The organism is Burkholderia sp. JPY481, from assembly GCF_038900515.1.
GTDB classification, from domain to species: domain Bacteria; phylum Pseudomonadota; class Gammaproteobacteria; order Burkholderiales; family Burkholderiaceae; genus Paraburkholderia; species Paraburkholderia youngii.
Window position 1 is genome coordinate 112289 of sequence record NZ_JAYMRT010000009.1, and the last position, 57671, is coordinate 169959.

General features: G+C 62.5%; 48 protein-coding genes (2 of these 48 running past the window's edge). 8 read left to right on the top strand and 40 right to left on the bottom strand.

From position 1 onward, the window contains the following. The 5 genes from putA to hemE form a co-directional block, all read right to left on the bottom strand. Positions 1–2219: the 5' portion of a trifunctional transcriptional regulator/proline dehydrogenase/L-glutamate gamma-semialdehyde dehydrogenase gene (putA, locus tag VSR82_RS21870; protein ID WP_368585617.1), read on the bottom strand. Its footprint begins 1720 nt before the window's first position; only the first 2219 of its 3939 coding nucleotides appear in the window; its start codon is at positions 2217–2219; its stop codon lies beyond the left edge, outside the window. A 600-nt stretch (positions 2220–2819) separates the two neighbouring features. Next, on the bottom strand, positions 2820–2993 hold the full coding sequence (locus VSR82_RS21875; RefSeq protein ID WP_429461418.1) for a hypothetical protein: 174 nt from the start codon (positions 2991–2993) through the stop codon (positions 2820–2822). Between the two features lie 110 nt (positions 2994–3103). Then, entirely contained in the window at positions 3104–4534 is a 1431-nt protein-coding gene (locus VSR82_RS21880) for a YeiH family protein (protein ID WP_498858070.1), read from the bottom strand. 169 nt (positions 4535–4703) lie between these two features. Continuing rightward, the gene (locus VSR82_RS21885) at positions 4704–6950 is read right to left on the bottom strand and encodes a primosomal protein N' (RefSeq protein WP_429461422.1); all 2247 of its coding nucleotides are present in this window, start codon (positions 6948–6950) and stop codon (positions 4704–4706) included. Positions 6951–7415: 465 nt separating this feature from the next. Beyond that, entirely contained in the window at positions 7416–8516 is a 1101-nt protein-coding gene (gene hemE, locus VSR82_RS21890) for a uroporphyrinogen decarboxylase (protein ID WP_429461424.1), read from the bottom strand. Between the two features lie 294 nt (positions 8517–8810). Here hemE and VSR82_RS21895 point away from each other — a divergent pair, with 294 nt between their 5' ends. Then, entirely contained in the window at positions 8811–9602 is a 792-nt protein-coding gene (locus VSR82_RS21895; RefSeq protein ID WP_429461426.1) for a transporter substrate-binding domain-containing protein, read from the top strand. A gap of 817 nt (positions 9603–10419) precedes the next feature. Here VSR82_RS21895 and VSR82_RS21900 read toward each other — a convergent pair. The 26 genes from VSR82_RS21900 to VSR82_RS22025 form a co-directional block, all read right to left on the bottom strand. After that, positions 10420–12150 (bottom strand): AMP-binding protein, encoded by a 1731-nt coding sequence (locus tag VSR82_RS21900; RefSeq protein ID WP_429461428.1) that lies wholly within the window; start codon positions 12148–12150, stop codon positions 10420–10422. A gap of 221 nt (positions 12151–12371) precedes the next feature. Continuing rightward, on the bottom strand, positions 12372–12797 hold the full coding sequence (locus tag VSR82_RS21905; RefSeq protein ID WP_008917918.1) for a F0F1 ATP synthase subunit epsilon: 426 nt from the start codon (positions 12795–12797) through the stop codon (positions 12372–12374). 158 nt (positions 12798–12955) lie between these two features. Then, complete coding sequence (gene atpD / locus VSR82_RS21910) at positions 12956–14350, bottom strand: F0F1 ATP synthase subunit beta (protein WP_176109931.1); 1395 nt, start codon at positions 14348–14350, stop codon at positions 12956–12958. A gap of 101 nt (positions 14351–14451) precedes the next feature. Continuing rightward, entirely contained in the window at positions 14452–15336 is an 885-nt protein-coding gene (gene atpG, locus VSR82_RS21915) for a F0F1 ATP synthase subunit gamma (RefSeq protein WP_368584877.1), read from the bottom strand. A gap of 91 nt (positions 15337–15427) precedes the next feature. Beyond that, positions 15428–16969 (bottom strand): F0F1 ATP synthase subunit alpha, encoded by a 1542-nt coding sequence (atpA, locus tag VSR82_RS21920; RefSeq protein ID WP_018432453.1) that lies wholly within the window; start codon positions 16967–16969, stop codon positions 15428–15430. 56 nt (positions 16970–17025) lie between these two features. Then, the gene (locus VSR82_RS21925; RefSeq protein WP_429461430.1) at positions 17026–17565 is read right to left on the bottom strand and encodes a F0F1 ATP synthase subunit delta; all 540 of its coding nucleotides are present in this window, start codon (positions 17563–17565) and stop codon (positions 17026–17028) included. Between the two features lie 2 nt (positions 17566–17567). After that, on the bottom strand, positions 17568–18038 hold the full coding sequence (locus tag VSR82_RS21930) for a F0F1 ATP synthase subunit B (protein ID WP_013090955.1): 471 nt from the start codon (positions 18036–18038) through the stop codon (positions 17568–17570). A gap of 136 nt (positions 18039–18174) precedes the next feature. Further along, positions 18175–18444, bottom strand: a complete 270-nt coding sequence (gene atpE, locus VSR82_RS21935; RefSeq protein ID WP_007180033.1) for a F0F1 ATP synthase subunit C — start codon at positions 18442–18444, stop codon at positions 18175–18177. Positions 18445–18525: 81 nt separating this feature from the next. Beyond that, complete coding sequence (gene atpB, locus VSR82_RS21940) at positions 18526–19377, bottom strand: F0F1 ATP synthase subunit A (protein WP_013090956.1); 852 nt, start codon at positions 19375–19377, stop codon at positions 18526–18528. Positions 19378–19534: 157 nt separating this feature from the next. Then, a complete protein-coding gene (locus VSR82_RS21945) occupies positions 19535–20080 on the bottom strand; it encodes an ATP synthase subunit I (protein WP_429461433.1) in 546 nt (181 codons plus the stop codon). Positions 20081–20645: 565 nt separating this feature from the next. Further along, complete coding sequence (locus VSR82_RS21950) at positions 20646–21533, bottom strand: ParB/RepB/Spo0J family partition protein (protein WP_129956626.1); 888 nt, start codon at positions 21531–21533, stop codon at positions 20646–20648. Positions 21534–21551: 18 nt separating this feature from the next. Continuing rightward, positions 21552–22343, bottom strand: coding sequence for a ParA family protein (locus VSR82_RS21955; protein WP_410851202.1), 792 nt, complete (start codon positions 22341–22343; stop codon positions 21552–21554). Between the two features lie 71 nt (positions 22344–22414). After that, a complete protein-coding gene (gene rsmG, locus VSR82_RS21960) occupies positions 22415–23098 on the bottom strand; it encodes a 16S rRNA (guanine(527)-N(7))-methyltransferase RsmG (RefSeq protein ID WP_429461435.1) in 684 nt (227 codons plus the stop codon). Then, positions 23095–25053 carry a tRNA uridine-5-carboxymethylaminomethyl(34) synthesis enzyme MnmG gene (gene mnmG, locus VSR82_RS21965; protein ID WP_498858071.1) on the bottom strand — a complete coding sequence of 653 codons (1959 nt, stop codon included), beginning with the start codon at positions 25051–25053 and terminating at the stop codon, positions 23095–23097. The genes rsmG and mnmG overlap by 4 nt, the downstream gene beginning before the upstream one ends. A gap of 176 nt (positions 25054–25229) precedes the next feature. Further along, a complete protein-coding gene (locus VSR82_RS21970; protein ID WP_429461439.1) occupies positions 25230–26006 on the bottom strand; it encodes an ABC transporter ATP-binding protein in 777 nt (258 codons plus the stop codon). Continuing rightward, positions 26006–27790, bottom strand: a complete 1785-nt coding sequence (locus VSR82_RS21975; protein ID WP_368584869.1) for a branched-chain amino acid ABC transporter ATP-binding protein/permease — start codon at positions 27788–27790, stop codon at positions 26006–26008. Before VSR82_RS21975 ends, VSR82_RS21970 begins: the two co-directional genes overlap by 1 nt. A gap of 4 nt (positions 27791–27794) precedes the next feature. After that, complete coding sequence (locus VSR82_RS21980; protein ID WP_368584868.1) at positions 27795–28850, bottom strand: branched-chain amino acid ABC transporter permease; 1056 nt, start codon at positions 28848–28850, stop codon at positions 27795–27797. Positions 28851–29070: 220 nt separating this feature from the next. Then, complete coding sequence (locus VSR82_RS21985; RefSeq protein ID WP_368584867.1) at positions 29071–30231, bottom strand: ABC transporter substrate-binding protein; 1161 nt, start codon at positions 30229–30231, stop codon at positions 29071–29073. Between the two features lie 417 nt (positions 30232–30648). After that, entirely contained in the window at positions 30649–31815 is a 1167-nt protein-coding gene (locus VSR82_RS21990; RefSeq protein ID WP_498858072.1) for an ABC transporter substrate-binding protein, read from the bottom strand. 558 nt (positions 31816–32373) lie between these two features. After that, positions 32374–33345 (bottom strand): branched-chain amino acid ABC transporter permease, encoded by a 972-nt coding sequence (locus VSR82_RS21995; protein ID WP_429461444.1) that lies wholly within the window; start codon positions 33343–33345, stop codon positions 32374–32376. Continuing rightward, the gene (locus VSR82_RS22000) at positions 33345–34229 is read right to left on the bottom strand and encodes a branched-chain amino acid ABC transporter permease (protein ID WP_368584865.1); all 885 of its coding nucleotides are present in this window, start codon (positions 34227–34229) and stop codon (positions 33345–33347) included. Before VSR82_RS22000 ends, VSR82_RS21995 begins: the two co-directional genes overlap by 1 nt. Positions 34230–34420: 191 nt before the next feature. Beyond that, on the bottom strand, positions 34421–35635 hold the full coding sequence (locus VSR82_RS22005) for an ABC transporter substrate-binding protein (protein ID WP_429461446.1): 1215 nt from the start codon (positions 35633–35635) through the stop codon (positions 34421–34423). 63 nt (positions 35636–35698) lie between these two features. Beyond that, positions 35699–36457, bottom strand: a complete 759-nt coding sequence (locus VSR82_RS22010) for an ABC transporter ATP-binding protein (protein ID WP_429461448.1) — start codon at positions 36455–36457, stop codon at positions 35699–35701. Continuing rightward, positions 36454–37233, bottom strand: a complete 780-nt coding sequence (locus VSR82_RS22015; RefSeq protein ID WP_018418872.1) for an ABC transporter ATP-binding protein — start codon at positions 37231–37233, stop codon at positions 36454–36456. The genes VSR82_RS22010 and VSR82_RS22015 overlap by 4 nt, the downstream gene beginning before the upstream one ends. A 300-nt stretch (positions 37234–37533) precedes the next feature. Beyond that, on the bottom strand, positions 37534–39249 hold the full coding sequence (locus VSR82_RS22020) for a GMC family oxidoreductase (protein ID WP_429461450.1): 1716 nt from the start codon (positions 39247–39249) through the stop codon (positions 37534–37536). Between the two features lie 139 nt (positions 39250–39388). Next, the gene (locus tag VSR82_RS22025; RefSeq protein WP_429461452.1) at positions 39389–40942 is read right to left on the bottom strand and encodes a CoA-acylating methylmalonate-semialdehyde dehydrogenase; all 1554 of its coding nucleotides are present in this window, start codon (positions 40940–40942) and stop codon (positions 39389–39391) included. Between the two features lie 145 nt (positions 40943–41087). On the opposite strand from VSR82_RS22025, the gene VSR82_RS22030 reads away from it, so the two are divergent. Continuing rightward, the gene (locus VSR82_RS22030) at positions 41088–41987 is read left to right on the top strand and encodes a LysR family transcriptional regulator (protein WP_498858073.1); all 900 of its coding nucleotides are present in this window, start codon (positions 41088–41090) and stop codon (positions 41985–41987) included. A gap of 242 nt (positions 41988–42229) precedes the next feature. Further along, positions 42230–42766: a class IV adenylate cyclase gene (locus VSR82_RS22035; protein WP_429461456.1), complete on the top strand. Its 537-nt coding sequence runs from the start codon at positions 42230–42232 to the stop codon at positions 42764–42766. A gap of 86 nt (positions 42767–42852) precedes the next feature. Here the strand turns inward: VSR82_RS22035 and VSR82_RS22040 are convergent, their stop codons facing one another. Further along, the gene (locus VSR82_RS22040) at positions 42853–43344 is read right to left on the bottom strand and encodes an Lrp/AsnC family transcriptional regulator (RefSeq protein ID WP_013090976.1); all 492 of its coding nucleotides are present in this window, start codon (positions 43342–43344) and stop codon (positions 42853–42855) included. A 146-nt stretch (positions 43345–43490) separates the two neighbouring features. Here VSR82_RS22040 and phhA point away from each other — a divergent pair, with 146 nt between their 5' ends. After that, positions 43491–44381, top strand: a complete 891-nt coding sequence (gene phhA, locus VSR82_RS22045; RefSeq protein WP_429461460.1) for a phenylalanine 4-monooxygenase — start codon at positions 43491–43493, stop codon at positions 44379–44381. A 96-nt stretch (positions 44382–44477) separates the two neighbouring features. Next, a complete protein-coding gene (locus tag VSR82_RS22050) occupies positions 44478–44792 on the top strand; it encodes a 4a-hydroxytetrahydrobiopterin dehydratase (protein WP_368584857.1) in 315 nt (104 codons plus the stop codon). Between the two features lie 104 nt (positions 44793–44896). Here VSR82_RS22050 and VSR82_RS22055 read toward each other — a convergent pair whose 3' ends face one another. After that, entirely contained in the window at positions 44897–45121 is a 225-nt protein-coding gene (locus VSR82_RS22055) for a DUF3717 domain-containing protein (protein WP_013090979.1), read from the bottom strand. 149 nt (positions 45122–45270) lie between these two features. Between VSR82_RS22055 and VSR82_RS22060 the strand changes: the two genes are divergently transcribed. Both VSR82_RS22060 and VSR82_RS22065 read left to right on the top strand, forming a co-directional pair. Next, complete coding sequence (locus VSR82_RS22060) at positions 45271–45957, top strand: response regulator (RefSeq protein WP_498858074.1); 687 nt, start codon at positions 45271–45273, stop codon at positions 45955–45957. A gap of 167 nt (positions 45958–46124) precedes the next feature. Then, positions 46125–47639 (top strand): sensor histidine kinase, encoded by a 1515-nt coding sequence (locus VSR82_RS22065; protein ID WP_410851212.1) that lies wholly within the window; start codon positions 46125–46127, stop codon positions 47637–47639. Between the two features lie 94 nt (positions 47640–47733). On the opposite strand, the gene VSR82_RS22070 is transcribed toward VSR82_RS22065, so the two are convergent. The 7 genes from VSR82_RS22070 to mnmC all read right to left on the bottom strand — a co-directional run bounded on the left by VSR82_RS22070 (position 47734) and on the right by mnmC (position 57119). Continuing rightward, positions 47734–48267 (bottom strand): SET domain-containing protein, encoded by a 534-nt coding sequence (locus VSR82_RS22070; RefSeq protein ID WP_368584854.1) that lies wholly within the window; start codon positions 48265–48267, stop codon positions 47734–47736. Positions 48268–48479: 212 nt separating this feature from the next. Beyond that, complete coding sequence (locus VSR82_RS22075; RefSeq protein ID WP_368584853.1) at positions 48480–49592, bottom strand: NADH:flavin oxidoreductase/NADH oxidase; 1113 nt, start codon at positions 49590–49592, stop codon at positions 48480–48482. A 110-nt stretch (positions 49593–49702) separates the two neighbouring features. Continuing rightward, positions 49703–50416 (bottom strand): glutamine amidotransferase, encoded by a 714-nt coding sequence (locus VSR82_RS22080; protein ID WP_429461466.1) that lies wholly within the window; start codon positions 50414–50416, stop codon positions 49703–49705. A 142-nt stretch (positions 50417–50558) separates the two neighbouring features. After that, the gene (locus tag VSR82_RS22085) at positions 50559–51197 is read right to left on the bottom strand and encodes a MarR family winged helix-turn-helix transcriptional regulator (RefSeq protein WP_176109905.1); all 639 of its coding nucleotides are present in this window, start codon (positions 51195–51197) and stop codon (positions 50559–50561) included. Positions 51198–51769: 572 nt separating this feature from the next. Then, positions 51770–52885, bottom strand: coding sequence for a YbdK family carboxylate-amine ligase (locus tag VSR82_RS22090; protein WP_368584851.1), 1116 nt, complete (start codon positions 52883–52885; stop codon positions 51770–51772). An 88-nt stretch (positions 52886–52973) separates the two neighbouring features. Next, the gene (locus VSR82_RS22095; RefSeq protein WP_368584850.1) at positions 52974–54179 is read right to left on the bottom strand and encodes a cation:proton antiporter; all 1206 of its coding nucleotides are present in this window, start codon (positions 54177–54179) and stop codon (positions 52974–52976) included. Positions 54180–55151: 972 nt separating this feature from the next. Continuing rightward, a complete protein-coding gene (gene mnmC, locus VSR82_RS22100; RefSeq protein WP_368584849.1) occupies positions 55152–57119 on the bottom strand; it encodes a bifunctional tRNA (5-methylaminomethyl-2-thiouridine)(34)-methyltransferase MnmC2/FAD-dependent 5-carboxymethylaminomethyl-2-thiouridine(34) oxidoreductase MnmC1 in 1968 nt (655 codons plus the stop codon). Between the two features lie 445 nt (positions 57120–57564). Between mnmC and VSR82_RS22105 the strand changes: the two genes are divergently transcribed. Next, positions 57565–57671: the 5' portion of an HU family DNA-binding protein gene (locus VSR82_RS22105; protein WP_013090989.1), read on the top strand. 172 nt of this gene lie beyond the right edge of the window; only the first 107 of its 279 coding nucleotides appear in the window; its start codon is at positions 57565–57567; its stop codon lies off the right edge, out of view.

Genomic DNA, 57671 nt, shown 5'->3' on the forward strand with positions numbered 1-57671 from the left:
AAGTCGATCGCCTCGCGGATTTCCGCGACCGCGTTGGCGAGCGATTTGCCCGCTTCGCGCACCACGAGACCCATCAGCGTGTGCATCTGCGCTTCGAGCAGATCGGCGGCACGCGCGAGGCAATCGGCGCGCGCCTCGACCGGCGTCGCCTGCCAGATCGGCGCGGCGGCCACCGCATGGCCGAGCGCTGCGCTCACGTGCTCCGGCGTCGCTTCGACGACGGTGCCGACGAGATCACGATGGTCGGCCGGGTTGCGCACGTCACGCCCAGCACCGACGGCGATCTGGTTGTCTTCGAGCATCGGCGCGGCGCGCCATGGATGATGCGCGCTCGCGAGCAGCGCCGATGACAGCGACGCGAGCCGATGCTCGTTCGACAGATCCAGGCCCATCGAATTGAGCCGCTCGGCGCCGTACAGATTGCGCGGCAACGGAATGCGCGCGTGCGGCGCGCCGAGCGGCACAATCTTCGACGCTTCCTCGACCGGATCGGCGACCAGGTCCTTGATCGCGACGGATTCGTCGGCGATCCGATTCACGAACGAGGTATTCGCGCCGTTCTCGAGCAGCCGGCGCACGAGGTACGCGAGCAGCGTCTCATGCGTGCCGACCGGCGCGTACACGCGGCACGGGCGGTTCAGCTTGTCGCGGCCGGTGACTTCTTCGTACAGCGGTTCGCCCATGCCGTGCAGGCACTGGAACTCGTACTGGCCGGGGTAGTAGTTGTTGCCGGCGAGGTGATAGATCGCCGACAGCGTGTGCGCGTTGTGCGTCGCGAACTGCGGATAGACAGCATCGGGCGCGCCGAGCAGTTTTTTCGCGCAGGCGAGGTACGACACGTCGGTATAGACCTTGCGCGTATAGACCGGATAGCCTTCGAGGCCATCGACCTGCGCGCGCTTGATTTCCGTATCCCAGTACGCGCCCTTCACGAGCCGCACCATGATGCGGTGACGGCTGCGGCGAGCCAGATCGACGATGTAGTCGATCACGAACGGGCAGCGCTTCTGATACGCCTGCACGACGAAGCCGATGCCGTTCCAGCCTTGCAGCTCCGGATCGAAGCACAGCGCTTCGAGCAGATCGAGCGACAGTTCGAGGCGGTCGGCTTCTTCGGCGTCGATATTGAGGCCGATGTCGTAGCGGCGAGCGAGGATCGCGAGCGAACGCACGCGCGGCAGCAACTCGCTCATCGTGCGTTCCTGTTGCGCGCGCGAGTAGCGCGGATGCAGCGCCGACAGCTTGATCGAGATGCCGGGGCCTTCGTAGATGCCGCGGCCGCCGGCGGCCTTGCCGATCGCGTGGATCGCCTGCTCGTACGACGCGTAGTAGCGCTGCGCGTCGGCCTCGGTGGTGGCCGCTTCGCCGAGCATGTCGTACGAATAGCGGAAACCGCGCGCCTCGTACTTGCGGCTGTTCGCGAGCGCTTCGGAAATGTTCTCGCCGGTGACGAACTGCTCGCCCATCAGGCGCATCGCCATGTCGACGCCCTTGCGGATCAGCGGCTCGCCGCCCTTGCCGATCAGCCGCGTCAGCGCCGACGACAGGCTCGTCTCGCTATTGGTCGTCACCAGCTTGCCGGTGATCATCAAACCCCAGGTCGCCGCGTTGACGAACAGCGACGGCGCCTGGCCGACATGCGATTTCCAGTCACCCTTGCTGATCTTGTCGCGGATCAGCGCGTCGCGGGTCGCCCGGTCGGGAATGCGCAGCAGCGCCTCGGCGAGGCACATCAGCGCGACGCCTTCCTGGCTTGACAGCGAAAATTCGTGAATCAGCCCCTCGACGCCGCCGCCCTTGCTCTTCGTGCGCAGCGTTTCGACAAGCTTGCCGGCCATCGCCTGCACGTCGCCCGCTAGGTTGGCCGGCAGACGCGCCTGGCCGAGCAGGAACGGCACGCACTCGGGTTCCGGGCGGCGATACGCGGCGGTGATCGCCGCGCGCAGCACCGACTGCGGCTGCACGTTCTGCGCGAAATCGAGGAACGGATGCGACGCGCCATCTTCCTCGTTCTCGACCGCCGCGCCGTCGGCGAGATCGGCCGTGCCGGTTGCGCCCGACAGTTCGGCCGGCAACTGACCGTGCTCGATCTTTTCGAGGTAGGCGAAAATCGCCTGCTTGATCAACCAGTGCGGGGTGCGCTCGAGGCGGGTGGCGGCATCTTTGAGCCGGGAACGCAGGAGGTCGTCGACCTTGACGCCAAGGGTGGTGCTAGCCATGTTTCCTTCTTTGGTACCGGGCGTGAGCCTGGCGAAAGACTAAAAGTTGGGCGAATCGTACGCCTACAAATAAAAAGGTGCAACCAATTCGACAGCTTGGTTGCACCACGTCGCGAGCCTTATGCGGCGGGGGTTTCCGGGAGTTGCGCGAGAGCCGGAGCGGGGTGTTTTCGATCGGTACTTTCCCTGGCGTGATTCTTTTTGAAATAAGCCTTATCAAACGACTTCGCGCGCCGATATACAGAAGCACGACGATGGACGGCCCGAAACGTCGGTTTCAGGGCGCGCAGAAAAGATAAACGGGGTTCCCGAGGGTTGGTGTGATGGAAAAGTGGCTGGTAATACTGGGCATCTGGGTGATGTGCGCGGCCTGTGCGGTATTTTTCATTCGAGGCGCGACCAGAAGCTCGAATCAGCGCGAAGAGGAGCGCAAACAGGCAGGCGCGGCCTCGCGTGGATCGACGGGCGACACGCGAAACGCGCTGAACGACTGAGAGGCAGGGAGCCCGCGCGACGGCTCATAGAGCCGGAAGCGCGCGGATGTGGGAATTTGCGATCCGATTGGCGCGCGGGGCTTGGCGCCTGAAGATCGCCTTTGGGTCAGCGCGGCGCCAGTGACGGCGCAACCGACTCGAACTGCGCACAGACGTCGCCGGGTGAAACCAGCTGGTCGTGCAGACGACACAGCCTGCTATCGGCAACGCTCGCGCCGAACCCCGAACTGAACGCGACAAGCCCGGGAATACGCTGCTCGAGCGCATCCCGGTCGCTCACGCGATGCCGGCATCCGGCACAGCATGGCACGTCCGCCGCGCCGCGGCGCTCTACGGCGCCCGCGTATGGGTTTGCGCCGACTCCACGAGCCATTGAAATCTTCACGGGCGTTATCCGAGGCTGTTCCAGTACGACGCGAACACGTGCGCGGACAGCGCATAGCCGATCGCGATATTGACCACCACGCCCGCCGCGAACGCGAGGAACGGCTTCAGACCGGTCGCGGCAAGCGAGCGGAAGCGCGTCGTCAGACCGATGCTCAGGAAGCAGAAGGTGAACGCCCACGTGCGCAGCACCGTGATCGGCGCGACGAACTCCGGCGTGACGACCTTGCGGTAATCGGCGAGCGAATAATGGCTCGCGATCCACGTGACCAATGCCGACGCGATCACGAAACCGATCACGAACTTCGGGAAACGCGCCCAGATCTCACCGGCATTCGCGCGCGCGGTGACGCCGCTGTCCTGCGCTTCCCAACGCGTTGTCGCGACGATGGCGAGCACGAACGCCCAGATGCCGATCCAGATGTCGCGGCCGACCACCTTCATCAGCGTGAACGCCTGCAACGACGCTTCCGGCGCGCCGGCGATCGCGCTTCCCGCGTGTCGCGCGAAATCGCCATAGGCCTGGGCGGCGGCGATGCCAGCGGCGTCGGCGAATTCGGACGTGCCGATCCAGGCGCCGGCGACGGCCGTCGACAGTCCGAGCGAGCGCGACACGAACGGCAGCACGAAGATCATCACGACTGCCCACAGCACGACCAGCGTGATCGCGACCGACGCCTGCTCGCGCTTCGCCCGTACCGCGCCGGCAATCGCGATAGCTGCCGACACGCCGCACACTGCGCCGCCGACACCGAGCACGGCGGCAAAGCGCCGATCGAGCCCGAACGCCCGCGCAACGAGGAAGATCACGAAGAACGTCACCAACGACACGATGCTCGCCTGTACGACCGCAACCGGCCCGGCCCACACGAGCAGCGTGAACGGCAGCGTCGCGCCGAGCAGCACGATCCCGACCTTGATGTAAAACTCGACGCGCAACCCCGCCCCGAGCCACTGCGGCAGCGTGAAAAGGTTCGACACGAGCAGCCCCAAGGCGAGCGCAACCAGCGGCGGTTCGAGGTTGTACCTCGACGCGTCGACCCACGCGCCGAGCGTCAGGATCAGCGCGGAAGCGACGAATACGACGACGAACGCCGCGAGAAAAGCGCCGACGCGCTGCCTGAGCAGAGCGACGCTCGCGCCGAACAGCACCGCGAAGGTCGCGAACAGCGCGAGGTAGTTAGGTAAATGTTTGCCAATGTCCTGCGCAGCCTGTGAGACGCTCGACCATTTGGCCGGCGCGACGGCGAGCCACTTGATGCTGCTGCCCGACGCGAACAGCGCCCACGCAATCACGATCACGAGGAGGCCAACGCCAGCAGCGAGCCAATCTTCGGTCAGCGAAAAGCCGCTGCCTCGTGCGGTTTGCGCATCTTGTGTACCTTGCCGATGACCCGGTGCGGCGCCCGCCGGTGCGGGATGATGGGTGTCGCTCATTGCAGATGCCCCGAGAAAGTTGAGTGGTATCGGCGCGAAGTAGTTGTTGTTTAGCCGCAAAATGCGCCGATTTGGCGAATATAGGCGAGCGCTATCACAAAGCGAAACGATCATTCGCTCTATGGATATGACTCAAAGAAGTAAGGCCGGCGTAACCTGGGCCGTGGCGTCAGATGTCGAGCGGATCGACTTCGAGATTCCAGCGCAACACGCCCTTGAGTGCGCGCAACAGGGGCTGCCACGCGCGCAACGTGGCCTGCAGCGCAGCGCGCGACGCGCTTTCGATCAGCAGTTGCGCGCGATGCACATGCATCACCTTGACGATCGTGAGCGGCACAGCGTCGTAGACGGTGACGCGCTCGGCGGCAGGAATCTGCGCAAGCTCGGCGGCGGCCTGCTGCAGAAACGCGAGCGCCGCTTCGAGCGTGCGGCCTTCGGCGCGCAGCAGCGCCTGGTAGACGAACGGCGGCAGGTGCGCGTCACGTCGCTCCGCGAGCGTCGAGTTGGCGAAGCCGACGTAGTCGTGACGGCCAAGCGCGTGATACAGCGCGTGACGCGGATAGCGCGTCTGCACCAGCACTTCGCCCGGCAGGCCGGCGCGGCCCGCGCGGCCGCTCACCTGCATCAGCTGCGCGAACAGGCGTTCGCTCGCGCGGAAATCATGCGAAAACAGCGCGGTATCGGCATTCAGCACGCCTACCAGCGACACGCGCTGGAAATCGTGTCCTTTCGCGATCATCTGGGTACCGACCAGAATATCGACCTCGCCCGCGTGCACGTCCGAGAATAACGCCTGCGCGCTGCCCTTGCGGCGCGTGCTGTCGGCATCGATACGCAGCACGCGGGCGCCCGGAACCGCGCTCGCGAGCGTTTCCTCGACGCGCTGCGTGCCGCGCCCGAGCGGTGCGATATCGACGTTGCCGCACTCCGGGCACGAACGCGGGATACGAGACTCCCAGCCGCAGTGATGGCAGCGCAGCGCGCGCTCGGGCTTGTGCAGCACGACGTAGGCGCTGCAGCGCGGACAACCGGCCACCCAGCCGCACGCGTCGCAGGCGAGTTGCGGCGCGTAGCCGCGACGGTTCAGGAACACGAGGCTCTGTTCGCCGCGTTCGAGCCGCGCCTTCATCGCGGCGATCAACGGACCCGACAAGCCTTCGATCGACGCCCGCCCGCGGCGGCGCTCGTCTTCGAGATCGATCAGGCGCACGGCCGGCAGCGCGGCGTCGGCGACGGCCCGGCGCGACAGCGTGAGCCGCTTGTAGCGGCCCTGATCGGCCTGCCACCAGCTCTCGAGCGACGGCGTCGCCGAGCCGAGCACGACCGGCACGCCGAGCTGCTTCGCCCGATAGATTGCGAGATCGCGCGCCGAATAGCGCAAGCCCTCCTGCTGCTTGTAGGCGGGATCGTGCTCTTCGTCGACGACGATGATCGCCAGCCGCGGCAGCGACGCGAGCACCGCGAGCCGCGTGCCGAGCACGATGCGCGCTCGGCCGGTGTGCGCGGCAAACCAGTTGCGGGCGCGCTCGCCTTCGGCGAGGCCGCTATGCAGCGTGACGATCGCGCTGGCGTCGAGCGCGGCGAAGCGGGCGCGGAACGCCGCCTCGAACTGCGGCGTCAGGTTGATCTCCGGCACTAGCACGAGCGCTTGCGCATCAGGCTTGGCGGCCAGAATCGCGGCAAGCGCGCGCAGGTACACCTCCGTCTTGCCGCTGCCCGTCACGCCGTGCAGCAGGAACGGCGCGAAGCCGCCGGCGTCGCGGATCGCTTCGACGGCACTCGCCTGCTCGTCGGTGAGGGTCGGCAGGACCGGCGCGGGTGCGTCCGGCAGCGCCGCCGCGGCGGGCACAGCGGCGGCATCGATCACGTCGAGCGTCACCCAGCCAGCGGTCTGCCATGTGTCGAGTGTCGCCAGCGCCTTCGGATGCAGCGCGCGGGCGTCGGCGGCGAGCAGGAAGTCGGCTTGCGCGAGTGCTTGCGCAAGCGCTCGGAGCGCCGTCGCGCGGGCCGGCAACGCGTCAGGCAACGCCGTGCGGCCCTCGGCCGTCAACCGATAGCGCTCTTCCGGCGCGAACAGCCGCGACCAGCGCGACGCGTCGCGCAGCGCCTGCGGCAGCGCGGGCAACGCCACTTCGCCGAGACCGCGTTGATAGTAGTCCGCGGCGAACGCGGCGAGTGCAAGCCAATGTGCCGACACCGGCGGACACGACGAGCAGACCTTATCCACATCCCGCAGGCGTTCGGCGGGCACCTCGCTGTGGGCGGCCACTTCGCAGATCAGCCCCACCACGTGCCGTTTGCCGAACGGAACGCTGACGAGCGTGCCCACGACAGGCGCCTCGGATGTGCCGCAGCGATAGTCGAACAGGGTCGGCAGCGGATGATCGAGGGCGACGCGGACGAACACTTCGTTCACTCGGCGAGGCGCTGCGGACGAGCGGGCACGATGCCATATCGCGGCGCGGGGTGGCTCGCGCGGGACACGAACCCGTCGAAGTTAAAGTAAAACCTTAATTTCACCGCTAAGTTTTGGATTCGGCTGAACAATTGCGCTCGGCTCGTGGCCCTGTGGATAACTTTGTTGAGAACTTCGCTTCGACGGGCCGCAAACGGCGTGGCGACGGCCTTTTGTGGGATTCCGCACATTTCATCCCGCTCCCCGCAAAGCCTTGCCCGACAAGGCTCAGATCAAATGAACCGGGTATGTGCAAGGGTCGGGCCACGATTAAACCCTCTACTGCGCCGCAGCGTGCGAAGTGTGCATAAGTCAACTCTTGACTTTCGTAAGACCACCATCTGACGGCCTCTTCGCGGAACTGCGGTCCTTAGACCCAGAGCCCAATTCGCTGCAACGCAACACGAAACGGTAACGATTACAATCTCACGCGGGCGTATGTGCACCACTACGGATAGCGCGGCTGTGACGATGCACTTCGTCCACCAGCTCGGCAACATGCTCCGGTGGCGTGAACTGCGAAATGCCGTGCCCCAGATTGAAAACGTGGCCGGGATGATTGCCGAAGCTGTCGAGCACCGCGCGCGCTTCCATGCGGATCGCGGCAGGCGGTGCAAACAGCACCGACGGATCGATGTTGCCCTGAAGAGCCACCTTGCCACCAACACGCTCGCGCGCCTTGCCGAGGTTCACGGTCCAGTCGAGGCCCACCGCGTCCACACCGCTCGCGGCGATGTCGTCAAGCCACAGGCCACCGCCCTTCGTGAAGGCGATCACGGGCACTTTTTCGCCATCGTGCTCGCGCTTCAGTTGACTGACCACCTGCTCGATGTAGCGCAGCGAAAAGCGCTGATAGATGCCATCGGCGAGCGCTCCGCCCCATGTGTCGAAAATCATCACTGCCTGCGCGCCGGCTTCGATCTGCGCGTTCAGATATGCCGCGACCGAGCGCGCGTTGATGTCGAGAATCCGCTGAAGCAGATCGGGACGCGCGTACAGCATCGATTTGACCGTGCGAAAGTCCGCCGAGCCGCCGCCTTCGACCATGTAGCACGCGAGCGTCCACGGACTGCCCGAGAAGCCGATCAACGGTACGCGCTGCCGGCCTTGGGCGTCCTTCAGCGCCGTGCGGATTTCGCGCACGGCGTCGGTCACGTAGCGCAGTGTGGCGTCGATGTCGGGCACCGCGAGGCGCGCGACGTCGTCTTCGGTGCGCACCGGACGGGCAAATTTCGGCCCCTCACCGTTGACGAAATCGAGGCCGAGGCCCATCGCGTCAGGCACGGTCAGGATGTCGGAGAACAGGATCGCGGCGTCGAGCGGATACCGATCGAGCGGCTGCAGCGTGACTTCCGTCGCGAAAGCCGGATTCTTCGCAAGACCGAGGAAACTGCCCGCGCGCCCACGCGTGGCGTTGTATTCCGGCAGATAGCGGCCAGCTTGCCGCATCAGCCAGATCGGCGTGTAGTCGGTGGGCTGGCGCAGCAGCGCGCGCAGGAAAGTGTCGTTCAGGAGTTGATGGGCCACGTTGCGTGCGACTGGAGAGCTGAGGGCAAAGGAGCATTTTACCGGAGGCGGCCTCGGACATCGCGCATCGCGGGGCAATCGATGTTGCGACGGCGCGTCGTGGGAAGCGGGCGGAGTGCAGCTCCGGCGCACCTCCGCCCGCTGCCGTGCGCCACTGCGTGCACTGCTACCGGCTCGTTGTCTTCTGCTGCCCGGCTCACCCTGGCGGAACGGCCGATGTTCAAGCCCGCGCTGCCAAGCTACTATCCCACAGCTTTACCGATGAATTACACACTACACACCATAGGAGACTGGATGAAGAAGGCAGCACTCGCAATGCTCGGCGCGCTCGCCGGCGTCCTGATGCATGTCGGCATGGCCAACGCCCAAAGCGCCGCGGCCGCGCCGTCCCGGCTCGACGACATCATCAGCCGCGGCACGATACGCGCCTGCACTACCGGCGACTACAAGCCGTACTCGTTCTACAAAGGCGATGGCCAGTTCGAGGGCATCGATATCGACATGGCTGAGTCGCTTGCGAAGTCGCTCGGCGTGAAGGTCGAGTTCGTCAAGACGTCGTGGTCAAACCTGATGAACGACTTCGTCGCGAAGTGCGACATCGGCATCGGCGGCGTGTCGCCGACGCTCGAGCGCCAGAAGCATGCGTTCTTCACTCAGGCTTACATGATCGACGGCAAGACGCCGATCGTCCGTTGCGACGATGTCAACAAATATCAGACGGTCGCGCAGATCGATCAACCGTCCACGCGAGTGATCGTCAACCCGGGTGGCACCAACGAGAAGTTCGCGAAGCAATACTTCACGCACGCGAACCTGACCGTTTATCCGGACAACGTGACGATCTTCAAGCAGATTCTCGCCGGCAAAGCGGACGTGATGGTAACGGATGCGTCGGAAACGCTGCTGCAGCAGAAGCTCAATCCCGGCCTATGCTCGGTGCATCCGGACAAGCCGTTCCAGTACGGCGAGAAGGCATGGCTGGTGCCGCGCGGCGACGTCGCGTTCCAGCAATACGTCGATCAATGGCTGCACCTCGCTCGAGCGACCGGCGAGTATCAGGCCATTGCGGACAAGTGGTTGAAGTAAGCCGACCGTGTCCGTGGCAAGCCGTCAACTGCTAACTGGTTGCGGCAAGGGCGGCTTGTGCAGGGCTGAAGGTGTCGCATCGGCGAGGATGTAACGAGGGGCGACGTTGTGCGGCTGTAATAACTGCCGGATCAGCGCTATAAGGCTGACATGCGCCCCTTTTTATTAGTGGCGCAAGCGCCATCGCGTCGCTGCATTGCAGGGTTGATTTTCGCCGACTTGCGAGATATTTCGGGGCAGGGTCGTAGTACCTGTTTCACAAGAAGTCCGTCGGTCAAAAGCTGCAGATGCAACCATTTCCCGCGGATGAGTGACCGGATTTTTACTGCAATGTACGCCACGAGTGGCATCAAACCTGCGGCTTGAATTGCGTCGCAGGTATCGGTAAAAATTACCTTTCAACCGCTTTGTTTTGGCAATAAATCCCGCAACGCCTTATCCGGCGGGCGTTACAACCTGAAACACTTTGTTACCGCCTTCGTAAGTTAATTCGCCCACAATGCCCTCAACGGTTTCAACAAGGATGTGGCTGTGTGCGTGGTGTGAGCGGATACGATGCACTTGCCGGTCGGCGGTTGCCGAAGCCCTGTGAAGGGGGCATCCCTGCTGGGGCCGTAACCGACGCAGGGTCGTCGGCATGACCGTCCCATCATTGGTCTCCTCGCGCTAACCCCGTAGCGTGTGGTTTTTAGCGGGCTCCAGGCCCGCTTTTTTTTCGTCTGCTCAAACGTTTGCGCGCGACGAATCCTCGCCGCGCAACCACAGTCCTACTCCTCACCTGTTGCTGGTGTTGGCTGCGAAGAGTGCCGCGGCAGCGTCATGCCGTCTTGTCCTCCCTGAGTTTCAATTCGCTGATCATGCTTTCACGCATCACGAATTTTTGTACTTTGCCGGTCACGGTCATGGGCAGTTCGTCGACGAAGCGGATATAGCGCGGCACCTTGTAGTGCGCAATCTGTCCCTGGCAGAACTGCTGGATCTCTTCCGCCGTTGCCTGTTCGCCCGTCCGCAGCACGATCCACGCGCATACTTCTTCGCCATACCTGGTATCCGGCACGCCGAAGACCTGCACGCTCTGGATCTTCGGGTGGCGGAACAGAAACTCCTCGATCTCGCGCGGATAGATGTTTTCGCCGCCGCGAATCAGCATGTCCTTCAGCCGGCCGACGATGTTGCAATAGCCTTCCGCGTCGAGCGTCGCCAGGTCGCCCGTATGCATCCATCCGTCGACGATGCTCTCATGCGTCTTCGCTTCGTCGCCCCAGTAACCGAGCATCACCGAGTAGCCGCGCGTGCATAGCTCGCCGGTTTCGCCAACCGGGACGATATTGCCGAGCGGATCGACGATTTTCACTTCGAGGTGCGGCTGGATGCGCCCGACCGTCGTCGTGCGCTTGTCGAGCGGATCGGTCGTCGAGCTTTGGAACGAGACCGGGCTGGTTTCCGTCATGCCATAGGCGATGGTGATCTCGCTCAGGTGCATCTTCGAGACGACCTTCTTCATCGTCTCGATCGGACACGGCGAGCCCGCCATGATGCCGGTGCGGAGCCGCGAGAAGTCGTACGAGGCGAAGGTCGGATGGTCGAGTTCGGCGATGAACATCGTCGGCACGCCGTGCAGCGCGGTGCATTTTTCCTCGGCAGTCGCGGCAAGCGTCGCGGCCGGATCGAAGCCCTCGCCCGGGAACACCATGTTCGCCCCGACCGACACGCATGCGAGCACCGCCAGCACCATCCCGAAGCAGTGGTACAACGGCACTGGAATGCACAGGCCGTCCTGCTCGCTGAGCCGCATCGCCATCGCGATATAGCGCGCGTTGTTCACGACGTTGCGATGCGTCAGCGTCGCGCCTTTCGGATTGCCCGTCGTGCCGCTGGTGAATTGGATGTTGATTGGTTCACGGCACGACAGCGTCACGCCGATCGCATCGAGCCGGGCGGCGTCGAACGACGCACGGCCACGCTCGATCACGTCGGAAAAGCTCAGCATGCCTGGCGTCTCCGTGTCGCACATGCGGATCACGTAGCGCAGCTCCGGCAGCCGCGCGGCATGCAATTCGCCCGGCGGCTGCGTCGCGAGTTCGGGCGCAAGTTCCTGCAGCATCTCGAGGTACATCGACGTCTTGAAGCGCTCGGCGGTGATGATTGCCTTGCAACCGACCTTGTTCAGCGCATATTCGAGCTCCGCGAGCCGGTACGCCGGATTGATATTGACGAGGATCGCGCCGATACGCGCGGTCGCGAACTGCGTCAGCAGCCACTCGACGCGGTTCGGTGACCAGATGCCGACACGATCGCCCTTCGCGATTCCGAGCGCAAGCAGCCCGGACGCCAGCACGTCCACTTCTTGCGCGAATTCGCTCCATGTCCAGCGAATGCGCTGCTCGCGAAACACCACGGCCGGTCGATCGGGAAAGCGCGCGGCGGTGTCGCGCAGAAACTCGCCGACGGTCGCTTCGCTCAACGGATTTTCAGTCGACCCGCGCACATACGACAGTCCATCCGCGGGTTCGATGAGCGCACCTTCACCCGAGCTATGCGTTGCCATGGTGTTGTCTCCGTGAGCGCAAGCGCGCTCTATTGAAATGAATTTGAAATCGATTGTGCACCCGCGAGTACCGGGCCGGCATCAAGTCTTACCCGCACCGCAGCGCGCCGACCGGCACCTATGTCTCCAACCTCGTGGATTTTGCCGACCTTTACGTAAACGTCAACCAGATATCAAAAAAAAGCAGCCGCGCGGGCTGCTTTCTTCTTCTACGTGCTGCTTTAGTGCTGGCCGCGCAGCTTGCGCAGACGCTGGATTGCCGCGAGCTGCGCCGTCGCGTATGCGAGCTCCGCCTGTGCGGTCGCGTACTCGAGGTTGGAGCCCGTGTTCTGCAGCGCCTCTTCCGCACGCTTGCGTGCGTCTTCGGCCTTAGCTTCGTCGAGATCCTTGCCGCGGATCGCGGTGTCGGCGAGAACCGTCACTGCGCCCGGCTGAACTTCGAGGATGCCGCCGGCGACGAAGACAAACTCTTCTTCGCCATTTTCAACTTCGATGCGCACCGCACCCGGACGGATCCGCGTGATGAGCGGCGTGTGGCCCGGCAGAATGCCGAGTTCACCCGCTTCGCCTGGCAGCGCGACGAACTTCGCCTGGCCCGAGAAGATTTCCTCTTCCGCGCTGACGACGTCTACTTTAATGGTTGCCATATGTGTCGACTCCTGTCGACGAGAGTTAGCGCTTTAGTGCTGACTCCCGTCCCATGCAAGGCAGGTTGAGCGTAATCAGAGACGCCGGCTTTGCGCAACACCACCGTCTTGGTAGTTGTGATGCGCGAGGCCCGCGCCTGCTTCGTTACACCCGACCTTTACTGGATCTTCTTGGCCTTTTCGAAGGCTTCGTCGATCGTGCCGACCATGTAGAACGCTTGCTCCGGCAGGTGATCGCACTCGCCTTCAACGATCATCTTGAAGCCGCGGATCGTTTCCTTCAGCGGCACGTACTTGCCCGGCGAACCCGTGAACACCTCCGCGACGTGGAACGGCTGCGACAGGAAACGCTGGATCTTACGAGCGCGCGCCACAGCGAGCTTGTCTTCCGGCGCGAGTTCGTCCATGCCCAGAATCGCGATGATGTCGCGCAGTTCCTTGTAGCGCTGCAGCGTTTGCTGCACGCCGCGCGTGATCGAGTAGTGCTCTTCGCCGATCACGTGCGGGTCGATCTGACGCGAGGTCGAATCGAGCGGGTCCACCGCGGGGTAGATACCGAGCGAAGCGATGTCACGCGACAGCACGACGGTTGCGTCCAGGTGGCCAAAGGTCGTCGCCGGCGACGGGTCGGTCAAGTCGTCCGCAGGGACGTACACGGCCTGAACCGACGTGATCGAGCCAGTCTTGGTCGACGTAATGCGCTCTTGCAGCTTACCCATTTCTTCAGCCAGCGTCGGCTGATAGCCCACTGCCGACGGCATACGGCCGAGCAGTGCCGACACTTCGGTACCGGCCAGTGTGAAACGGTAGATGTTGTCGACGAAGAACAGCACGTCGAGGCCTTCGTCACGGAAGTGCTCGGCCATCGTCAGACCGGTCAGCGCGACGCGCAGACGGTTGCCCGGCGGCTCGTTCATCTGGCCGTACACCAGCGCGACCTTGTCGAGAACGTTCGAGTCCTTCATTTCATGATAGAAGTCGTTCCCTTCGCGGGTACGCTCGCCCACACCGGCGAACACGGAGTAACCGCCGTGTTCCTTCGCGATGTTGTTGATCAGTTCCATCATGTTCACGGTCTTGCCCACGCCGGCGCCACCGAACAGACCGACCTTACCGCCCTTCGCGAAAGGGCAGATCAGGTCGATAACCTTGATGCCGGTTTCAAGCAGCTCGGTCGACGGCGACAGTTGGTCGAACGCCGGAGCCTTCTGGTGGATCGCACGCGTGGTTTCGCTCGAGATCGGGCCGGCTTCGTCGATCGGACGGCCCAACACGTCCATGATACGGCCGAGCGTCGGCTTACCGACCGGCACGCTGATCGGATTACCCGTGTTCTTGACGATCGTGCCGCGGCGCAGACCGTCCGATGCACCCAGACAGATGGTACGGACCACGCCGTCGCCCAGCTGCTGCTGGACTTCGAGCGTCAGCTCCGAACCTTCGAGAATGAGCGCGTCGTAGATCTTCGGCATGGATTCACGCGGAAATTCCACGTCGATCACCGCGCCGATGCACTGTACGATCTTGCCTTCTACCAAAGCAGTAGTACTCATCGCTTTTCCTTTAGATACTCAATTCTTCACTCGCGCAAAGGCGCAGTTTCTCCGATGGGTGCGCCACTCGGGCGCACACGCAACGACCTGTCTGACCGAGGTCAGACGGCCGCCGCTCCACCGACGATTTCCGACAGTTCTTTCGTGATCGCGGCCTGACGGCTCTTGTTGTAGACGAGCTGCAGATCGCTGATGACCGTCTTGGCGTTGTCCGAAGCGGCTTTCATCGCGACCATGCGGGCCGACTGCTCCGATGCCATGTTTTCAGCGACGGCCTGATAGACCAGCGCTTCGACATAACGCACCAGCAGTTCGTCCACCACTGCTTGCGCATCCGGCTCGTAGATGTAGTCCCACTGCGTGCTCGGCGTCGTACCGTCTTCTTCTGTGCGCTCGAACTGGTCCGCCGACAACGGCAGCAGCTGCTCGATCACCGGCTCCTGCTTCATCGTGTTGACGAAGCGCGTGTACGCGAGGTACACCGCCGAAATCTTGCCTTCCGAGAACAGGTCGAGCTGGACCTTCACCGCGCCGATCAGCTTTTCCAGATGCGGCGTATCACCCAGTTGCACGACGTTCGACACGACCTTCGCCTGCAGACGGTTCAGGAAGCCCAGACCCTTGCTGCCAATCGCGGTTGCCTCGATCGTCTTGCCCTGGCTTTCCAGTTCCTTGAACTTCTGCAGCGACGCGCGCAGCACGTTGGTGTTCATCCCGCCGCACAGACCTTTATCGGTCGTGACGAGGATGATGCCGGCCGCCTTCGCGCCTTCGTTCGACACCATGAACGGGTGACGATACTCCGGGTTCGCACGGCTCATGTGCGCGGCGATGTCGCGGACCTTGTCGGCATACGGGCGAGCAGCGCGCATGCGCTCCTGAGCGCGGCGCATCTTCGATGCGGCCACCATCTCCATCGCTTTTGTGATCTTGCGCGTGTTTTGCACGCTCTTGATCTTGCCGCGAATTTCCTTCATTCCAGCCATTGCTTGCTCCTTGATCGAAGCAGCGCGGGAGCATTCGCATGCGGCCCGCGCCGCTTCAAGGTCCGTTTATGCCTTGCGGATCACTCGCGGATCAATAAGCGCCGGACTTCTTGAAGTCTTTGACGGCCGTGTGCAGCAGGCCTTCGTCGTCCTTCGAGAGTTCCTTGGTATCTTCGATACGCTTGACCAGGTCAGCATGGCTCGACTTCAGGTGATCGCGCAGGCCCTTCTCGAACGGCAGGACTTGAGCAACTTCGAGGTCGTCGAGATAGCCGTTGTTCGCCGCGAACAGCGATACAGCCAGTTCCCACACTTGCAGCGGCTGATACTGCGGCTGCTTCAGCAGTTCGGTCACGCGGCGGCCGCGCTCGAGCTGCTTGCGGGTCGCTTCATCGAGGTCCGATGCGAACTGCGCGAACGCTGCGAGTTCACGGTACTGCGCGAGGTCGGTACGGATACCGCCCGACAGCTTCTTCACGACCTTCGTCTGAGCCGCGCCACCCACGCGCGACACCGACACGCCAGCGTTAATTGCCGGACGGATACCTGCGTTGAAGAGGTCGGTTTCAAGGAAGATCTGGCCGTCCGTAATCGAGATCACGTTCGTCGGAACGAATGCGGTCACGTCGCCTGCCTGCGTTTCGATGACTGGCAGCGCCGTCAGCGAACCGCTCTTGCCCTTCACTTCGCCGTTGGTGAACTTCTCGACGTACTCTTCCGAGACGCGAGCAGCACGCTCGAGCAGACGCGAGTGCAGATAGAACACGTCACCCGGGTAAGCTTCACGGCCCGGCGGGCGGCGCAGCAGCAGGGAGATCTGACGGTATGCCCAAGCCTGCTTGGTCAAGTCGTCGTAAACGATCAGCGCGTCCTGGCCGCGATCGCGGAAGTACTCGCCCATCGTGCAGCCGGCGTACGGCGCGAGGTATTGCATCGCGGCCGAATCCGAAGCCGAAGCGGCGACGACGATCGTATATTCGAGCGCGCCCGATTCTTCGAGCTTGCGCACCACGTTCATGATCGACGAAGCCTTCTGGCCGATCGCGACGTAGATACAAACGAGGTTCTTGCCCTTCTGGTTGATGATCGCGTCGACGGCGACTGCGGTCTTGCCGCACTGACGGTCGCCGATGATCAGCTCACGCTGGCCACGGCCGATCGGCACCATCGAGTCGATCGACTTCAAACCGGTTTGGACCGGTTCCGAAACCGACTTACGCCAAATCACGCCCGGTGCAATCTTTTCGATTGCGTCGGTCATCTTCGCATTGAGCGGGCCCTTGCCGTCGATCGGGTTGCCGAGCGCGTCGACCACACGGCCGAGCAGTTCCGGACCAACCGGCACTTCGAGAATGCGGCCCGTCGTCTTGACGATGTCGCCTTCCGAAATGTGTTCGTATTCACCCAGAATCACGGCGCCGACCGAGTCGCGCTCGAGGTTCAGTGCCAGACCGAAGGTATTGCCCGGGAATTCGAGCATTTCGCCCTGCATCACTTCCGACAGACCGTGAATACGCACGATACCGTCGGTCACGGAGATCACGGTGCCCTGGTTGCGAACGTCTGCGCTCGCTTCAAGGCCCTGGATCCGGCTCTTGATCAGCTCGCTGATCTCAGAGGGATTGAGTTGCATTATTCGCTCCTGATAGTCAATTCTGTTGCGTGCCAGCCGCTAAAGCGCGAAGCGCTTCAGGCCGTCAGGGCCGTTTGCATCCTGGCGAGCCGCGCGCGGACCGAGGTATCGAGCACTTCGTCGCCGACCGTCACGCGTACGCCGCCGATCAGCGACTGATCGACTTCGACCGTCGGCTTCAGCTTGCGCTTGAACTTGCGTTCGAGGCTTGCGACGAGTTCGTTCAACTGCGCACCTTCGAGCGGGAATGCGCTGACGACCAGCATATCCGCCGCTCCTTCGCGGGCGTTCTTCAACTCTTCGAACTGCGAGGCGATTTCCGGCAGCAGCTGCAGGCGATGGTTGTCCACCAGCATCTGCACCAGATTCTTCGCTTGCGCGTTGTCCTTGAGCGGCGACTTGACCGCGGCCAGCAGCAGATCGCTAACCTGGGCGCGGCTCACTTTCGGGCTCGAGGCGATCGACAGCACATCGGGCAGACGCGCAACCTGTGCCAGCTCCTGCACGAGCGTGGACCAGGCGGCGATGTCACCAGCTTCGGCCACGCCAAACAGCGCTTCCGCGTACGGACGGGCGATGGTTGCAAGTTCGGCCATGATCAGAGCTCGGCTTTCAGTTGATTCAGCAGGTCAGCGTGGGCTGCCTGGTCGACTTCGCGCTTCAGGATCTGTTCAGCGCCCTTCACAGCGAGTGCAGCGACTTCGCCACGCAGCGCTTCGCGCGCCTTCACGACTTGCTGCTCCGCGTCGGCCTTCGCCTGCGCGATGATGCGGGCGGCTTCCACCTGAGCCTGAGCCTTGATTTCGTCGGCGACTGCGACAGCGCGCTTTTCAGCGTCCGCGATGCGTTGCTGGCCATCGTTGCGAGCCTGAGCCAATTCCTGGTCGACGCGCTTATGAGCGGCTTCGAGTTCCTGCTTGCCCTTTTCCGCGGCGGACAGACCGTCGGCGATCTTCTTCGCGCGCTCGTCGAGGGCGTTGATCAGCGGCGGCCACACGAATTTCATCGTGAACCACGCGAGGATCAGGAACACGACCATTTGCGCAAACAGGGTTGCGTTGAGATTCACGGTGTTTCCTTAAACGTTGCTTGTTCGGAAAGTGAAACGGCAAGGCGCTCATCGATTCTGCTCGATCAGCGCCCCAGTACCCGTTCCGCCCTGCGCCTTTACCTGTTATAGCTCAGGCGCAAACCTCCGAGGAACCTCAGCCTGCCAGCTTCGAGAGCAGCGGGTTCGCGAACGCAAACAGCATTGCCACACCAACGCCAATCAGGAACGCCGCATCGATCAGACCAGCCAGCAGGAACATCTTGGTTTGCAGCGGGTTCATCAGTTCCGGCTGACGGGCACATGCTTCGATGTACTTGCCGCCCATCAGACCGATACCGATACAGGCGCCGATAGCACCCAGGCCGATGATGATGCCGATACCGATGGCGGTCAGACCCTGGATGTTGGCGATGAAAGCTTGCATGATCACTCCTTTGTGAAAAGTCTTTTAGAACTGGTTGGAACTGGGATTTAAAAAACTACGATTCTTTGCCGACAACGCAGGTTAGTGCGCGTCGTGTGCCTGGCCGATGTACACCAGCGTCAGCATCATGAAAATGAACGCCTGCAGCAGAACGATCAGGATGTGGAAGATTGACCACACTGTGCCGGCGACCACGTGGCCGATGAAGCCAAGCACCGTCGTGTCCGCGCCGAAGCTCCAGATGCTGCCGAGCAGGGCAATCAGCAGGAACAACAGTTCGCCCGCGTACATGTTGCCGAAGAGCCGCATGCCGAGCGAGACCGTCTTCGCGACGAACTCGATGATGTTCAGTGCCAGGTTCGGGATCCACAGCAGCGGATGCGCGCCGAACGGAGCGGACAGCAGTTCATGCACGAAGCCGCCCGCGCCCTTGATCTTGAAGTTGTAGTAAATCATCAGCACGAACACGCCGAGGGCGATGCCGATCGTGCCGTTCAGGTCGGCGGTCGGTACGAGGCGGTGGTGCGGAATGACTTCGGAGAGGCCAAGCCAGCCGATCAAGCGGCCCGGCAGGTCGACGGGAATGAAGTCGAGCGAGTTCATCAGCGCGACCCAGACGAACACCGTCAGCGCAAGCGGCGCGATGAAGGTGCGTGAGCCGTGGATCATGGCCTTCGATTGATCCTCGACCATCTCGACCAGCATTTCGATCGCGCATTGGAAGCGGCCCGGCACGCCGGACGTTGCCTTGCGGGCTGCCAGATGCAGCACGAGGATCGTGACGAGACCGCACACGATCGACCAGAAAAGGGTGTCGAGATTCCACACATGGATGTCGAAAATCGACGTCTGGTGTGCGGTGGAAAAGTTCTGCAAGTGGTGCGCGATGTACTCGGACGGATCCATTGCGCGCGTGCCTTCGCTAGCTGCCATATCGTTAAAGCCACCCAAATTGTCGAAAATCGTTCGAGGCCGTTCCCGCCGTATTGCGGGAACGCGCCGGGTGCAGGCCCTGTCTCGTCCGCACACCCGTGCCAGCGCTAGGCGCCGGCCTTAAATTCTTTTTGCTGCTATTTTTTGTGCTGCTACCTTAGCGCCACGCCAAGGCGATCCAGTAAGTCTTCAACGCGATGAGGTAGGTCACCAGCAGCGGAATCCAACGTACGTCGTGATACCAGAAGGCGATTGCGACAAACATCGCAATCGTTGTCCCCATCTTTAGTGCTTCACCGATCATCCAGCTCGTCACGGTCTCGGCGCCGCCCAGCTTTTTCAATCGCGCCGCGAACAATGCACCCGGCACCCAGCAGATCGCTCCCCCCATGAACGCTGACAGCGCAGCAGCGCCCGGCGGCTTATAGAACAGCCACCACAACAGCGTTGCAACCAGGGACAAAACCATTTGCGCTGCGACGACCCTGAACGGCGTCACGCGCGATGGACGACCCACGCCGGGACCAAACAGCTTTTCCGCCTCGGCCCGCGTGAGCGGAACGATATTGTTATCTTCCTGCGCGTCATCCCACGCTTCGGCCGGATCGAACTGCCGACTGGCGGATGTCTCGGGTGCGGAGCGTTCAGCGCGGTGTCTGTCGTCACCATTTTCCGGCGACAGATTCGACGTTTTAACCGCCATCGCAATGTTCCGAAAGTCTCGTTCAGCCCGCGAGTTTACGCAGCGCTTACGGGGTTGCCGTGCAATTAAATCCGGGCGATTGTAAGCGATAGTTGCAGGCAATTCAAGACTTTAGGCCAACCTATAACTGCGTGAAACGTGCCTTCACGATGCGGTAAAACGTATGCTAACGACACGAATCACGTCAAATGTAAGGTGGACGGGGGACCGCGAAACCCGAGTGGGTAGTCGCGTGGATCGAAGCTCTTTGGCAGGACGTTTCGACGCTCTGACGGACGTCTCGAAAATGCAACAAATGCCGCTTTTTTAAGGGCTAAACGGAACGGCTCTTCAATTGAACTGAGCCATTCTCGCCGCGGCTTTCATGATGATCAGCCGCTTTGCGATAGCGGCTCGTAAGGATGATTACCGCGTCGACGTCGAAGGTTTGAAACTAGGATTACTGATTATTTTTGCATCGGTTGTTTTGGAATCCACGATAGTTGCTGGCACTGAGTAATCCAACTCGCGGCAGTGCTCATGCACAGGCCGCCAGCCGTTTCCCCCTTCGAGCGCCATTCTGCACTCAGACGTTCGCGTTCCCGCGCAAGCGGACAAGAATGCCTTCCAACGCATCGAGATCGCCAAAATCCACCAGCACCTGGCCGCGACCGCGTCGGCCGAGCTTGATTTTCACTGTCGCCGACAACAGGTCCGACAGTTCCTCTTCTAGCCGCCGAGTGTCACGGCCGCCATCCGGGTTCGCGCGCGCCTTGACCGCCGGCGTCACCTTCGTGGTCATCGCGACCAGCTTTTCGGTCTCGCGCACAGACAGGCGCTTGTTGACTACCTGATTGGCCAGCGTGATCTGCGTCGCGGCATCGACCGCGAGCAGCGCACGAGCGTGACCCATGTCCAGATCGCCGGCAAGCAACATCGTCTGTACCGGCGTCGCGAGATTCAGCAGCCGCAGCAGGTTCGACACCGCGCTGCGCGAACGACCCACCGACTCTGCCGCCTGCTCATGCGTGAAATTGAATTCGTCGAGCAGGCGCTGGATGCCCTGCGCCTCTTCGAGCGGATTCAGATCCTCGCGCTGGATGTTTTCGATCAGCGCCATCGCCGCGGCGGCCTGATCGGGCACGTCCTTCACAAGCACCGGCACCTCATCGAGGCCCGCGAGTCGCGCCGCGCGAAAACGCCGCTCGCCCGCGATGATCTCGTAGCGATCCGCCGCGATCGGACGCACGAGAATCGGTTGCATCAGCCCTTGCGCGCGGATGCTCGCCGCGAGCTCCTGCAGCGCGCCTTCGTCCATGCGCGTACGCGGCTGGTATTTGCCGGCCTGCATCTTGCCGAGCGGCAGTACATTCGGCGCGCCGTCGATCACCGCTGCTTCAGTGATATCCGCGGTGCCGCCGAGCAATGCCTCCAGACCGCGGCCAAGTCCCTTCTTTCTTGCTACTGCGTTCATCGTGCTTCCTCGATCCGCTTAGGATGCCTGGGGCGCGTCATTCAGCGCGCGCACCCGCTCAATCATTTCGACGCCGAACTGCACGTACGCCTGCGCGCCTCGCGACGCCCTGTCGAACACCACACCGGGCAGCCCGTAGCTGGGCGCCTCGGCCAATCGCACGTTGCGTGGAATCACTGCGTCGAACACCTTGTCGCCGAAGTGCTCTTTCAATTGATCCGAGACTTGCTGTTGCAACGTGATGCGCGGATCGAACATCACGCGCAGCAGACCGATCACCTTGAGGTCGCGATTCAGGTTCGCGTGCACCTGCTTGATCGTGTTGACGAGGTCGGACAGCCCTTCGAGCGCGAAGTATTCGCACTGCATCGGAATGACGACGCCGTGCGCGGCGCATAGTCCGTTGAGCGTCAGCAACGACAGAGCCGGCGGGCAATCGATCAGCACGAAATCGTACTCGCCCTCGACCACGGCGAGCGCCGTCCTAAGTTGACGCTCGCGATTCTGCATGCTGACGAGCTCGACCTCGGCGCCCGCGAGCTCACGGTTCGCGGGCAGCACGTCGTATCCGACCGCCTCGGGTCGCACGCGCGCATCGGCCACGGACACGCTGTCCACGAGGACCTCATAGACCGTGTTCGTACATTCGGCTTTGTCGATACCGCTGCCCATCGTGGCGTTGCCTTGCGGGTCCAGATCGATGAGAAGGACTCGCTGTCCCTGCGCTGCCAGGCTCGCGGCCAGATTGACTGCGGTGGTCGTCTTGCCGACACCGCCCTTCTGGTTCGCAACGCAGAAGATTTTTGCCATCGTTGGTGTGTCCCTTTTGCTGCTTGGATGAAGTGAAAATCGTTGAGATTGCTTAGAGGCCGCGACGGCCGTTAGCTTTCGGTGTCCACTCGCACCTCGATCACATGCCGCTCGGCGTCGAGCAACGGCACATTCAGCCGGATGATCTGTTCCACGTGGGCACCCGCTGGTAGACGCGCGATTTCGGCATCCGGTCGCACGCCCTTCATCGCCCAGATCGCGCCCTGCTCCGCAACCAGATGACGGGCCAGTGTAACGAAATCCGTGAGGTCTGCGAATGCGCGCGAGACGATTACGTCGAACTTTGCCGGTACTTCGGCGCCAGGCTGCAGCGTCTCCACCCGGCCGGTCACGACCGACAGGTTCGCGAGACCCAGTTCGGCCTTCGCCTGCGCTTGAAATGCCGTCTTCTTATGGACGATGTCGTTCGTCGTGACGGTCCAATCGGGCAGCACGATCGCGAGCAAGATGCCCGGCATGCCCCCGCCCGAGCCCACGTCGAGCACCGACGACGGTCCACGCGGCGCCAGGTGCGGCACGATCGACAGCGAATCGAGGATGTGCTGAATCAGCATCTGCCGTGGATCGCGGATTGCCGTCAGGTTGTAGACGTTGTTCCACTTCGCGAGCAGCGCGACGTAATCGAGTAGCTTGCGCTGCTGCGCGTCGCTGAGTTCGAGCCCGAGTTCACGGACGCCGTCCGCCAGCAATGATACCAACGCCTGCTGATCGCTTCCCCTTTGCGCTGCCGTCATTGCACCACCGGCGTGCTGTCGGCGCCGGGTTCGGCGGGTTTCGACGCGCGACGCCCGAGGCCGCGCTTCAGATGGACCATCAACAGCGAGATCGCGGCAGGCGTGATGCCCGAAATACGCGACGCCTGGCCGATCGTCTCCGGCCGGAACTGCATCAACTTCTGGCGAGCTTCGAACGACAGTCCACGCACCTCGGTATAGTCCAGCCCTTCTGGCAGACGGGTGTTCTCTTGGGCCTCGTTGCGTTCAATCTCGCCGGCCTGTCGGTCGATGTAGCCCTGATATTTGACGCCGATTTCGATCTGTTCCTTGATCTGCGCGAGCAGCACCGGGTCTTCCGCCAGTGCTTGGGGCGCGCCACAAGTGCCGTCACGCAGCGCGCAGACGCCGTCGTAGCTGACACCCGGACGACGCAGCAGGTCCGCGAGACTGTATTCGTGATCAATGGGCTTGCCGAGCAATGCGGTCGCTTCTTCCGCAGGCAACGTCTTAGGATTGACCCACGTTGAACGCAAGCGCTGTGTTTCACGTGAAACAGCGTCACGTTTGCGACTGAAGGCGTCCCAGCGGGTGTCATCGACCACACCCAGTTCGCGCCCGATCTCCGTCAGCCGCATGTCCGCATTGTCTTCGCGCAAGCTCAGACGGTACTCCGCACGGCTAGTAAACATCCGGTACGGCTCGGACACCCCGCGCGTGACCAGATCGTCGACGAGCACGCCGAGGTAAGCCTGGTCGCGACGCGGGCACCATGCTTCCTTGCCTTGCACGAACAGACCGGCATTGATGCCGGCCAGAACGCCCTGCGCTGCCGCCTCTTCGTAGCCAGTGGTACCGTTGATCTGCCCCGCGAAGAACAGGCCACTGATCACCTTCGTTTCCAGCGATGCCTTCAGCCCACGCGGATCGAAATAGTCGTACTCGATCGCATAGCCGGGCCGCAGGATATGCGCATGCTCCAGACCGCGCATCGATCGGACCAGTTCGAGCTGCACGTCGAACGGCAGGCTCGTGGAAATCCCGTTGGGATAGAACTCGTTAGTGGTCAGACCTTCGGGCTCGAGATAGATCTGATGCGATTCCTTCGACGCAAACCGGTGAATCTTGTCCTCGATCGACGGACAATAGCGCGGCCCCACTCCCTCGATCACGCCCGTGTACATCGGCGAACGGTCGAGACCGCCGCGAATGATGTCATGTGTCCGTTGATTCGTATGCGTGACCCAGCACGGCACCTGGCGTGGGTGCTGCTCGACCCGCCCGAGGAACGAGAACACGGGCACCGGGTCCAGATCGCCCGGCTGCTCTTCGAGCTGCGAATAGTCGATCGTGCGGCCATCGATCCGCGGGGGCGTACCCGTCTTCAGCCGGCCCTGCGGCAGCTTCAGCTCTTTCAGCCGAGCCGACAGCGAGACCGCGGCGGGGTCCCCCGCGCGGCCGCCGGTGTAGTTATTCAAGCCGACGTGAATCTTGCCGTCGAGGAACGTGCCTGCCGTAAGCACCACCGCGCGCGACCGGAAACGAATGCCGACTTGCGTGACGGCGCCGACTACGCCGTCGCCCTCGACGATCAGATCGTCGACGGCCTGCTGGAACAGCCACAGATTCGGCTGATTCTCGAGGCGATGGCGGATCGCCGCCTTGTACAGCACGCGGTCGGCCTGAGCGCGCGTCGCGCGCACCGCCGGCCCTTTCGACGAATTCAGGATGCGGAACTGGATGCCGCTTTCGTCGGTGGCAGCCGCCATGGCGCCGCCAAGCGCATCGACTTCCTTGACCAGATGGCCTTTGCCGATGCCGCCAATCGACGGATTGCAGCTCATCTGACCGAGGGTCTCGATGTTATGGGTCAAAAGCAGCGTTTTATTGCCCATGCGCGCCGACGCCAAAGCGGCTTCGGTGCCGGCATGACCGCCGCCGACGACGATTACGTCAAATTCTGTGGGAAAAAGCATCGCGGGATCTCACGCCAGATCGTCGCGTGAGCCTTCAAAGGAAAATGTATGGGCGAATTATAACGGGTTAAGTTTCGGCCCGAATTTCGTCCGAATGGTGAAACAAGAAAAAAGCGGTGTGTTTCACGTGAAACACACCGCTTCGAAAGACAGCGATCGCCGAAAACGGTGCGCGCTTATGCGACTTTTTTAGCCAAGCCGAGATAGGTTTCGATCACCCGAGGATTTTGCGCGAGGTCGGTCGCCGGCCCTTCCAGCGCCAGCTCTCCGGTTTCCAGCACGTAGCCGTAGTCCGAGATTTGCAACGCAGCCCGCGCATTCTGCTCGATCAGCAGCGTCGCGACGCCCGTCTGCCGCAACGCGCTGATGATGTGGAAGATTTCCTTCACGATCAACGGCGCAAGACCGAGGCTCGGCTCGTCCAGCATCAGCAGATCGGGCTTGCCCATCAGCGCGCGGCCGACCGCGAGCATCTGCCGTTCGCCGCCCGAAAGCGTGCCCGCCGCCTGTTTGCGCCGCTCCTTCAGCCGCGGGAACAGTTCGAACACCGGTTCCAGTTGATCGAGAAAGTTGCGCTCCCCTGCCCGCTTGCGTCGGTAGGCGCCAAGCAGGAGATTGTCCTCAACGCTCATCGACGCGAACAACTCGCGCTTTTCCGGCACCAGGCACATACCAAGTGCGACCCGCCTTTCCACCGGTATCGCGCTGACGTCCTCTCCCTGATAGAAAACCGCGCCTTTCGCATGACCAGACGTCGGCAGCGCGCCCATGGTCGCATTCAGCAGCGTCGACTTCCCCGCTCCGTTCGGACCGATCACGGAGACGATCTGCCCCGCCCGCACCTTGATCGCCGCATTGTGCAGCGCCTCGACCTTGCCGTAACGGACCGACAGACGGTCCACTTCGAGAATCGGTCCCGCTGCCGCCACGCCGGTCGTTGTCGTGTTGTCCATCATTCCACCCCACCCAGATACGCTTCGAGCACCGCCGGATCCTGCTGCACTTCTTGCGGCAGGCCTTCAGCGATTCGCGTGCCAAACTCCATCACTACGAGCCGGTCCGTCAGATTCATCACGAAATCCATGTCGTGCTCGACGAGCAGCACACTCATCCCTTCCGCCTTCAGCTTGCGCAGCAGATCGGCGAGCTGCAGCTTTTCCTGATAGCGCAGACCAGCGGCCGGTTCGTCGAGCAATAGCAGAGTCGGATCGCAACACAGCGCGCGTGCAATTTCGAGAATCCGCTGTTGACCCAGCGCGAGGCTGCCCGCTTCGTCATACATATGCTGTTCGAGGCCGACCCGCCGAATCTGCCGAGCGGCTTCGGCCATCAACCGCGCCTCTTCCGAGCTGTTCAACCGCACGACACTGCGCCACACACCCGCATGGCCACGCAGATGCGCGCCAATTGCGACGTTCTCGAGCACGGTCATACCCGGCAGCAGCTTTACATGCTGGAAGGTCCGGCCGATACCACGCTTGACGATTTCACGTGAACTGAGCGCATCGATGCGCTCGCCGCGGAACGTGATCTCGCCGCTCGTCGCCTGCAGCACGCCGGTCACCAGATTGAACGTGGTCGACTTACCCGCGCCGTTCGGTCCGATCAGCCCGATGATCTGCCCCGCTTTGACTTCGAAGCTCACATCGTTCACCGCAACGAGGCCGCCGAACTGCTTGCGTGCCTTGTTCACCGTCAGGAGGTCTTCGCCGGCTTGCGGCTTGTTCCGCTGCGGCAGAGGGTCCGCGTGATCCGCGAGATGCGCCCGCGGGCCCCGCGGGAAGAAGCGCGCGACGAACGGCCAGACGCCCTGCCGCGCATACTGCAGCAACAGCACCATGATGATGCCGAACACGATCACTTCGAAGTTGCCATTCTCGCCGAGCAGTTTCGGCAGCAGCGTCTGCAGATAATCCTGCAGCACCGTCAGGATCGCCGCGCCGAGCACCGCGCCCCACACGTGCGAGACGCCGCCCACCACCGCCATGAACAGAAACTCGATGCCGTGATTCAGCCCGAACGGCGTCGGATTCACCGCGCGCTGCAGGTGCGCGTACAGAAAGCCCGACACCGACGCCAGCACCGCCGCATAGACGAAGATCACGACGCGCATCCAGCCGGTGTTGACGCCCATTGCCTCCGCCATCAGCCCGCCGCCCCGCAGCGCACGAATTGCGCGACCCGGACGGCTATTAAGCAGATTCTGAACAGAAACGACCGCCCCGAGCACGACCACCCAGATCAGGTAGTAGATATGGCGGCCGGACTCGAGGTTGATCCCAAAAACATTCAGCACCGGGATGCCGTTGATGCCGTCGTACTTGCCGAGCATTTCCAGATTGCCGAACAGGTAGAACAGCGCGAGCCCCCACGCGATCGTGCCGAGCGGCAGGAAGTGGCCGGACAGGCGCATCGTCACCAGACCGAGCATCAGCGCGATCAGCGCTGTCACGATTACGCCGGCGATCAGTGCGAGCCACGGCGACACGCCGAAGTTCGTCGTCAGATACGCCGTTGCATAAGCGCCGATGCCGACGAACGCGGCCTGCCCGAAGCTCGTCATGCCGCCGATACCGGTCAACAGCACGAGGCCGATCGCAACGATCGAATAGAGACCGATGTAGTTCAGCAGCGTGACCCAGTACTCCGGCACATGAATCGGATGCGGCAGAACCGGCAAAGCGAACAGCACCACGAGGAACAACCAGAAGAACTTCTTTTGCATGATCCGTTTCATCGTGTCACTCCTCTTCCTCTTCGGCATGCGGGCTCGCAAGACTGCGCCACAGCAGCACCGGGATGATCAGCGTGAACACGATCACTTCCTTGTAAGCACTGGCCCAGAACGACGAATACGACTCCAGCAGACCGACCAGAATCGAGCCGGCCGCCGCGAGCGGATAGCTGACCAGACCGCCGATGATCGCGCCCACGAAGCCCTTCAAACCGATCAGAAAGCCCGAGTCGTAGTAGATCGTCGTGAGCGGCGCGACGAGGATGCCGCACAGCGCGCCGAGGCCCGCTGCAAGCGTGAACGCGAGGCGTCCCGCCTGCGTCGTGCCGATGCCGACGAGCCGTGCGCCGACCCGGTTCACGGACGTCGCGCGCAGCGCCTTGCCCGAGATCGAGCGATCGAAATACAGATACAGCGCACCGATCAGCACGACCGCGGTGCCGATCACCCACAGGCTCTGTCCGGAGATCGACAACGTGCCCACGTTGAATGTCGCATCGGAAAACGCGTTGGTGCGTGAGCCTTCGGCGCCGAACATCACGAGGCCGAGACCGACCATCGCGAAATGCACGGCCACCGCGACGATCAGCAGCAGCAGCGTGGCCGCCTCCGCGATCGGCTCATAGGCAAGGCGATAAACGAACGGACCCATCGGAATCACGATCAGCAGTGTCAGCGCGATCTGCACGATCATCGGCAGCGGCTGCAAAAAAATGCCGCGCGTGAGCGCGTAGACCGCGATCGGAAACAGCAGATACTTCCCTGCCAGCACAGGCAGCGTGCGCGCCGCATGACGACGCCGCTCGGCATGCCGCAAAACGGCCACCGTCTCGACGACGAAGCATGCTGCGCCCATCGCCATCAACAGCCAGCACGTGGCAGGAAACTTCTGCGTCTGCAGTGCGGCGAGCGTCAACGCGCCGTACGAAACGAACTCTCCTTGCGGGATGAAGATCACCCGCGTGACGGAGAACACCAGCACCAGCGCAAGCGCGAGCAGCGCGTAGATCGCGCCGGTCGTGATGCCGTCTTGCGCGAGGATCGCCGCAATTGATAGATCCATACTTCCTCGTCCTGAAGCGTCGAAATCGAAAAACCGGGAAACAGTCGTGACGGCGCGGCGCGTAGCCGGCCATCGATCAGCAATGTCTGAAAAGACGACCGCCGCGCCGGGTCACGGCGCGGCGGTCGATGCCATTCTCGTCGAACACAATGGCAATGCGGCGTCATACGCCGCAGTTTGCGCGAGAGGCGCGTACCGCTAGTTGTTTTTGTAGATCGTCTTAGTCGTTCTGCAGCTTCCACTTGCCGTCGACGATCTGCACGATGACGCGCGCGCGTTGGTCGAGGCCGTTGTGGTCGTTCGCGGTGGTGTTCATGATGCCGTGCGACACCGGCAGTTCCTTGATGTTTTCGAGCGCGTTGCGCAGCGCCACGCGGAACTCGGGCGTGCCTGGCTGTGCGGTCTTCAGCGCGACCGGAATCGCAGCCTGCAACATCTGGCCGGCATCCCATGCGTGACCGCCGAAGGTCGCCACCGAACCCACGCCATAAGCCTTCTCATAGGCGTTCTTATAGGCTTCCGACGACTTCTTCACCGGGTTCGAATCCGGCAATTGATCGACGACGAGGATCGGACCAGCCGGCAGCAGTTCGCCTTCGCAATCCTTGCCGCATACCCGCAGGAAGTCGTTGTTCGCGACCCCGTGCGTCTGATAGATCTTGCCCTTGTAGCCACGCTCCTTGAGCGTCTTGGCCGGCAGCGCCGACGGCGTGCCCGAGCCCGCGATCAGCACCGCGTCGGGATTCGCGCCCATTGTCTTCAGCACCTGGCCCGTCACCGAAGCGTCGGTGCGGTTAAAGCGCTCGTTCGACACGATCTTCAGGTTGTGCGCTTTAGCCACGGCATCGAACGTCGTATTCCAGCTGTCGCCATAGGCGTCCGAGAAACCGATGAAGCCGACCGTCTTCACGCCGTGGTGCTGCATGTAATCGGCGATCGCGTCGGCCATCAGGCTGTCGTTCTGAGGCGGTTTGAACGCCCATGCGCGCTTCGCATCCATCGGCTGAATGATCGCTGCCGACGCCGCGAGCGAGATCACCGGCGTCTTGCCCTCAGCAGCCGGATCGAGCATCGCGAGCGAATTCGGCGTGACGGTCGAGCCGATGATCGCGTCGACGTGGTCTTCGTCGATCAGCTTGCGCGTGTTCTGCACGGCCTTGCTGGTGTCCGAACCGTCGTCGAGGATGATGTACTGCACGCTCTTGCCACCGATCTCCTTCGGCAACAACGCGATCGTGTTCTTCTCAGGAATTCCGAGCGACGCTGCCGGCCCCGTCGTCGACAACGTGACGCCGATCTTCACCTGCGCGAATGCCGCCCCCGCGCCGCACATCAGCGCCATCGCGATGCCGGTGCGTACCCAATGCCTTGTCTTTTTCATTGCGAGTCTCCAAACGCCTTCAAAAGCGCCTATCTATAAACCGGCTTGCATGGCCGGGTGTCTGAATCTAGTGAGCGAGTTCAGGTGTGCCAAGCATGGTTTTCCCTGCTCGGCGCGCACACCTTCCCCGCTTTGTCGGCTACCGCTCCTCTCGCGTCGCGCGAGTGCGCATTCGCGTCGTACGCCGCGTTTGTTTGCCGCGGCTTTATTTCCAACCGGACCTTCACAAACCACTAATATGTTAGTAGCTTGCGTTCTGCATTATCGACGGTCAAGAGAGCGTTTGCTAAATGCGGGTTTGTCCTGAAGCACCGAAACCACACTTTTGCGCGCTGCAGACACCTGGCCCGGGTAATAAAAAAGACGCGTCAACTGCACGCGTCTTTTCGATGAGGTCCCGTGGCGCAGAGCCTTCGCTCAGTCGCCGGCGAGCTTCCACTTGCCGTCGACGATCTGCACCATCACGCGCGCCCGCTGATCGAGACCGGCGTGGTCGTTCGCGCTCATGTTGAAGATGCCGTGTGACGCGGGCAAATCTTTCGTGCCTTCGACTGCGGCACGCAGCGCGTCGCGGAATGCCAGCGTGCCTGGTTGACCCTTCTTCAACGCGAGCGGGATCGCACGCTGCAGCAGCAAACCCGCGTCCCACGCATGACCGCCGAACGTCGACACCGAACCCGCGCCGTACGCCGTTTCATATGCATGCTTGTACGCGAGCGCGCTCTTCTTCACCGGATTCGTCTCGGGTAGTTGCTCGGCGATCAGTAGCGGGCCGGCGGGCAGCCACGTGCCTTCGCAATCCTTGCCGCACACGCGCAGGAAGTCGTTGTTCGCGACGCCGTGCGTCTGATAGTACTTGCCCTTGTAGCCGCGCTCCTTCAGCGTTTTCTGCGGCAATGCGGCCGGCGTGCCCGCACCGGCGATCAGCACCGCGTCCGGGTTCTGCGACATCATCTTCAGCACCTGACCCGTGACCGACGCGTCGTTGCGCGCGAAGCGCTCATTCGCGACGATCCTGATCTTCGCGAGGTCAGCGGCCTTGCTGAATTCCTTGAACCAGCTCTCGCCGTACGCGTCGGAAAAACCAATGAACGCGACCGTTTTCACGCCGTGATTGGCCATGTGCTGCGCGATCGCCGTGGCCATCAGAATGTCGTTTTGCGGCGTCTTGAAGACCCATGCGCGCTTCGCGTCCATCGGTTCGACGATGCCCGCAGCCGCGGCCAGGGAGATCATCGGCGTGGAGGTTTCTGACGCAATGTCGATCATGGCGAGCGAGTTCGGCACGACGGTCGAGCCGATCAATGCATCGACGTGGTCTTCACTAGTGAGCTTGCGGGCGTTCTTGACCGCCTGAGTGGAATCGGTTGCGTCGTCGAGAACGATGTAGTCGATCTTCTGGCCCGCTACTTCCTTCGGCAGCAGCGCAATCGTGTTCTTTTCCGGAATACCAAGCGATGCGGCCGGCCCTGTTGCCGACACGGTGACGCCGATTTTCACATCCGCAAATGCATGGCCGCTCCATGCAGCCGAAACCCCTGTGGCGACCAATGCCGCGCTGATCCAACGCAATGCCGACTTCATCCTGCTCCTCTATTAAACCCGTTGTTCAATTGCAATTAAATCCACGGATTTAATTGCCAACCCAGTGGTCGGTGAATAGCGAGTTTAGCGGACGCAAGCGCCGTGCTGCAAGCGTTTCGAAGGCTTGTGATGTTTAGCTGCTGCGGCTGCCGAGGAATAAAAAATACCGCGCGAAATAAGCAGGAGATCGCATCAAGAAATTCGAAAAACACAAATAAAAAAGCGCTGTTGGATATCAATCCAACAGCGCTTTCTTCTGGGCACTTAGTGCCTCAATTGTCTCCTCGTTCTCCACCTGCAAATTCGTGGTGCATCAGAACTGGATGAAGATTAAACGACCACCCCTGCAGTCACAACTAGCAATTACCCTAGTGGTGCACTGCGGCACCGGATTGGGGCGCGCTGCGCGCATTTCGTCACACGGTTTGCCGCAGGTTCGCTCCAGTCCCCGATCCACCGGACCTTCAGCCCAAGCCGCGATTACATCGGACGTCGAAGCAATCGCGTATCGCACTGCATCAAGCATGCGCCCTCCCGGCCGGCATCATACAGTCAATCTCAAGCCCGTAACGGTCGCACGCGCGCGACGATCTCGCCGACGATGCCGCGCCGGAACGCCAGCACACACGCGATGAAAATCAGCCCCGTGACGATCGTCACCGATTCGCCGAGCGAGCGGAACCAGTCGATGCCGGTCATCGACGCGAGCGCCGAGCCGATATCGCCGAGCCTGTCTTCGAGCGACACGATCAGTGCGGCGCCGAGCAGCGGCCCGAACAACGTGCCCATGCCGCCCACCAGCGTCATAAGGATCACGAGGCCGGACATCGTCCAATAGGCATCGCTCAGCGTTTCGAAGCCTTGCACGAGTACCTTCAGCGAACCCGCGAGACCCGCGATGCCGGCCGACAGAATGAAGGCGAGCAGCTTGAAACGGTCGGTATCATAGCCGAGCGACACCGCACGCGGCTCGTTTTCCTTGATCGCGACGAGCACCTGGCCGAACGGCGAATGCACGATCCGCACGATCAGCAGGAATGCCAGGACGATCACCGCGAGCACGACGAAATACAGCGCGACATCCGACGACAGACTCAACACACCGAACAGATTCCCGCGCGGCACGCCTTGCAGACCGTCTTCGCCGTGCGTGAACGGCGCCTGCAGGAACACGAAGTAAACCATCTGCGCGAGCGCGAGCGTCACCATCGCAAAGTAGATGCCTTGACGGCGAATCGCGAAGAAGCCGACGACGAGGCCAAGCAGCGTCGCCGCCGCAGTGCCGCTCAGCACGCCGAGCTCAGGCGAAAAGCCGAGCGTCTGCATCGCATAGCCGGTCACGTAACCGGCCGACGCGAGAAACATCGCATGGCCGAAGGACAGCAAGCCCGTATAGCCGATCAGCAGATTGAAGGCGGCCGCGAACAGCGCGAAGCACAGCACCTTCATCACGAAGAGCGGATAGATGCCGAGCACCGGCACCGCGAGCAGCACGATCAGCAGCAGACCGTAGAGCACTTTTCTCTGCATCATTTTTCCCTGCCGAAAAGACCCGCCGGACGCACGAGCAACACGAGCGCCATGATCACGAAGACGACGGTCGCCGACGCCTCGGGGTAGTACACACGCGTGAGTCCTTCGATTACGCCGAGCATCAGCCCGGTCAGAATCGAGCCCATGATCGAGCCCATGCCGCCGATCACGACCACCGCGAATACAGTGATGATCATCGGCTGGCCCATCAGCGGCGAGACCTGAATCACCGGTGCGGCGAGCACGCCGGCAAACGCCGCGAGCGCGACGCCGAAGCCGTAGGTCAGCGTGATCATCAGCGGCACGTTGATGCCGAATGCCTCGACGAGCTTCGGGTTTTCGGTACCCGCTCGCAGATACGCGCCAAGCCGTGTCTTCTCGATCACGAACCATGTCACGAAGCACACGATCAGCGACGCGACGACCACCCACGCGCGATAGTTCGGCAGATACATGAAGCCGAGATTGGTCGCGCCCGACAGCGCCGACGGCACGTCGTACGGCTGGCCCGACGAGCCGTAGATCGAATGGAACACGCCTTCGATCACGAGCGTGAGGCCGAACGTCAGCAACAGGCCATACAGATGATCGAGCTTGTAAAGCCAGCGCAGCATCGACCGCTCGATCGCGACGCCGACGAGTCCGACGATCAGCGGCGCGAGCACGAGCATCACCCAGTACGGCAAATTGAAATACGAAAGCCCCATCCACGCGAGCATCGCGCCGAGCATGAATAGTGCGCCATGCGCGAAGTTAATCACGTTGAGCAGGCCAAAAATCACAGCCAGCCCGAGGCTCAGAATCGCGTAGAACGAGCCGTTCACGAGCCCGAGCAGAAGCTGGCTCAGCATCGCCGGCAGCGGAACGCCAAAGATGTCCATTGAAGCCCTTAGCCCTTCAAGCCATCGTCAAGGTGAGATCGGTAACGCACGATCCGGCCGGCACGCGGCGAGCGGCGACACTGCCCATCGCGTGCGGCATCTGAAACGGTTACCCGCCAGCGCGTATCGCTGCAGCGCCGGCGGTTCTCTCAGGTCTGCGCGGTCCTCGACCGCATCCCGCCCGTCCGCTATTACTTCCACAGCGCGCAGCGAGTCTGCGCCTTGGTCGTGAACGCCTGATCGCCCGGAATCGTCGCCATGATCTTGTAGTAGTCCCACGGCTCCTTAGATTCGGCCGGCGTCTTCACCTGCATCAGGTACATATCGTGGATCATGCTGCCGTCCTGACGGATGTAGCCCTTCGCGTAGAAGTCGTCGATCTTGGTCTTGCGCAGCTGCGCCATCACCTTGTCCGGATCGGTCGAGCCGACTGCCTGCACCGCCTTCAGATAGTTCATCGCGGCCGAGTAATCGGCGGCCTGCAGGCTCGACGGCATCTTCTTCATCTTCTCGAAGTAGCGCTGCGACCACTTGCGGGTGTCGGCGTCCTTGTTCCAGTACCAGCTGTCGGTCAGCACGAGACCCTGCGTCGTTTCGAGACCGAGGCTGTGCACGTCATTGATGAACATCAGCAGCGCAGCGAGCTTCATCGTCTTCGTGATGCCGAATTCCTTCGCGGCCTTGATCGAGTTGATCGTGTCCCCGCCCGCATTCGCGAGGCCGAGGATCTGCGCCTTCGACGCCTGCGCCTGCAACAGGAACGACGAGAAGTCCGACGCCGACAGCGGATGACGCACCGAGCCGAGCACCTGACCGCCATTCGCCTTCACGACGTCCGAGGTCGCTTTTTCGAGCGCCTTCCCGAACGCGTAGTCGGCGGTCAGGAAGTACCACGTCTTGCCACCCTGCTTTGTAACCGCCGAGCCCGTGCCGTTTGCGAGCGCGGTAGTGTCGTATGCGTAGTGGATCGTGTAAGGCGTGCATTGCTCGTTGGTCAGCGTATCGGCGCCCGCGCCGACGTTGATGTAGACCTTGTGCTTCTCGCCCGCGACGGTGTTCGTCGACAGAGCGGTCGCCGAGTTGGTGCCGCCGATCACCACGTCGACGCCATCGCGGTCGAACCATTCGCGAGCGCGCGACGCCGCGATGTCCGCCTTGTTCTGGTGATCCGCGTACAGCACCGTGATCGGCTTGCCGTTGACCTTGCCGCCGAAGTCGGCGACTGCCATCCGGATCGCTTCAAGACCGCCCTGCCCGTCGATATCCGCGTACAGTCCCGACAGATCCGTGATGAAGCCGATCTTCACGGCATCGTCGGCCGCTTGCGCGTTGCCCAGCGTCAGTGCGGTGCCGGCGGCGACCGCGAAACAGAGTGAGGCGATTCGCGCGAGTGGATTCTTTTTCATGCATGTCTCCTGGTTCTTCGCTTGTGGTTATCAGAGGCAGTCGGGCGCGTGTGTGTCCCTTCTCTATACGCCCAGTAAATCGTGCAGCACCGGCATCTTGCCTTCGAGCTCGCCAGCCCCGAAATGCTCGACGATCATGCCGTGCTCCATCACATAGAAACGATCCGCGAGCGGCGCGGCGAAGCGGAAGTTCTGCTCGACCATCACGATCGTGTAGCCGCGCGCCTTCAACGTGATGATCATCCGCGCGAGCGCCTGCACGATCACGGGCGCGAGCCCTTCCGAGATTTCGTCGAGCAGCAGCAGATTCGCGCCGGTACGCAGAATTCGCGCGACCGCGAGCATCTGCTGTTCGCCGCCCGAGAGCCGCGTGCCCTGGCTCATGCGCCGCTCGTGCAGATTCGGGAACATCGCGTAGATTTCCTCGAGCGACATCATGTGCGCCTTATCGCCAACGGGCGGCGGCAGCAGCAGATTTTCCTCGCACGACAGGCTCGAAAAAATGCCGCGCTCTTCGGGGCAATAGCCGATGCCGCAATGCGCGATGCGATGCGTGGGCAGGCCGATCGTTTCGCGTCCGCCGATCCGGATCGAGCCGGTACGGCGGCCCGTCAGGCCCATGATTGCGCGCAGCGTCGTGGTGCGGCCCGCGCCATTGCGCCCGAGCAGCGTCACGACCTCGCCACGGCCGACCGACAGATCGACGCCGTGCAGAATATGGGATTCCCCGTACCAGGCTTGCAGTCCCGCGATTTCCAGCGCGGGCGCGCCGCTTTTTGTTTCGTTCGCTTCGAGGCCTTCGCGCTCGACCGTCGTATTCATGCGTGGGCTCCGGCGAGCGCCGCGTCGGCGCTGCCCATGTAGGCTTGCATCACGAGCGGATTCTTCGACACTTCCGCGTAGCTGCCCTCGGCGAGCACTTCACCCCGTTGCAGCACGGTGATCGTGTCGGAGATACCGGCGATCACATTCATGTTGTGTTCGACCATCAGGATCGTGCGGCCCGCCGATACTTTTTTGATCAACGCGGTCACGCGATCGACGTCCTCATGACCCATGCCTTGCGTCGGCTCGTCGAGCAGCATCAGTTCCGGCTCCATTGCGAGCGTGGTCGCGATTTCGAGCGCGCGCTTGCGGCCGTAGGCGAGCTCGACCGTCAACACATCGGCGAAATCGGTCAGGCCGACCTGAGTCAGCAGATCCATCGCGCGATCGTTCAGACGCCGCAGCGTACGCTCACTCTTCCAGAAGTGAAACGCGGTGCCGAGCGAGCGCTGCAACCCGATGCGCACGTTCTGCAATGCCGTCAGATGCGGAAATACCGCGGAAATCTGGAACGAACGGATGATGCCGCGCCGCGCGATCTGCGCCGGACGTTCGCCGGTGATATCGACCCCGTTGAAAACGATCTGACCCGCGGTGGGTTCAAGAAATTTGGTGAGCAGATTGAAGCAGGTGGTCTTGCCCGCTCCATTGGGCCCGATCAGCGCATGGATCGAGCCACGGCGCACACGCAGGTTCACGCCGTTCACGGCGACAAAGCCTTTGAACTCGCGGGTGAGGCCGCGCGTTTCGAGAATCGTATCGCCGAGAATCATGTTCCCTTCCATACGGAGTAAGGCGAAGCACTACGATCTTTCCGCGCGAAGTTCTGCGCGACTTGTTATGTTGGCGGCACCCCTGGCCGCTCGTTGGCGTGCTGCACCAATCCGGACGGTGATCCATGGCGCGGCACGCAGCATGGCTGCCATTGTCGCCCCAATGATGCAGCGCATTCATTGGGATTTGCACTTAGTGAACGAGGCCCGCGCCGTGCGCACCTGGCACGCGGTTAGCATGTTTCATGAATGCGGCGGAAAACATGACCGATCCGCTCAGTTTCCATCGCCCGTTGAATGTCACACAGGCGACATCGACGCAGCCACACCCATTTGCGCTGCGATGCTGCCGCTCACGCGCGCGCGACGATCCTCGCGGATCATGTCGCTCGCGCGTTCTGCGATCATCAGCGTCGGCGAATTGGTGTTGCCCGACGTGATGTTGGGCATCACCGATGCATCGACGACACGCAAGCCCTCGACTCCGATAACCCGTAGCCGGTTGTCGACGACCGCGGCGGGATCGTCGGTCGTGCCCATGCGGCAGGTGCCGACCGGATGGAAGATCGTCGTGCCGACCGCGCCCGCGGCCTGCTGCAATTCTTCTTCACTCTGATACTGCAGGCCCGGCAGAATCTCCCGCGGCTGATAGCGCGCGAGCGCGGGCGCCGCGACGATGCGGCGCGTCAGACGTAGCGCGTTCGCGGCGACGTGGCGGTCATAGTCGGTCGACAGATAGTTCGGCGCGATCAACGGTGGCGCGGAAGAATCGGCCGACGCAATATGAATGCTGCCGCGCGACGTCGGGCGCAGCTGACACACCGACGCCGTGAACGCATTGAAGCGATGCAACGGTTCGCCAAAGCGGTCGAGCGACAAAGGCTGCACGTGATACTCGAGATCGGGTCGCGACAGCGAGCGATCGTCGGCATCGGACTTCGCGAACGCGCCGAGTTGCGACGGCGACATCGACATCGGTCCGCTCTGAAACAACGCGTACTGCATGCCGATCATCAGCTTGCCCCACCAGTGCGCGGACATCGTATTCAACGTGCGCACGCCCTGCACCTGATACGCCATGCGCAGTTGCAGATGGTCCTGCAGATTTTCGCCGACGCCGCGCAGATCCTGAACGATCTCGATGCCGAGATTCTGCAGACGCGCACCATTGCCGACGCCGGACAATTCGAGCAGTTGCGGCGAGTTGACCGCGCCGGCCGAAAGGATCACTTCGCAACGCGCTTTGGCGAGATACTCGACGTCGCCGCCACGATATTCGACTCCCCTGCAGCGGCGGCCGTCGAACACGACGCGCTGCGTGTGCGCACCGGTAATAACCGTGAGGTTCCCCCGCTTCAACGCGGGCCGCAAAAACGCCTTCGACGCATTCCAGCGAATGCCGCGCTTCTGGTTGACGTCGAAGTAGCCGACGCCGGTATTGTCGCCGCGATTGAAATCGTCGGTGGCGGGAATGCCGGTTTGCTGCGCGGCTTGCGCGAACTCTTCGAGGATCTTCCATTTGAGCCGCTGCTTCTCGACGCGCCAGGGTCCGCCTGCCCCGTGCGCTTCGTTGGCGCCGCCGTGATGATCCTCGCTGCGCCTGAAGACCGGCAGCACCGCGTTCCATGACCACGTGCTGTCGTTCGTCACACGGGCCCATTCGTCGTAGTCTTCACGCTGACCGCGCATATAGATCATGCCGTTGATCGACGAACTCCCGCCGAGCACACGCCCGCGTGGGTAGGACAGCGCGCGGCCGTTCAGACCCGGCTCTGCCTGAGTCTTGTACAGCCAGTCCGTGCGCGGATTGCCGATGCAATACAGGTAGCCGACCGGCACATGAATCCAGTGATAGTCGTCTTTCCCGCCGGCTTCCAGCAGCAGCACGCGGATGTCGGGATCTTCGGTGAGCCGGTTCGCCAGCACGCAGCCCGCAGTGCCCGCACCGACAATGATGTAGTCGAACTCGCCTTCGAGCCGCCGTGCGGCGCGAGGCGTACTGTCGGTATGACCCATCGTTCAGTCTCCTAAGCATTTTTCGCAGCGCAGGCGTGGAAGCTCGATCGCCTCCACGCTTACGCCGCGACGCGCTTTTATTCGCTTTTACTCTTTTGTTCGCGCGTTCGCCGACTTGACGCGGCGCAAAGCCGCCAGCTTATTTGGCGACCGGCATCGTGAATTCGGCGCCCTTCGCAATGCTGTCGGGCCAACGCTGCATGATGCTCTTGTAGCGGGTGTAGAACCGCACGCCTTCCTCACCGTACGCGTGATGATCGCCGAACAGCGACTTCTTCCAGCCGCCGAACGAATGCCAGGCCATCGGCACCGGAATCGGCACGTTGATGCCGACCATGCCGATCTCGATCTGCCGGGAAAACGCGCGCGCGATGCCGCCGTCGGACGTGAACAGCGACACGCCGTTCGCAAACTGATTCGCGTTGATCAGCTCGACCGCCGAGGCAAAGTCTGGCACGCGCACGACGCACAGTACCGGCCCGAAGATTTCCTCGCGGTAGATCTTCATGTCGGGCGACACGTCGTCGAACAGCGTGCCGCCGAGGAAGAAGCCCTTCTCGTGTCCCACGACCTGATGAGAGCGTCCATCGACGACGAGCTTCGCGCCCGCGGCGACGCCAGCGTCGATATAGCCGACCACCTTGTCGCGATGCGCGCCGGTGACGAGCGGCCCCATCTCGGCCGCCGCTTCCATGCCGTTGAGGATCTTCAGGTTCTTCACGCGCGGCGTCAGACGCTCGATCAGCTCATCGGCGATATGACCCACCGCGACCGCCACCGAAATCGCCATGCAACGCTCGCCGGCCGAACCGTAGGCGGCGCCGATCAGTGCGTCGACGGCCTGATCGAGATCGGCGTCGGGCATCACGACGAGGTGATTCTTGGCCCCGCCCAACGCCTGCACGCGCTTGCCGTGCTTCGTGCCTTCCGTGTAGATGTATTCGGCGATCGGGGTCGAACCGACGAACGACAGTGCGCTCACCTCGGGATGCGCGAGCAGCGCATCCACCGCGACCTTGTCGCCGTGCACGACGTTGAACACGCCGTCCGGCAGGCCCGCTTCCTTGAGAAGTTCGGCGAGCCGGATCGATGCGGACGGATCGCGTTCGGACGGCTTGAGCACGAAGGTGTTGCCGCACGCGAGCGCGACCGGGAACATCCAGCACGGCACCATCATCGGGAAATTGAACGGCGTGATGCCGGCGACCACGCCGAGCGGCTGCCGCAGATTCCAGTTGTCGATGCCGCCGCCGATCTGATCGGTGAAATCAGTTTTCAGCAGATTCGGGATGCCGCACGCGAATTCGACGATCTCGATGCCGCGCATCACTTCGCCTTTGGCGTCGGAAAACACCTTGCCGTGCTCGCGCGTGATCAGTTCCGCGAGTTCGTCGTGATGGCGGTCGAGCAGTTCCTTGAACTTGAACAGCACCCGCGCGCGCTTGATCGGCGCGGTTTCGCTCCAGGCGGGAAACGCGCCTCTGGCCGCGGCAACAGCAGCGTCCACCTCGGCGACGCTCGCGAGCGGCACGCGTGCGCTGACGCTGCCGAGCGCCGGATTAAAGACGTCGCCGAAGCGCCCGCTCGTGCCTTCGACGGTCTTGCCGTTGATGAAATGGCTCAGCGCGTGTGCGCCCGCCGCGCTGCGTGCGGTGTCGTCCTGCGCGGTTGCGTCGGAATATGTCTCGCTCATCTCGTTCCTCTTTGCTGTGAAATCTTCCGCTTCGCGCTCGATACCGCGCGCCGAAGCATGCTCAACGCTCAGCGTACGGCGTCTACGAGCGACAAATCCAATGAGTAATGCTCAACTGCGCTATAAGCCGCGCTAATATCAGGATATGGATCTGACTCTGCTTAGGGCTTTCGTCACCGTCGCACGCGAGGGCAACCTCACGCGTGCCGCGGTGCAGCTGCACCTGACCCAACCCGCCGTCAGCCTGCAAGTCAAACACTTGCAGGAGACGCTCGGCGTGACGCTGTTCACGCGGACTTCCCACGGGCTCGCGCTGACGCGCGACGGCCAGGCGCTGCTGCCGCACGCTGAACGCGCGCTGGGCGCGGCGGCCGACGTACAGCGCGCGGCGCAATCGCTGCGCCAGGAAGTGCGCGGGCGCCTGCGCATCGGCACCATTCTCGACCCCGAGTTTTTGCGTCTCGGCGGCTTCCTGAAGCAGCTCGTCGAGACCTGGCCGCAGATCGAAACCGCGCTGCGCCACGGCATGTCGGGCTGGGTGCGCGAACAGATTCGCGCAGGCGAACTCGACGTCGGCTATTACATCGGCCTGCCCTCCGACGACGACACCCGCGACGGCGCCACGTTTCACGCGGTCACGCTCACCCACTTCCAGTATCGCGTGCTCGCTCCTGCGGGCTGGAAAGATCGCGTGAAGGGTGCGCGGGACTGGCGCTCGCTCGCGGCGCTGCCGTGGATCTGGACGCCGCCGGCGTCCGCGCACAACCGGCTGCTGTCGCGCTGTTTCGGCGAGGCGGGCGTGAAACCGGTCAAGGTGGCAGAAGTTGACCAGGAGCCGTCGATGCTCGATCTGGTCAAGTCGGGCGTCGGTCTCACGCTCGCGCGCGACGCAACCGCAATCGCCGAGGCGCATGCGCACGCGCTGACGATCGTCGATGGCATCACCGTGCCGACGCAGCTGAGCTTCATCACGCTCGACGAGCGCAAGGACGAACCGGCGATCGCGGCGGCCTTGAAGCTTATCGAACAGCAGTGGACGATTTGAGCGAGGACGATCTGACGCGCTGCGATATGAGTCCCGCTAATGCCCCTCCTTCTCCCACCTACCGCCCGGGCTGAAAGCACTCCGTCACGGAGTTTTTGCTAGATTGTCGGTTTGCGCTCGCGCAGCGCCCTCGTATCGCTTTCCGTTCCGTCTGACTTCGTACTTCCCCGCGGCTTCTCCCCGGCAACACCAGCAGCAGCCCCGGAATCCATCGATCACTCCGCCCATTCACAGGAGCCCACATGGCACGCAACATCGAAATCAAAGCCCGCGCCCAGCATTTCGACCAACTTCGCGAGCGCGCCGCGCAGCTCGCGACGGACGCGCCGCTGATCTTTCGCCAGCAGGACTTTTTCTACGACGTGCCGCGCGGCCGCCTGAAGCTGCGCCAGTTCGACGACGGCACGCCAGCCGAGTTGATCTTCTACCAGCGCGACGACCGCGACGGCCCGAAGGCGTCGTACTACACGCGCAGTCCGGTCACGAATCCCGAAGCGATGCATGCGCTGCTCGCGACCGCGCTGACCACCCGCGGCATCGTCTCGAAAGAGCGTCACGTGTATCTGAGCGGGCGCACTCGGATTCATCTCGATCGCGTCGACGGTCTCGGCGATTTCATCGAACTCGAAGTGGTGCTCGCGCAGGACGACGACGACGAAGGCGGCCACGCCGAAGCGGAAGCGCTGTTCAAGAGCCTCGGCGTATCCGAAGCGGATCTGGTGCCGGTCGCGTATGTCGATCTGCTGAATGCCGACGACGAGCCTAAGCGAGCAGCATAAAGATCGCGTTTCTGTAGGGGCCGCGGCGCGACACGCGCGGCTCCCTCTTCCTGCCGGTCGACACCGCCGGCAACCGCCTCAAACCTTCAAACCGGTGCCGCCCCCGGCGCCAGATGCCCCAGCGGCAACGGCCCGTTGCGTTTGAACGTGGTCAGCACGATATTCGAGCGCACGCTATCGACACCCGGCACGCGCATCAGCTTCTTCATCACGAAAGTCGACAGGTAATTCAGATCCGGCGCGACGATGCGCAGCAGATAGTCCGCATCGCCGACGACCGCGTGACATTCCAGCACTTCGGGCAGCACGTCGATCTGCTGCTGAAACTGCTCGATGATCGAATCGCCGTGATGCTTCAGCTTCAGGCTCGTGAAAGCGGTGACGCCGAGGCCGAGCTTTTCGGGCCGCAGCACGACGCGATAGCCATCCACCACGCCGACCTGTTCCAGCCGCTGCAGGCGTCGCCCGATCTGCGACGGCGACAGCGGCACCTGCTCTGCCAGTTGCTGATGCGTGGCACGGCCAAAGCGCTGCAGCACGTCGAGCAGTGCGAGATCGAAGTGGTCGAGTTCAAGCATGGTGATATCCCGCATCAATTGGCCAGTTAATGCACGATTATGGCATAGGCCTGCGTTTTCACGCCCATCTTGCGCCCCTTCCGCGTCCGCTCCGCTCTACACTCGCATATATCGATTTGCTGCGCTTTCCTCTATTAAAGCTCGCCATGTCCGCCGCCAGCACCGCCAAACTCAAAGAACAGTTCGACGCAGGTCTCGAGACCCACGCCGACTTTACGATCGACCAGCCGCTCGAGCGCTACGGCACGGTCGACCATGCGGTCTGGCAACAGCTGTACGCGCGCCAAACCGCCTTGCTCGAAGGCCGTGCCTGCGATGAATTCCTCGCGGGCGTCGAACGTATCGGCTTGCCGTCCGAGCGCGTGCCGTCTTTCGACGACGTCAACGCGACGCTCACGCCGGCAACCGGCTGGCGCATCGTCGCCGTGCCCGGCCTTGTGCCGGATCAGGCGTTTTTCGAGCACCTGGCGAATCGCCGCTTCCCAGTCACGTGGTGGATGCGCCGCCCCGACCAGCTCGACTATCTGCAGGAGCCCGACTGCTTTCACGATCTGTTCGGCCATGTGCCGCTATTGATCAACCCGGTGTTTGCTGACTACATGCACGCGTACGGCCGCGCCGCGCTCGCTGCCAACGAAGCGGGCGCACTGCCGCTGCTCGCGCGGCTCTATTGGTACACAGTGGAGTTCGGGCTGATCCGCGATGCCGCGAGTCCGAACGGCGTGAAGATCTACGGTGCCGGCATCGTCTCGAGCAAGGCCGAGACGGTATACAGCCAGCAAAGCGCTGCGCCGAACCGGCTTGGCTTCGCGCTGGAACGCGTGCTGAGCACGCGTTACCGCATCGATACATTCCAGCAAACCTACTTCGTCATCGATGACTTCGCGCAACTGTTCCGCGTCGCACAAACCGACTTCGCGCCGCTGCTGACGAAGCTCGCCAATGCACCGGCCTACGCAGCGGGCGACGTACTCGATGGCGACCGCGTGATCTCGCGCGGAACCCGCGAGGGATGGCAAACCAGCGGCGACGTTTGAACGCCAAGCCGCCTTAGACCGACCCGCCCTCGCCCGGCGCGCGGCGAGCGTTGCGCAACCGTGAAAAATAACGGCTTCGCCCGCCCGCCGGCGAGCGTGTTCGACCAACGAGGTAACACCATGATTCAGAAACTGACTTCCGCCGAGCGCACCCAGCAACTGGCGAAACTGCCTCGCTGGGAAAGCGTGGCGCAGCGTGACGCGATTCGCCGCACCTTTGAATTCGCCGACTTCAACGAGGCGTTCGGCTTCATGACACGCGTGGCGATCAAGGCGCAGGAAATGGATCATCACCCGGAGTGGTTCAACGTGTACAACAAGGTCGATATCACGCTGTCCACCCATGAAGCGAACGGCGTGACCGAACGCGACATCGCGCTTGCGACATTCATCGACAGTGTTACTACGTAATACAAATAATTACGGGCCCTGACGCGCGTTTATATACAACTCGCCGCGTAATCGGTCCACAATGAAAGGACAATGCAGGCAATACCCTGGGCAAACCTTCAGTTCTACAGGCTATTCTTAAGTTGAACGTAAGCTTCCCAGGCCTGCCTTGCAATCGGGTCAAAACGATCGAGTGATAGCGACTGCTGACGCTGTACAATCAGCAGCGCATACGGCTTGGAGAGCGCGCTTGCCTCCTTGCACAGAACGTGTTCGTCGCCGCTCGAAGGTGAGCGGGCGCGCCAGAAGTTGATCGCGGCTTCCAGTTCGTGAATGCTGATCTCGGACATGACTTCGTGATGACTGGCACGGCGCTTCGAGTCGGCTCGACAGCTGCTTCGCGGGGCCTCTGCCGCCGCGTCGCACGCTGGCTGTGTTGCAGGCGCCCCGGCGAACCGCTTGCCAAAACGCCTAAACCCATTGTACTTGAGCGAAATCCATGCGACTCCTTCTGATCGAAGATGACCGCCCCATCGCACGCGGCATCCAAAGCAGTCTCGAACAAGCCGGCTTCACCGTCGACATGGTCCATGACGGCATCTTTGCCGAACAGGCCCTCACGCAAAACCGCCACGAACTCGTGATCCTCGATCTGGGTCTGCCGGGCATCGACGGCATGACACTGCTGTCGCGTTTCCGCCACAGCAACCGTCACACGCCGGTGATCATCCTGACCGCGCGCGACGAATTGAACGACCGCGTGCAAGGCCTGAACTCGGGCGCGGACGACTACATGCTGAAACCGTTCGAACCGGCTGAGCTCGAAGCGCGCATTCGCGCGGTGATGCGCCGCAGCGGTCCGCACGGCGACATGCCGCGTCCGGAAGTGTCACTGGGCGGTGTGCGGCTGTCGGGCGTCGACCGCCGCATCTTCAACGACGACAAACCGCTCGAACTGTCGCCGCGCGAATTCGCAGTGCTCGAAATGCTGCTGCTGCGTCATGGCCGCGTCGTCAGCAAGGCGCAACTGCAGGATCACCTGACGCACTTCGGCGGCGATCTCGGCGATACCGCGATCGAAGTCTACGTGCACCGTGTGCGCAAGAAGCTCGAGAACTGCCGTGTCGAAATCGTCACCGTGCGTGGCTTTGGCTATCTGTTGCAGGAAATCCGCCAGGCCGCATGACCGTCGTGAAGGCCGCGCATTGCGTCGCGGCCTAACGGCGCCGCGCCGGCGCCGCGCATCGGCTGTGCCCGCTGCGCGTCGGGCCGGACCTCGGACTGTCTCAAGGCGCTTCGCGCCGTTGCTACCGCAGTTTCCACCGCAGTCACAACTTTCCCGCGCCTACGATCATGCACCAGCCGGCCGCCAATAGTCTGCGCCGCACGCTGCTGCGGCGCCTCGCTGCTCCCCTGTCGTTGCTCGCGCTGATGAGCGGCCTGATCGCCTACTGGCTCGCCTGGCAGTACACGCAGCACGTGGTCGATCGTTCGCTCGCGGACCTCGCGACCGCGATCTCCAAACAGATCCAGATTGCCGGACCGGAAGCGCCGATCACGGTGCCGCCGCTCGCGCAAGCGATGTTCTCCGACCCGGTCGAACATCTGGTCTACCGGATCAGCACCGGTGACAGCGAAATCGCCGGCGACCATAATCTGCCGCTGCAAGGCACCAACGTGCGCCGCATGCATTACGCGTACGTATTCGAGACGCAGCACGAAGGCGTGACCGTGCGGGTCGCTCAGGTGCGCGTCGACCAGCCGAGCGGCAATCCGATCGTCGTCGAAGTCGGGCAGCCCGTGCATCACCGCTACCGCATCGCCGCGGAGTTCCTGATCGCGATCATGATGCCGTTGCTGCTACTGCTGCTTGCCGGCTGGGTGATCGTGTGGCGCGTCGTCAATCAGCAGCTCAATCCGCTGACCGCGCTCGCCGATTCGCTGAACCGGCAAACGCACACGTCGCTCGAGCCGGTCGACGAAACCTATGTGCCGGTCGAGATCCGTCCGCTGACCGGCGCGCTGAACGCGCTGCTCGATCGTCTGAAAGCCGCCCTCGATGCGCAACGCAAATTCATCGCCGATGCCGCGCATCAGCTGCGCACGCCGCTCACCGCGGTGAAGCTGCATGCGGAGCAGGCGGTCGTCGCGCGTGATCCGCAGCAGACGCTCGCCGCCGTGCACGAACTGCGCGCCGCGGCCGATCGCGCGGTGCGGCTGTCGAATCAATTGCTGTCGCTCGCGCGCGCCGAGCCGGGCGAACAGGCGGCCCGCTTCGTCAATGTCGACATGGCCGCGCTCGCCTTCGACACGGGCGCCGAATGGGTGCCGCGCGCGCTAGCGGTACACGTGGACCTCGGCTTCCAGCGCCTCGACGATCCGTCGAACGACGACCCGTTGATGGCGCGCGGCAACCCGGTACTGCTGCACGAAGTGATCGCAAATCTGCTCGATAACGCGCTGAAATATGTGCCACCTTCGCGGGCCGACGGCGGACGCATCACGGTGACGGTTTCGCAGACCCTGATCGACGATCTGCGCATGGCCGAGATCATCGTCGAAGACAACGGGCCTGGCGTGCCGCGTTCGCAGCAGGCGGACCTGTTCAAGCGGTTCTTCCGCGGCGACGGGCAGGCCGAGGCGGGGGTCGACAGCGGCGCGGGTCTGGGCCTTGCGATCGTCCACGACATCATGGTGCTGCATCACGGCAGCGTGCATTACGAGGACGCGCCGGAGGGTGGCGCACGCTTTATCGTGCGGATTCCGTTGCTGCCGCCCAGTGCGTCGGCAGACGCAGCCACCGCCAGCGATGCCAACGAGCGACGCGCCACGAAAAAACCGGCGCACTCGGCGCCGGTCGATTTGTAGAAGGTTTGCCGGGCTGCCGCGGCAGCGTTCGCCTTGGCGCTTCGATCAGCGCAGACAGCTAACGCCGCGCGCCGGCGCGTGGCTCATTTCTGGCTCATTTCTTCTTTGATTTCTTCGCAGATTTGCTGGACTTTTCCGGCTTGTCGGCACCTTTTGCCGACTTGCCGCCGCCCTTGCCCTTTTGCGGCGGCGCCAGCATCGTGCCGCGGCACTTACGCGCGCCGCAACGGCATTCATATTCCTTTTTCAGCTTCTTCGTCTGCCGCGCGTCGATCACGAGGCCATAGTCGTAAAAGACTTCCTCGCCCTCCGCAATATCGCGCAGCGCATGCACGTACACGTGTCCGTCGATTTCCTCGGCTTCGCAGTTCGGCGCGCATGAATGATTGATCCAGCGCGCGCTATTGCCGTTCACCTTGCCGTCGATAACCTTGCCGTTATCCAGCGCGAAATAAAACGTGTGATTCGGTTCAGCCGGATTATGCGGATGACGGCGCAACGCTTCTTTCCAGGTAATCCGCTCGCCCTTGTATTCGATCAGTCGTTCGCCCGCCGCGATCGGTTCGAGAGCAAACACGCCTTTGCCGTGCACACCCGAACGGCGCACGGCGATCCTGCGTGAATTCATTGAATGAATCCTTGTGAAGAACTGGAGAATCAAGTCTGGCAATCGTCAGGCGCGTCTCGCGCGCGGCTTTTTCTGACGCGAATAGCAAACGCGGCGCCCTGCGAGCGCCGCGTCGACTTGCGACGCGCATCGCGCCACAACCGGCATCCTACACGCTGTGGACGGCTTCCTTCAACCGTCAGCCGATGCGTGTGTTCAACGTGCGACGAGCGTCACCGTTGACCGAACGTAATGTCGCCGAACAGCGCTTTCTGGTCGCGCGGCTGTGAACGCCAGTACTGCGGCGGCGCTTCGACGGTCGCGCCGAGGTTGGCGGCGGCATGCCACGGCCAGCGCGGGTTATAGAGCAGCGCGCGAGCCAGCGCGATCAGGTCGGCATCGCCCGCTTCGATCAGCTGCTCGGCGTGCAGCGGATCGGTGATGAGCCCGACGCCGATCGTCGCCAGACCGGTTGCGTGCTTGACCGCCTTCGCGAACGGAATCTGATAGCCCGGCTCCAGCGGGATTTTCTGCAGCGGCGACACACCGCCCGACGACACGTCGATCCAGTCGCAGCCGCGCCTTTCCAGCTCGTGCGCAAACGCGATCGTGTCTTCCAGCGTCCAGCCGCCTTCGACCCAGTCGGTCGCCGACACTCGCACGCCGACCGGTTTGTCGGCAGGGAATGCGGCCCGCACGATGTCGAAGATTTCGAGCGGGAAACGCATGCGGTTTTCCAGCGAGCCGCCATAGTCGTCGGTCCGCTGATTCGCGATCGGCGACAGGAACTGATGCAGCAGATAGCCATGCGCGGCATGCACTTCGAGCGCATCGATGCCGAGACGCGCGGCGCGCCGCGCGGACGCGGCGAACGCCTCGCGAATCCGGTGCAGGCCGGCGACATCGAGCGCAAGCGGCGGCTCCTCGCCCGGCTTGTGCGGCAGCGCCGACGGCGCATGCGGCAGCCACCCGCCTTGCGACACCGGAATCAGCTGGCCGCCCTCCCACGGCACATGGCTCGATGCCTTGCGCCCCGCATGTGCCAGTTGCATCGTCACGTTGATGTGCGAATGCTTGCGGATTGCGGCCAGCACTGGCACGAGCGCCTCTTCGGTCGCGTCGTCCCACAAACCGAGATCGCCGGGGGTGATGCGGCCATCCGGCTCGACGGCGGTCGCTTCGATGCACAGCATGCCCGCGCCGGACAGCGCGAGACCGCCGAGGTGAATCATGTGCCATGCGCTCGCTTCGCCGCGTTCGGCGGAGTACTGGCACATCGGGGAGACGACGATACGGTTGGGAAGCGTCACGCTACGCAGCGTGAGCGGAGAAAAAAGCGCGCTCATGGATTACGTCCAGTGAAAGCCCGAGAGCGATCGAGCATAGCACCGCGCGCGGTTTGCTGCAGAAACGGGGGCACCTCGCTGGCCACTTACGTCGCCATTCGGCGAGCCATTCAGACTTTCGTCTCGACCTGATCGAGCCATTCGCCGAACATGCGGCACCCGGCGGCTTCGAGCGCGGGACCGTATCGTGCGGTGTCGGCGCGCAACTGACGCGCGTCGATGCCGTGACCCGACAGTTCATTGGCATTGCCAATCAGCCAAGGTTCGAACCGATCGGTGCGGATCTCAGGATGACACTGCAAGCCCAGCACGTGATCTCCCCATGCGAAGGCTTGATTCTCGCAGGCCGGAGTCGATGCCAGACGGGTCGCGTTGGCGGGCAGATCGAAGGTGTCGCCGTGCCAATGCAGCATCGACGTATGAGCGCCATCGAGATGACGCAGTGGCGAGGCGCGGCCCGCATCGGTCAGCGTAAGCGGTGCCCAGCCAAGTTCGGCCTGAGCCGCGGGGTAGACGCGCGCACCGAGCGCCCGGGCGATCAGCTGTGCGCCAAGGCAGATACCAAGTGTCGGCAAACCGGCCGCGATGCGCTTCTCGATCAACGACAGCAGCGGCGCGAGCGTGGGATACAGCGCGTCGTCGGTGGCACTGATGGGGCCGCCCAGCACGACCATCAGCGACGCGGCAACCGGATTGGGGGCCTCGATACGGGCGACGCCGACATCGAGATAGCGGACCGGACGCCCGCGCTCGCCGAGCACGAGCTCGAGACTGCCCAGATCCTCGAAGTGCACATGGCGGATGGCGAGTACTTCCCGATTCATCGGCCTGCCCTATCTTCAGGTTGACTAACGACTTGCCGCCAACGACTTTGTCCTTGCACGGCACCAGCCGGCAAGCAGGCGGCGTACACCGCCCGCCTTGGCCGGCCAGGTCATGTTAGCGGATTGTTCCGGAAGACGCCGGTTATTGGGCGAAGATCTTCCAGGTCTTCTTCTGGGTGGCGACGTCCGCCGTTTCATGCACGGAGCAGTCGAGACGCACATCGGTATCCGACATGTTCAGGTCGAGCAGCGCGCAGTGATGCGGCGTCTTCTTCGGATTCTTGCTTGCCTGGAAATGCGTGCAGCTCAGGCACATGCGATGCGACGGAATCGTGTTTTGCGCTTCGAGCTGATAGATGGTCTTGAGCAGCGTGCGATAGAACACCGACTGTTCGTCCTCGCGCAGCGTGCCGACCGCCTTGGACAGGAAGTCCGGCCATTGCGCCGCGCGTTTGGCAGCGGTGCGGCCACGCGAGGTCAGGCGTACCGCGAGCGCGCGACCGTCGTCGAGTGCGCGACGCTTTTCGACGAGACCCTTGGTCTCGAGCGTGCTGACCGCATCGCTAGTGGTCGCGGCGGTCAGCGCCGTTTCGCGCGCGATCTCGCCGAGACGCATCGGCCCCTTGCGTTGCATCAACAGCACGAGGATTTCGCCCTGGGTCGGCGTCAGGCCCGCGCCTTCCGCCCATTCCCAAGCCTGGCTTCGCATCGCCGTGCTCAATCGCAAGAGGCTGTGGGTCACTCGCCCGTTTGCCTGTTCTCCGTATACGCCTTCGCTCATAATCTTCGATTCGTTTATTTACCGCTGGGGTGCGATGCCGGCCGTTGTCTGCCGGGGTACGCCCGTTGCGTGTGTGGGTAGCTTCGTCCAACCGCAGATGAAGCCGTTTGTACTATCTCAAAAATACACCGCCTTTGAAGCCGAAGGCGGCAAAAAAACGACATTCTATGCGAGACCTGCAAATCGTACAGCTAACTTATCCAGCGCGAGCTGTGGATAAGCAGGGGAAAACGTTTGGACAGCCTGTGTACCGTTTTGCAACAAGCACTTGCAGCGTGTCGAGCGTTTCCTCGGTTGCGCCTGCCAGGCGTGGCCGGAGCGTCTTTTATCGACCCGGTTATCAATTCCCCAGAGCATTGACTTTGCAGGTATTTATTCAGTTGTCCACAGACTTCGGCAACGCCTGCTCACTGCTCCTAGGCTGGTATACGTAAACTTTCGACAAACCTGAAGGGTTGCGCGGACGAAAAGTCCTAAAAATTTTTTTACGAAAAAAAACCCGCGCATGGCGGGTTTTCGTCCGAACGTCGCGTACCTAGGCGCACGCAAACGCTTTCATGAGATCTTCGCGACTAGGCGCGCCACTGCAAACACTGCTGCCGGACCGCTTCGTGCAAGGACTTTTCCTGCGCGAACACGCTGCGCAGCCACGTCGCGTCGTTGACCTGGCCACGCGCGATCGCGCCGACTTCGGCCAGCGCATTGACCGAGCCGAGCGCTTCCGCATGCGATCCGATCTGTTCGAGCGTTTCGAGGATATCTTCGGAAATCGTCTTTCGTTCACCGGTTTGCGGATTGATGCAGGTGCCGCCGAGTCCGAAACGGCAGGCTTCGAAACGGTTGAACGTGTAGACCAGATAGTCGTCTTCCTGCGGCGTGATGGGCTTGTCGAGCAGCAGATGGCGAGCCAGCGTCTGGATGTAGCAGGCGATCGCCGCGGCGCGATCCACCGAAAACGGCGTATCCATCACTCGAACCTCGATCGTGCCGAACCCCGGCTTCGGACGGATATCCCAGTAGAAATCCTTCATGCTGTTGACCACGCCCGTGTGGACCATCTTCGAGAAATACTCCTCGAAGCTGTCCCACGTCAGCACGAACGGCGCGCGGCCCGACAGCGGAAAGGCGAACACGGAATTCAGTCGTGCCGAATGAAATCCGGTATCGACACCCTGTACGAAAGGCGACGACGCGGACAGCGCAATGAAATGCGGGATGAAGCGCGACATCGAATGCAGCAGATACAGCGCGCTGTTCGGATTCGGGCAACCGATGTGCACGTGCTGGCCGAACACCGTGAACTGCTTCGCGAGATAGCCGTACAGCTCGGAAAGATACTGAAAGCGCGGCGTATCGACGATCTGCCGCTCGCTCCATTGCTGGAAGGGATGCGTTCCGCCGCCGCACAGACCGACGTTCAGATGGTCGGCCGCGGATACCAGCGTGTCACGAATCTTGCGCAGATCGGCGACCGCCTGTTCGTGCGACGTGCAGATGCCGGTCGACAGCTCGATCATGCTTTCGGTGATTTCCGGCGTGATATTGCCGGGGATTTTTTCATCCTTGATAAGGCGCAGCAGATCCGTGCCGGCTTTGGTCAGATCATAGTCGTGCGTATTGACGATCTGCATTTCGAGCTCGATACCGAAGGTGAACGGTTTCGAATCGATGAAGGGTTCGAGTGACATGGCGTCCCCTGAGTCAGGTCGTTTGAGGCGAAGGTTTTGAAAAGTCGGGTTCGTGAAACGCGCCTGGCAGACCACGCGCGTTTCACGCTCACCCCTCGCGCCGCTCGGCGACGAGCGCGAGGCTGCGATAGACGAGCCACGGCCCGAGGATCTGCAGCACGAAAATCGAACACATGACGATCGCGCGCAGTTGCGGATCGAAGCTCGGATACAGGTTGTACGTGTCGTCGACGAGCAGGTACGCGAGCGCCGACATCGGTGACAACGACAGGCCGAGTGCGATGCCCTGCTTCAGGTTCAGGCCGCTCGGCTTCGCGAAAGCCAGCACGCCGACCAGTTTCGCGACGAGGCGAGCAACGATCAGGCCCAGCGCCGCGACTCCGCCCAACGCAATGTGCCTCCATTCGAACGACGTCAGCGTCAGCACGAACAGAATCACCGTCAGCAGCCAGCCCGCGGTGCCGAAATGCTGCGGCCACAACTGCGGACGCGCTTCGTGATTCTTCACGATGATGCCCGCGGCGAGCAGCGCGAGAATCGTCGATAGCTTGAACAGATGCGCGACCGCGATCGCGAGCAGCACGAGACCGAACAGCGCGACGAACGAATGCTCGTCGTGCATGTTCAGGCGCCGGTAGAAGAACGTGCAGGTGCGCGCGAGCAGATATGCGAGCACGAGCGAGCCGACCAGCAGGTACAACGGCTGCAGGATCGTTGCGAACACGTTGCCGTATACCTCCTGATGCAGCCAGCTCGATACGAGCTTTTCGATCACGACCGCGTACATGCTGTTCAGCGCGGTCAAGGTCAGAAGACGCTGCGTGACCTGGCCTTCGGCGCGCAGTTCGGTCTTGAGCTGGATCACCATCGCGGGCGATGTCGCCATCGCGATCGCAGCGAGTACGGTCGCGACCATCAGCGGCACGTGCAGGAATAGCAGCACCGGCAGCACCAGCACGAAAGTCAGCGTGGCTTCGGCGACGCTCGACAGAATCAGCCACGGATTACGGCGGATCCAGCGCAGATCGAGCCGGCTGCCCAGTTCGAACAGCAACAGGCCTAGCGCGACGTCGAGCAGCGGCCGCGCGGCGCTCGCGGAATCCGCATCGATCACGCCAAAGCCGGCCCCGCCCGCTATGAGGCCGATCACCGCATAGCCGGAAATGCGCGGTAAGCGCCACGCGCGAAAGCAAAGCTCTCCGCACAGACCAGCGACAAGCAATGCGAGACCTGCCCAAAATATGGCGTCGGGTGAAAGCGGCCACGCTGGCAGAAACGAAAACGCCGAATTCATCGTAATGGGTTCTCCTTGGCAGCAACGGCAGACGACACGAACCGGCGCACACGCACGCCGTGGCACGAGCGAACCGAGAGCGCTCGTTGTCGCAAGCGCTTCGCGAGGTCAGCGTTGCGAGGTTTCAATGATCGGATGATCGGAATGCGCCGCGGCCGCAAAAAACCGCACGGAGTCGGGCACATTCACGGGATGCGGCAGTAGCAACAGGCACGGTGAAGGAACGCCGTCGACCTTGAATCAGATTCTGTTTGACCGGCACCGTTCCATTGCTGCGCGTGCCGTCAGATGCGGTGGCACGACGCGGAAAAGAACCGGGATTGTGCCATAGCTTGTTCCGCGTTAACCGAAAAGACGTTAACTCGCTGGCAAAACGGTAAAAAAGTACGTTATTTTTATACTGAACGGAAAAAGCGACCTTTTTTCGAGGTATCGCGTCAATTTCGACAACGTCGCGAACGGCGAATCCGCTCCCTTGCGTTACGTTCGCGTGTGTGACTTTGGTGTGCGGTTTCGTCCGCGTTTTTTGGTGCTCTCCCCCGGGTTAACGGAGCGCATCGAGTGATCCGTTTACGCGAGCTCGAACGAAATCTTCTAGCCCGATAGGCGGGGCGTTAGCTGCCGTCTTTGCTGTTTACTGGTTTACCGTATGTATACGTAGTAACAGTTAACAAGCTGCCTCGTTTTCTGTGGATAACCCGTGTTTACCGAAATGAATCATCGAGTTGTCGGCCGCATAACCGGATGTACAGCATGTGCGGCGGCGGCCGGTATACGCGAGCAACTTTTCGGACTTTTTCGCGATGTCCCAGTTACCCCGTTTACGTCCACAACGGCTCCACACGACTTGCGCCGGTTAACTGCGCGGTTATCCACAGGGTGCGGTGGATAAGCGGGCGTGTCGGTTAACGTGGTTTACAGCGCGGGCGGAGTTAACCTGCCGGGCGTTAACGCCGCAATGGTCGAAGCCGGTTAACCGATCGTCCCCTGCCGCAACGACCGCAGCAGAAAACGTGCGGGGTCGATGTCTTCGGCGAGACCGCGTTCGAGCGGCCACGGTTCGCCTTCGATCTGTGACGCGATCAATTCAGCGCCGAGCGCGGCCCATACCAGCCCGCGAGAACCATAAGCGAATGCGCCGTATAGACCGTCGACGCGCGGCAGATCGAGCGGCCATGCGCCGCGCAGGCGAGCTGCATCTCGTGCGGCAGCGGCTTCGTCGGCGAACTGGCCGATCATCGGCATGCGGTCCGAGGTCACGCAGCGAAACGCAACGCGTCCGCTGAGCGAGGTCAGCGACGCGTCATCGAGCGCGCTTGCGAACGATGGCAGCATCTGCGCGACGCGCTCGAGATTCTCGCGATGACCATCCGCGCGCAGCGACGTGTCGTGGTCGTCTAGTTCATAGGTCGCGCCTGTCAGCGTGACGCCGTTCGCAAGTGGCACGGCATAGCCCTCGCCGATCACCGGCAGCGCAAGCGCTGCGACGGTGCCCGCCGGCAGCAAGCTCAACTGGCCGCGAATGCTACGGGTCGGCGCATGACGCAAGCCAGCGATGCGCGCAGCTTCATGGGCGCCGGCGACGATTACGACCGGCGCTCGCGCGACCTCCTTTCCCTCGATATCGAAGACGGTCCACTGATCGCCGCAACGTTCGAGCCGCGCGACGTCGACGCCGAAGCGTCGTTCGAGCAAGCCGCCTGCCGATGCGAATTGCGCCGCGCAAAGAGAGGCGGGATCGATCCAGCCGCCGCGCGGAAAGAACCAGCCGCCACGCGCGAGCGGCATGCCGGCGAGTTGTGCTGCATCGGCCGCGGAGACCGGCGTCACGTAGTCGGACGGATAGCGAAACGTGGCGATAGCGTCGCCGATCGCGCGCGCTTCGTCGTCGTCCGCGGCGATCTGGAGCAGGCCACGATCGCCGCGGGCCAGTCGATGCCCTGCGTCTTCGAGTGCGGTCCAACGATTGAGCGCGTACAGAAAGCCCGCTCGCGTGACGCGCGACGCAACGCTGTCGTCGCGCGAAATCATTGGGTGAAATACGCCGGCCGGATTGCCTGACGCATCCTGTGCAACCGACCCATGCCGCTCGAGCGAAGTCACGCGCCACCCGCGTGCCGCAAGCCGCTCGATCACTGCGCAGCCGGCCAGCCCCGCACCGATCACGACAGCGTGTCGTTCATCGTGCCCGTACGGCGCGGGCGGTTCATAACGGCGCACACGCCAGCGCGGCGCGAAGCGGCCGACCAGCATCGCGCGTTTCCAGCCGAAGCCGTCGACCTTGCGATACTCGAAGCCGCATTGCGTCAACGCGCGTTTGACGTCGCCTGCGCTGCTATAGGTGGAGAAGGTCGCGTCATCGCCGGCGACCCGCGCGAGCGCCTTGAAGATCGCCGGGCTCCACAGCTCGGGATTTTTCGCGGGCGCGAAACCGTCGAGATAAAACGCATCGGCACGCAGCCGCAATGCGGGCAGGCTCTCGAGCGCATCGGCGAAGATCAACGTCAGCACGACGCGGCCGCCTTCGAATTCCAGCCGGTGCGTACCGGGCACAAGCATCGGCCATGCGTTCGCGAGCGTGTCCGCGAGTTGGGCGATCAGCGGATCGGAGATCGTCGATGCGTGGACGCGGCGCAGATCGGCGGCGCTAAACGGATGCTTCTCGGTCGACACGAAATGCAGCCGCTCGCAGCGTGCAGGATCGGCGCGCCACGCGGCCCAAGTGACGAGAAAGTTGATGCCGATGCCAAAGCCGGTCTCGAGGACGGTGAAGGTTCGACGGCTCTGCCATCTTTCGGGCAATTCGTTGCCGCGCAAAAAGACGTAGTGAGCCTGCTCGAGCGCGCCGACGGCGCTGTGATAGATGTCGTCGTAGTGCGGTGAGAAGGGGCTGCCGTTGTCGCGGAAAGCGAGGACGGCGGGGATCAACGGATCGGTCATGCGCGACGGGAAAACACGCTCAAAAGATCGCTCGAAAGAGCGGGTTCGATGGTTGGAGTCGGCGCGCGCCGCGCGCGAGTCGCCGCAAAAGACCCATCAGGACGCTTTCAGACGCTTTGCTGCGTTGGCAAAAACCAACGCTAACCCCCGCCAGGACTGGGTTTCAGCCCTCGTTTAGGGGTGTTGAGGGGCGAATTTTCGATTTCCTTGCAAGAACGGCCCGAAAACCGTGCAATTCCTCGAAACCCTTATCCTGATTGGGTTTGCGCTGCGCTATCATAGCAAGCGCCGCGAAGGGAGCGGCAGCACGGCCGCCGAACAGTGTCCTGTCCGGCGTGGGAGATCTTCAGGATCGGGGCCGCAGCTGCTCGACGGCGCGGTGCGCGCACGTATAATCGGCGCGGTCGCGCTGTTCGTATCAACCTAAACTCAGAAAGGAACCTTAATGAACAAACAGGAACTGATCGACGCTGTCGCAGGACAGACGGGCGCCAGCAAGGCTCAAACCGGTGAAACGCTGGACACGTTGCTTGAAGTGATCAAGAAGTCTGT

Coding starts and splice junctions, on each gene's coding strand:
- VSR82_RS22010 (WP_429461448.1), bottom strand. CDS start 36,457: ATGAATACGACGGTCGAGCGCGAAGGCCTCGAAGCGAACGAAACAAAA.
- phhA (WP_429461460.1), top strand. CDS start 43,491: ATGTCCGCCGCCAGCACCGCCAAACTCAAAGAACAGTTCGACGCAGGT.
- VSR82_RS22080 (WP_429461466.1), bottom strand. CDS start 50,416: ATGAATCGGGAAGTACTCGCCATCCGCCATGTGCACTTCGAGGATCTG.
- VSR82_RS22040 (WP_013090976.1), bottom strand. CDS start 43,344: ATGCTTGAACTCGACCACTTCGATCTCGCACTGCTCGACGTGCTGCAG.
- VSR82_RS22030 (WP_498858073.1), top strand. CDS start 41,088: ATGGATCTGACTCTGCTTAGGGCTTTCGTCACCGTCGCACGCGAGGGC.
- VSR82_RS21905 (WP_008917918.1), bottom strand. CDS start 12,797: ATGGCAACCATTAAAGTAGACGTCGTCAGCGCGGAAGAGGAAATCTTC.
- VSR82_RS22065 (WP_410851212.1), top strand. CDS start 46,125: ATGCACCAGCCGGCCGCCAATAGTCTGCGCCGCACGCTGCTGCGGCGC.
- VSR82_RS21925 (WP_429461430.1), bottom strand. CDS start 17,565: ATGGCCGAACTTGCAACCATCGCCCGTCCGTACGCGGAAGCGCTGTTT.
- VSR82_RS22055 (WP_013090979.1), bottom strand. CDS start 45,121: ATGTCCGAGATCAGCATTCACGAACTGGAAGCCGCGATCAACTTCTGG.
- VSR82_RS22000 (WP_368584865.1), bottom strand. CDS start 34,229: ATGGACATCTTTGGCGTTCCGCTGCCGGCGATGCTGAGCCAGCTTCTG.
- VSR82_RS21970 (WP_429461439.1), bottom strand. CDS start 26,006: ATGGACAACACGACAACGACCGGCGTGGCGGCAGCGGGACCGATTCTC.
- atpD (WP_176109931.1), bottom strand. CDS start 14,350: ATGAGTACTACTGCTTTGGTAGAAGGCAAGATCGTACAGTGCATCGGC.
- rsmG (WP_429461435.1), bottom strand. CDS start 23,098: ATGACGGCAGCGCAAAGGGGAAGCGATCAGCAGGCGTTGGTATCATTG.
- VSR82_RS22015 (WP_018418872.1), bottom strand. CDS start 37,233: ATGATTCTCGGCGATACGATTCTCGAAACGCGCGGCCTCACCCGCGAG.
- VSR82_RS22020 (WP_429461450.1), bottom strand. CDS start 39,249: ATGGGTCATACCGACAGTACGCCTCGCGCCGCACGGCGGCTCGAAGGC.
- atpA (WP_018432453.1), bottom strand. CDS start 16,969: ATGCAACTCAATCCCTCTGAGATCAGCGAGCTGATCAAGAGCCGGATC.
- VSR82_RS21995 (WP_429461444.1), bottom strand. CDS start 33,345: ATGCAGAGAAAAGTGCTCTACGGTCTGCTGCTGATCGTGCTGCTCGCG.
- VSR82_RS21950 (WP_129956626.1), bottom strand. CDS start 21,533: ATGAACGCAGTAGCAAGAAAGAAGGGACTTGGCCGCGGTCTGGAGGCA.
- VSR82_RS21900 (WP_429461428.1), bottom strand. CDS start 12,150: ATGGCAACGCATAGCTCGGGTGAAGGTGCGCTCATCGAACCCGCGGAT.
- atpG (WP_368584877.1), bottom strand. CDS start 15,336: ATGGCTGGAATGAAGGAAATTCGCGGCAAGATCAAGAGCGTGCAAAAC.
- VSR82_RS22035 (WP_429461456.1), top strand. CDS start 42,230: ATGGCACGCAACATCGAAATCAAAGCCCGCGCCCAGCATTTCGACCAA.
- VSR82_RS21985 (WP_368584867.1), bottom strand. CDS start 30,231: ATGAAAAAGACAAGGCATTGGGTACGCACCGGCATCGCGATGGCGCTG.
- VSR82_RS21895 (WP_429461426.1), top strand. CDS start 8,811: ATGAAGAAGGCAGCACTCGCAATGCTCGGCGCGCTCGCCGGCGTCCTG.
- VSR82_RS22090 (WP_368584851.1), bottom strand. CDS start 52,885: ATGTCACTCGAACCCTTCATCGATTCGAAACCGTTCACCTTCGGTATC.
- VSR82_RS21945 (WP_429461433.1), bottom strand. CDS start 20,080: ATGGCGGTTAAAACGTCGAATCTGTCGCCGGAAAATGGTGACGACAGA.
- VSR82_RS21955 (WP_410851202.1), bottom strand. CDS start 22,343: ATGGCAAAAATCTTCTGCGTTGCGAACCAGAAGGGCGGTGTCGGCAAG.
- VSR82_RS21990 (WP_498858072.1), bottom strand. CDS start 31,815: ATGAAGTCGGCATTGCGTTGGATCAGCGCGGCATTGGTCGCCACAGGG.
- VSR82_RS22095 (WP_368584850.1), bottom strand. CDS start 54,179: ATGAATTCGGCGTTTTCGTTTCTGCCAGCGTGGCCGCTTTCACCCGAC.
- atpE (WP_007180033.1), bottom strand. CDS start 18,444: ATGCAAGCTTTCATCGCCAACATCCAGGGTCTGACCGCCATCGGTATC.
- VSR82_RS22025 (WP_429461452.1), bottom strand. CDS start 40,942: ATGAGCGAGACATATTCCGACGCAACCGCGCAGGACGACACCGCACGC.
- VSR82_RS22075 (WP_368584853.1), bottom strand. CDS start 49,592: ATGAGCGCGCTTTTTTCTCCGCTCACGCTGCGTAGCGTGACGCTTCCC.
- VSR82_RS22005 (WP_429461446.1), bottom strand. CDS start 35,635: ATGAAAAAGAATCCACTCGCGCGAATCGCCTCACTCTGTTTCGCGGTC.
- VSR82_RS22085 (WP_176109905.1), bottom strand. CDS start 51,197: ATGAGCGAAGGCGTATACGGAGAACAGGCAAACGGGCGAGTGACCCAC.
- VSR82_RS22060 (WP_498858074.1), top strand. CDS start 45,271: ATGCGACTCCTTCTGATCGAAGATGACCGCCCCATCGCACGCGGCATC.
- VSR82_RS21980 (WP_368584868.1), bottom strand. CDS start 28,850: ATGGATCTATCAATTGCGGCGATCCTCGCGCAAGACGGCATCACGACC.
- mnmC (WP_368584849.1), bottom strand. CDS start 57,119: ATGACCGATCCGTTGATCCCCGCCGTCCTCGCTTTCCGCGACAACGGC.
- atpB (WP_013090956.1), bottom strand. CDS start 19,377: ATGGCAGCTAGCGAAGGCACGCGCGCAATGGATCCGTCCGAGTACATC.
- VSR82_RS21880 (WP_498858070.1), bottom strand. CDS start 4,534: ATGAGCGACACCCATCATCCCGCACCGGCGGGCGCCGCACCGGGTCAT.
- VSR82_RS21975 (WP_368584869.1), bottom strand. CDS start 27,790: ATGAAACGGATCATGCAAAAGAAGTTCTTCTGGTTGTTCCTCGTGGTG.
- VSR82_RS22070 (WP_368584854.1), bottom strand. CDS start 48,267: ATGAATTCACGCAGGATCGCCGTGCGCCGTTCGGGTGTGCACGGCAAA.
- mnmG (WP_498858071.1), bottom strand. CDS start 25,053: ATGCTTTTTCCCACAGAATTTGACGTAATCGTCGTCGGCGGCGGTCAT.